This window comes from Desulfotomaculum sp., assembly GCF_982386235.1.
On the sequence record NZ_CEVWQM010000029.1, the window covers coordinates 1 to 50,319 of the forward strand.

Here is a 50,319-nt window from a genome sequence, read left to right on the forward strand (position 1 = left end):
GGCTTGCTGTTTGAACATGTGCGGTGCTGTACACTGCTCTGACATTGCGATCCTGGGTATTCACAGAACCGTACCCAAAATTGACCACGAAAACCTGCACAAACTGTGCGAAATCCCAACCCTGACTGCTAGCTGCCCCACCGCAGCTATCCGTCCCAATCCCAAACTGAAATCAGTTGACATTAAGGCCGAGCGTTGCATGTACTGCGGTAACTGCTACACCATGTGTCCGTCCGTACAAATCATCGACGCTAAGAATGATGCCGTGTCCATCTGGGTTGGTGGTAAGATTTCCAACAGCCGTATTGGTCCCAGATTCTCTCGTCTGGCCATTCCCTTCCTGCCCAACAACCCCCCACGCTGGCCGGAAGTTGTTGACGCAGTTAAGCACCTGGTTGAGATATATGCTGAAAATGCACAACCTGGTGAGCGTATGGCAGAGTGGATCGACCGCATTAGCTGGGAGAAGTTCTTCGAAGTTTCCGGTCTGGAATTTACAGACAAGCACATTGACGACTTTACCCTGGCACAAACTACCTTTCGATCCACCACTCAATTCAAGTGGTAAGAATATAGCTTTTGATACCGACATTTATACCCAACCCAATGGATGCTAGGAAATGGTGGTGTAAATAATGGAAGAAATTAAAGAAAAAATTTTAGCTTACCTCGCAGGAGTTAGCAAAGAAAAACCCCGTGTAGTTGCAGAAAAAATAGGTGTTAAAAAGAAAGAAGTCGATAAGGCTGTGTCCGAATTGGCCAAAGAGGGTAAAATTGAGTACCTTTATATCGGTACCTCTTATATAACCCTAGCCGGTAAAGACCATACACCTGGCGTTGAACACAACTAATTTAACATGCTGTTAAACTCAAAAAGAGCGGACACGTCCGCTCTTTTTAAATTACCTATACAGTATGCCAAATGCATCAAAACCGCCAAGCAATGTCTAGCACAGGATGAATGGCTAATCAACACTTTCAGCGAATGACAATATGGCTTGATTAAACTCCTTTGGCCGTTCCAACATCATCATATGACCAGCCCCGGGGATGATTGTCAACTTAGAGTTAGGTATTTTATCAACTAACCCTTGACTGTATTTTATTGGTGTCATAACATCTTTATCAGCCGCTATGACCAAGGTTGGTACCTGGATCTTCTCCAGCCTGTCTGTGGCATCAAAAAGATTGCAGGCAGTAAAGTCCGCATAAAATACGGAGGGGAGGACACGCTCCAGTTCTTCCTTGGCCTGTTGCAGGGTAGTCGGGTGGGTATCGGTACTATACATAAAATTCTCCAAGCCCGGAAAGTATTCATTGTTTTTATAGGTTTCCAATAACTTTGGCATGACCCGAAGCCGGGAACCAGTTCCCACTAGGATTAAGCCTGCCAATCGTTCAGGATGGTTAAAGGCAAAATCCATAGCGATGGCCCCTCCCATGGAATGTCCCACTAGAAAGAAGGGCGAATCCATAACTATATCAGAAAAATCTTTGATGAATTTACTGTAAGCCTCAATTCGATCCAGTGCATGCCCCTCGGACAGCCCATGCCCCGGTAGATCCACCGCCATGGCCAAACAATCCTTGCCCAGGTGGTCCAGTTGAAAACGCCAGTGCCGGTGGCTTCCCCCGGCCCCGTGTACAAAAAGCACCGCTTGTTGGGGCCGCTCAGTGGCAGTTGCACTCCTTTGATAGTGACATGACAGACCGTTTACAGTGACAAAAGGCATTGTCAAAACCCCCTTCAGGATAAAACTTTCACTTGAATATCTGCAGAAAATTTTTATAATAATATTTACAATATTCTAACACACCTTTGTCCATTACTTGTCAAAATAATCCAAAAAACTAGGTTATTTCCATACTAATTACATGGCTATCAAAAGGATTCCAAATTTCTTAAATAAAATTTTTTAACCTTATAAAATAGTTATAAACGTAAGCAAGATTCATAAATCATAGTATAATAATGTGAAACATCTTAATTCATGACCTATTTTGAATATTGAGTTATAAGCTAGGGGGGTCTTTTTATGGATATCATTACTTTTAATGATACAAATCCAACGAACAATCAGTTAATTGATCAATTGGGACAGAATATTCAACATTGTTACCAATGTGGCAAATGTACCGCCGGTTGCCCAGTGGCCTTTGCCATGGATGTTGCACCGAATCAAATTGTCAGGATGTTACAATTAGGCATGCTCGATGAAGCACTCCGTACGGAGACAATTTGGCTTTGTGCCACTTGCTCGACCTGTTCCACCCGCTGCCCCCGTGGCTTTGATTTAGCCAAACTAATGGATAGCTTAAGGACCATGGCTCTCCAACAAGGTATTCAAACCCACGGCCGTGGCAGAAAAGTGTCTTTGTTTAACCAGCTTTTCCTGGATTCCTTGCGTAAGTACGGCCGCTCCTACGAGATGGGTATGATGTTAAAATACAACCTTAATTTACACGACCCTTTTAATAATGCCAAGCTCGGCTTAGACATGATCTCCCGCGGCAAGCTGAATCTAATGCCCCACAAAATAAAGGGCAGCAATGAAGTCTTAAAAATTATGGAAAACATTAAAAAGTTGGAGATGAAATAACGTGAAAATCGCCTATTATCCCGGGTGCTCCCTGCAATCTATGGCCAAAGAATATGATATGTCTGCCCGCGTGGTCAGTGAATTTCTTGGTGTGGAACTAGTAGAAATACCGGACTGGAACTGCTGTGGTTCCAGTGCCGCCCACGCCTCCAGTGAGTATTTGCCAGTGGCCCTATGTGCCCGCAATTTACACTTAGTCGAAGAAATGGGTTTGGATGTAACCTCACCTTGTGCCGCTTGTTATCAAGCACTGTCCTATGCTAACTGGAAGCTAACCGGGGATGCCGACCTGCTGGACAAAATCAATGAAGCCACTGGCCAACCTTACCAGGGCAACGTACAAATTAAATCCTTCATTCAGGTTTTTTCCAGCCTAAGTGCCGAAAAAATCTCCTCCCAGGTGGTACAGCCTTTGACTGGTTTAAAGGTTGCCGTATATTACGGTTGCTTACTGGTGCGCCCCGCCAATGTGGTGGATATTGATGATCCCGAAGATCCTCAGGTTTTGGATAATTTAATGAAAGCCGTCGGTGCTGATACAGTGGATTGGACCCATAAGGTGGAGTGTTGTGGCGGCTCCCTCTCCGTAACCAATGAGGAAATTTCACTCAAACTGGTTCAGGACATTCTAACCAGTGCTGCGGAGGCCGGGGCCCATTGTATTATTAACGCTTGTCCCCAGTGTCATTTTAACCTTGACGTCAAGCAAGACAAGGTAAATAAGGTTTATAAAAACGACAAAAAAATACCGATCCTTTACTTTACACAATTATTGGGTTTATCCCTGGGGATCGAACCGAAATGCCTGGGAATTGATTTAGATATCGCCCAATCCATCTTAACCAAAATACGCTAGTTTCAGAGAGGGTGAAAAAATGAACCGTATTGGTGTTTTTGTCTGCTGGTGTGGTTCCAACATTAGTAGTGTTGTTAATGTATCCCAGTTGGCGGCGGAGGCTGCCAACTTTCCCGGAGTGGTTTTTAGCACCGATTACAAATATATGTGTTCGGTTCCCGGACAAGATTTAATTGTCCAAAAAATTAAGGAGCATCAGTTGGATAAAGTGGTATTGGCCTCCTGCTCACCCAGGCTGCATGAACCTACTTTTCGGCAAACCCTGGAACGGGCCGGCCTTAATCCATACATGCTGGAAATAGCCAATATTAGAGAACAATGCGCTTGGGTGCACAGCCATGCTAAAGAAAGGGCCACGGAAAAGGCCCTGGCACTGGTACGTCGGGCAGTGGCCAAAGCCACCGATATGGTACCCCTTTATGAAGATCGGATTCCCGTCACCAAGCGGGCACTGGTAATTGGTGGTGGTATCGCCGGGATACAGACCGCTCTGGACATTGCCGATGCCGGACATGAAGTAATTCTGGTGGAGCGTGAACCTTCCATTGGCGGTAAAGCAGCCATGCTGGACAAAACCTTCCCTACCTTGGATTGCAGTGGCTGAATTGTTACCCCCAAGATGGTTGCTGTGGTACAGCACCCTAACATTAAGCTTTACACCCACGCCGAAATCCATGCTGTGGGTGGCTATATTGGTAACTTTAAGGTACGAATTAAACAAAAAGCCAAGTACGTTGACCACGAAAAGTGTACAGGCTGCGGCTCCTGCTGGGAAAAATGCCCTGTCAAAGTTAGTGATAACTATAACTTGAACATGGGCCTACGAAAGGCCATCTACATTAGCAGTCCCCAGGCGGTACCAAACAAACCAGTGATTGATCCTAAGGGCTGTCGTATGCTTTTAAGCGGCAAATGTGGCGTATGCCAGAAGGTATGTCAGGCCGGGGCCATCAATTATCAGGACAGTGATCAGTTTTTTGAGGTAGCAGTGGGGGCCATCGTGATGGCCACAGGCTATGATTTATTTGATTGGAGCCTTTCCTACGGCGAATATGGTCACGGTAAATATCCTGACGTTATCACCAGCTTACAGTTTGAACGGCTGTTGAATTCCTCCGGTCCCACCGGTGGTAAAATACTTCGGCCCTCGGACGGCAAAGAGCCCAAAAGTGTCGTGTTTATCAAGTGTGTTGGTTCGAGGGATGAAACAAAGGGTAAATCCTACTGTTCCCGGGCCTGCTGTATGTATACTGCCAAACATGCCCATCAAGTGCTCGAGAAGATTGAAGGAGCCAGGGCCTATATCTTTTACATGGATGTGCGAACCCCTGGCAAGGGCTACGAGGAATTTTACCAACGCTCGGTGGAGGAGGGTGCTTGTTACCTTCGAGGTAGGGTTTCCAAGATCTATCACAAGGGCAATAAATTAGTGGTCAGGGGTGCCGATACGCTATTGGGACGACCCGTGGAGGTTGAGGCGGATCTGGTCGTATTAGCCACAGCAATGGTACCTAGCCTAGGCTCTGACCAGTTAGCCCAAGTGGTTGGTTTTACCACCGATAAAGACGGTTTTTATCAGGAGGCCCATCCGAAACTTAAGCCGGTTGAAACCAATACCGGGGGTATTTTTTTATCAGGCTGCTGTCAGGGGCCAAAGGACATCCCGGATACCGTTTCTCAGGCCAGTGCAGCAGCAGCCAAAGTGATCATTTTATTATCTAAAAATGAACTGGCCACCAACCCAATGGTAGCCCAGATCGATGAAAGCAAATGCACCGGCTGTTTAGCCTGCCAGGCCGTTTGTCCCTTCAATGCCATTGAGGCTAAAACAATTCTTGATAAAACAGGTGGCAAGGAAAACCATCGAACAGTTGCTGCCATTAACACCGGCCTTTGCCAGGGCTGCGGTGCCTGTTCCTCCACCTGCCGCTGCGGTGCAGCAGACTTAAAAGGCTTTACAAACCAACAGATCATGTCCGAGATCAAAGCTCTAATCCATAACTAAAAAACGGGGTCAGGCTTGCTTATAGCAAATCTGATCCCGTTTTTGCTGCTAGCTTCCGTCATTCGACGGTGCCAGGCACCTACGTTTCCGGCTGACAAAAATCTTTCCTTCTCAGCCTACATACCAAATCCCTTCTCCCGTAGCTTTTCCCAATCAATGACAATAATCGAACCGTCTTTAGCGGTTTTAATAACCTCATCCTTTTTCAACTGAGAAATGGCATTGGTGATAGAGACCCGATGGGCACCGGCAATGGCAGCTAATTCCTGTTGGCTGATCTGAATGGACTCATGTTTTTCTTTGCCCCCTGGGGTCTCCGCTAAGATACAATACAAAATTCGGGAAACCTTTTCTACCGTACTGCGGAAGGCCAAGTCCTCAATTTGGCTGGCTAGGATGCGGGATTTAAAACTCAGGGAATTTAGTAATATATGAGCTAACCCGGGGCTATTCACAATATCCGGTAAAAACTTGCAGTCTATCTCAATAACCTCAACATCTTCAATGGCCAAGGCACTGTATATGGTTGGTTGCCTATGAAAAAAAGCTTCCTCCCCTAAAAAACAGCCGGGGGTAACATAAACAACGGGTTTTTCTACACCATCTGCACTTAATAGGCTGGACCGAATGGTTCCCTTCAACACATAGTACATACGTTCACCACGATTGCCCATGCCGGTGATAATCGCTCCCTTAGGGTAATTTTTCTTTTCACCAACCCTTTGAATAAGGGCCAAGTCCCCTTCACTCATATTTTCGGATTTGAGAAATTGGGATTTTACCCAAGGCGATGTCGTCAGTAATGCTTCATGTTCCCCCATCTCGCTTCCCTCCTCGGCCTAGCCTATTTACTACATTAGTGTAACACAAAGAAATATGGCTGCCAAAATTGAAAAACTGCTGAATGATTGAAGGTGTACCAATTACTAGGACCGTCACTTGAACGTGCTGGCCCTCGTTTTTTTAATCAAGCGGACCTTTATAGCGGGTCTGCTTTTTATTTGATCGGGCGGATGACCCGGTCTTTTTACTAAGCAAGTTTTTCATTTATATCTTCTAATGACTTTTTTGCAGAACGCCAGCCAAAAACCCCCACTACAACTGCTACAATTAAACTAATGGTTGCTACCATTCCGTACACACCCGTTATTCCATATCCGGCATAAAGCAGGGGTATAATAAGTTGAATCGCCATGATCGAAAAACGGGATACGGAATTGATTAAACCCACTACGGTATTTCTTAGTTTGGTTGGGTAGGACTCAGCAATGTAAGGATGAATAATAAAACTTCTGCCAACCAGAAAAGCGTTAATTAAAAGACCGGTAAGGGCCATTAATAGGAAGTTCTTGCCTACAAATAGGAAGCCTATGGTTACAATAGCAGCTACAATGGAAAACCCTACAATGGGTATCTTCCTGCCACCCTTATCCGAGAAATAGGCTGCCCCAAATTGACCTAACGGCATTCCTATGGCAAAAATGGTAGCGAGTGTAAGGGTATCTTCCATGCTAAAGCCATTTAATTTGAGCAATGTAGGCACCCAAACCGCAATTACTTGCGCACAAATAACCGTACCACAGGAAGCAACTAATAAAACCAATGTTCTTCTTATATAGATAGGAGTAAACATCTCTGCGATAACTTTACCCAACTGCATTTTTTCAGCTTTAGTGGGAATTGAATCACTTAAGTCTACCGGAACACCCGAAAGTTTAAAAACAACTTCTTCTGCTTCTGGTATTCTATTTTTACTTACCAACCACCGGGGTGATTCCTTTAAGCACAGAATACCTAAGATCCCTGCAATTATCCCAAGTCCACCTGAATCAAATCTACTTGGTCCTGGTGGGCAAATTTAGAGGGCCTCTCCCCAGAGTGACCCAACACATAGCCCCCGGGCAGCATTTTGTTAGGAAAACCATGTAATCCCTTCCATAGGTTAACCTCTGCACCATTCATATTAATGAGCAAGGCACCCAGTTCTTTGGCTTGGAAAATGGTGTAGCCATTCCAACATTTTTCGGGTTTATACACCGTTACCCCCGTTGGATAAATACTCGGGTAGGTCATATCAAGTTCCTCCTTAGAAATCAAATCACGACTACTGCGCAGCCTGAAGGTCCGTCTTACCCCTCGTAGCTTTTTTCACAATGCTTCTTGTGTCTAATGTAACAAATTTGTCTGTATCAGACGTTAGTCTAGGCTACACAGCAGCTTGCCAAGCAATAAATTTATATAAAAAACCGCCCATGCCAGGGATCAAATTCCCTTTGCATGGGCGGTTAACATGTTAAATACCTAAACCGGATAAGATTTTTATTCCTTCCGCATCCAGTAACCGGATGGTCCCCCGCGATTTACTAATTGCCTGTCGATTCTCTAGATCCTTTATCACTTCGTTAACGGTAATACGGTGTAAACCCGTGATATCTGCAATCTCTTTTTGGGTAATTTTCAGTATATTATTGCTGCTAGTGATGCTTAAAACATATAGGAAACGGCAAATACGTTCATTGGCAGCCAGGCAGTCACCCTCAATCAGGAATGCCTGACTGCGTAATTTAAGTGCCAAGGTAGTATATAAGGTTTCCCAATTACAATTTAAAAATAGTTCTTCTCTTGTAAGCAATTGAACAGTTGATTTTTCACAAGCGACCGTATCCACATAGGGTGGAAAACCTGTCAAAAAAGGCACCTCACCAATTAAACATGGCCCCACCGAATAAAATGAGATTCTTTCTTCGCCATTGATCGTTGTGATAACATGCTTTGCTTTACCCTTTTTTAAAAAATAGGCAGAGTTCAGCCTTTGCCCTCTCTGAATGATGATTTCACCTTTACTGTAGGTTCGCTGAGCTAAGGAATTGGTACACAAATCAAACGGACCAGAAATTATGGGAGAAATAGAACGTAAGGAATCATTCGGGTTTTCAGACATACAGAACCCCCCATTATTTTCCATAGCCAAACCTATGGCAAAATTTCCTTCTACTGGGCCGGGAAACCCTCTTTTGACAATGGTTCCTGCCTCCCCTTTATATGCAACAAGTCAACCCTTAGCACTTCGCCTAGGTTGACCCTTTTGTCCTTACTCAATAATATGTTGCACATCCGCCGCATGGTAGGAACTTCTCACCAGCGGGTCTGAGGCCACATATTTAAAACCCATTTGGTAAGCCGCTTCTTTGTATTTTTTAAACTGATCCGGGTGGATATATTCGATAACCTCATGGTGCTTAGCCGAGGGGGCCAGATACTGGCCGATGGTCAGTAAGTCACAGTCAACGGCCCGCAAGTCATGCAGTACAGCCAGGACCTCCGCTTCCTGCTCACCCAGGCCCACCATGATACCCGATTTCGTGTAGATACTGGCATCCATTTCCTTGGAGTTTTTCAATAGTTCCAGGGAACGGGCATAGCTCGCCTTTGGGCGCACAGTGGGATATAACCGGGGTACGGTTTCAATATTGTGATTAAGAATATGGGGTTTGGTCTGAAGCACGGTGGCCAGTGCCTGAGGATCACCCTGGAAATCGGGGATCAGCACTTCCACAATTACCTCGGTGTCCCTGAGTTTTTCAATAACCTTGGCAAAGTGACCGGCACCGCCGTCCGGTAGGTCATCCCTGGTGACAGAGGTAATGACAGCATGTTTCAGACCCAACTCCTTAACCGCCTCGGCCACATGGGTAGGTTCCTGGGGGTCAACGGCTTGGGTGTGGCCTTTGGTAACGTTACAAAAGGTACAATTGCGGGTACAGACACTGCCTAAAATCATAAAGGTAGCCGTCTTACGGCCAAAACACTCAATCAGATTGGGGCAATTGGCCTCCTGACAGACGGTATGTAGGGATAACCGATCCAGCATCTCCTTGACCCGATGAGATTTTTCCGCCCCCTGTAATTTCACCCTTAGCCACTCTGGTTTTCGCTTATTCATAGGCACACCCTCCTAACATATTCTGTAAGCTTGGCCGGTCAATAAGCTCCGTTTCACAATTAAAAACCCGGCTAAAGTGGGAAATTACCTGTTGGTTCACCCGACCCATGTCCTGGGGCTGCCCCAGTATTTTTTGCAGTGAAGTGACACCCCGATCGGTAATGCCACAGGGATTAATCCATTTGAAATGACTTAAATTGGTATTCACATTAAAGGCAAAGCCATGCATGGTGACCCAACGTTTCACCGCACAGCCTATGGCCGTGATTTTCTCGCCGCCAGTCCAGACGCCGGTATACTGGCTGTCCCGACCGGCTGTAATCCCATATTCCGCTTCCAGCAGCTGAATAAAAAGCTCTTCCAGTTTGTCCACATAAACCCGCACACTTTTACCATACCCAGTTAGATTGAGAATCGGGTAACCGACAATTTGACCGGGGCCGTGGTAGGTAACATCACCGCCCCGGTTAATTTTATAGATTTTAACCCCCTGCCTGGCTAATATCCCTTCGGGGGTAAGGATATTATGGCGATTTTCCCTGGTTCCCAGGGTCAATGTTGGCGGATGCTGCAACAGGAGCAGGATATCCGGTACCCTGTTTTGCTGTCTTAATTGCAAAAGTCTTTCCTGCAGGGTTAAAGCTTCCATATAATCTATTTCGTCCAATGCTGCAACCAATAACCTCAATCCTATCACTCCCCAAACAACCGCCCACAAATCTAGCCGTGAATACTTAAACCATGCACATTCTCCGCAGCTTCCATAATGGCCTCAGCCAGAGTGGGGTGCGCATGGATGGTTGCCGCCAAATCCTTAGCAGTTAGGCCATTCTTCACGGCCAAGGTGGCTTCGGCAATTAAGTCCGAAGCATGGGGGCCAATGATGTGTACACCCAGTATCACATCGGTTTCAGCATTGGTAACAACCTTAACAAACCCTTCCCCTTCACCCATGCTCAGTGCCTTGCCATTGGCCATGAAGTTAAATTTGCCGCTTTTCACCGGGATACCCTTGTTCTTCACCTGCTGCTCCGTCATACCCACCGAAGCCACCTCGGGGCTGGTAAAAATGCAGCTGGGTACGGCACGGTAATCCATTTTTGTCTCTTTACCCATGATATCTTCGGCAACCACAATGCCCTGGGCCGATGCCACATGAGCCAGTTGGTATTTCATAACCACATCCCCAATGGCATAGATACCTTTGACGTTGGTTTGCATTTGGTCATTGACCACGATCTGGCCCCTTTCACCAAGGACAACCCCGGCCTCTGCCAAGCCCAGGTTTTGGGTATTGAGGGTACGACCAATGGAAATCAGGGCCTTCTCGGCGGTGATCACATCGCCGTTTGCCAGTTCGGCTTGAATGCCACCGGCGGTCTCTTCGATTTTATTAATGGTTACATTGGTTTTAATCGTAAACTTTTTCTTCTTGAAAACGGTTTGCATCCGACGGGATATATCCTTGTCCTGTAAAGACAAGATGCTTGATGCTGCCTCCACCATCGTTATTTCCGTTCCCATACTACCATAAATATGGGCAAATTCACAGCCAATAACACCGGCACCGATTACCAGCAGGCTTTTGGGAACTTCCGTCAATTGCAGGGCTTCTTCACTGGTAATGACAGAGGTTCCGTTGTACCCCAGGGATTTAATTAAAGCCGGACTGGAGCCAGTGGCAATGACAATGTTTTCACATTGTAATTCCTGGATGGCACCATTATTTTCAACCTCCACCACACCGGGTGCTTTGATTCTTGCTGTACCGTTAAACAATTCTACCTTGTTCTTATTAAACAGGAAGTTAATACCACCCACCAGCTTCTCCACCACTTCAGCCTTTCTGGCCTGAACCTTGGCAAAGTCAATTACTGGCTTACCCACTTCAATACCAAATTCAGCGGCATCTGCCACTGCCTTTAGTTTATCAACAGCAGCAATCAGGGATTTGGTAGGAATGCAGCCTCTATTTAAACAGGTACCACCTAGTTTATCCTTTTCTACCACGGCAACCTTACCGCCCAGTTGAGCGATACGAATGGCAGCCACATAGCCACCGGGGCCGCCGCCAATAACCACTGCTTTATACATCATGCTCTTGCCCTCCCTATCTTATCCTAATTTATAATGGGGGGGCGACGGCCCCCATTTATGTTCCCTACTCTTCCGCTTCATCACCGGCAGCTACACAGAGTGCTCTGTCGCCCTGGTAGGGTCTGGTTCCTTCAATCGTGGTGGTTTTCTTCGCACCCATTGGTGCTGCGCCGGGCATCCGGAAGGTGGTTACATCCACCGGCTCAATAGCTGTTTCCACCGGACGCTCCAACTGAGGCACCCATTCGTAGGGTAAGCGGTAAGCACGATAGACCATGTTGGTTGGCATTTTTTCACCCTTATAAGGGCTGATGTATTCCCAAACAAGTTCATACTCGGCGGTGACCTCGAAGATACGTCCGTCCGATCCCTCGGTAATTAAGGTGTTCCCGTTAGGCAGACGTTGGGCACTGCTGATATAAGGGCTGTAGAAACGTTCGGCATCCGTGGGCATCAAGAAACCGGCTTCCGCAGGTGTATACTGCCAAACAATCTTCAGGGTGGTGGGGTCAATTTCCAACACCCGGGAGTAATCACGACGGGCGTTCTTTGCGCCGGTGGGAGAAGCGGGGTTCGGCGCACCATAACCGGCCCAGCCGCCATTGTCAAAGATTAGGATGTTGCCTTCCCCGGGCAGGCCCTTGGGAATCATGTGAGCATGGTGCTGGCCAATGATCCAGCCAATTTTCTTAAGTTCTTCGCTGCTGTCATAGTTGGGACCCAGCTGCCAAACAATCTTGCCGGTTTTCTTTTCAATAATGCAGATAATGTTGGTTTCCCGGCCGTCAATAATGATATTCTCGGGATTAAACCTTTCATCCCCGGCATCATAAAATCGGTTGGGACCAAGCACCGACATGGAGTTGATGTGCATCCAGTCACCCATGCCACCGCCGGAGGAACGCATGTTGGGGTCACGGCAAAGGATATTTTTTGCTGCTTCGTCGAAACCGAATTCATCAAAGTGCTCGTTGCAAGCCCACTCCCAAACAATGTTACCTTCCCAGTCCACTTCGATAATAACATCATCCAGCAATAATTTGTCGGAAATCTTGGGATTTCTTACATTTTTATGGCAGAGGATGAGGGTATTGCCCTTGTCTACCAGCGGCTCCATGCCAGGTACATAGTAACCCACGGGGTTGCCCTGACGCTGGTAGTCGTGGTGCTGTCTAGCCATCCACTGGGGCTCTTCACCAGGATCTTCGATGAACTCATACTGGTTAAATTTCCAGACAACATTACCTTCCCAGTCCACCTGTACTAAGTCCGTTTGATCCTGCATACCAAAGTTATTGTTTCTTTCGCCCAGGTGCCCAAATACATAACCACCCGGCAGCATTTTGTTCGGGAAGCCGTGCAGACCCTGCCAGAGGTTTACTTCGGTACCGTTCATATCAATAAGCATAGCACCAACTTCTCTGGCTTGGAAGATGGTAAAGCCATTCCAGGCTTTTTGAGGATTGTATACAGTTACACCAGTTGGATATACGGTTGGATAACTCATGTTATTGCCTCCTAATGTTATATTTTAATAAAAAAGCTGGTTAGGCCTTTTCTATTTCCACAAAAACTTGATGCGCCCTAGCGGCTGTACGGTAAGGTAATAATGCGTCTGCCGCCATAGCCTCTATATCTTTAAAACGCTCATCCCTACACTCTTTGGGTTTAAATAATTTGATTAAATAAGGGTTCTTCATGCTACCAGTGGCTTCGGCAATTAATTTGGCTGCGACCCCAACTTCCTTAGTAGTCAGGTAGCGAATTTCACCGTCCCCACAAACCACCGGGGTAACAGTAGTCTGGAATTTATACTCAGGGAACTTAGAAACCAGGGACAAGGATTTTTCGATTTCTGCAGTGTCAACCTCCTTGCCCAGGATCTGGCTGTACAATTCCTTAGGGCCTAATACATTCATAATTATTACATCAGCTAAACCCTCAGCTAGTATTTGTTCAAGAATAGCACTGTTAAGACCATTGGTATCCAGCTGGAGTTTCATGTTGTTGGTTTTCTTAATGTAACGTAATACTTCCAGGAATCCTTTAGCATCCTCAGAATTCCCGCCAGAAACATGTATTCCATCCACCCATTCTTTGTGCAGAGTTCCTACACTAAAGAAACTATCCAGTTTGCCACCACCATAAAGATAAGCCACACAGGCACCAATCCCCTGATGAATGTTCCCTGCCTCTGTGTCGTGCAGGAGAGGAAATTCTACACCATCGGGACCACGGAAGATCGCCTTCCGATTAGCAGCATAAAACTTTTGAAAGGCTTCTTTCCCTTCGGCTTTCATATCTTGTTCTTCAAAGGCAATGCCCCGTTCATGCATAAGCTGTTTAATGATTTTGCACCGGGTACAACCAGTGGCTGTGTAAATGGTAAAACTCATTAAGACATCTCCCTTCCTTGTGATAAGGATATTTAATGCAAGATATTATTTGATTTGATTCAGGTAGTCTTCTTTGGCAAGCAATTCTTTTAGTTCAACCAGGTTACCGGGCTTAACAACAATCATCCAACCAGTACCATAGGGATCTTCATTGACGTTTTGGGGGGCTTCTTCTAGTTCTTCATTAATCTCAACAATCTCACCGCTTACAGGCATGTAGAGGGCAGAAACAGTTTTAGCTGACTCAGCCTGACCAAATTCGTCGCCTTTACGATAGGTTTCACCAACATTGGGCAGTTCCACAAAGATGATGTTGCTCAATTGATCCTGTGCGAAATCCGTGATACCAACCCTCACCAAGTCACCTTCAACCTTGGCCCAGGTATGCTCGTGGAAGTAGAGGATATCATCAATGAAATTCAACTCTGTAATTGCTTTAGTCATTATCAACATTCCTTTCAATTCTAAGTTATTGAGTCACCACTTTGGGAAAGTTATCACGGTCTTATTGTTTTAAGATTAGCATATCCCGTTCAGCAAATCGGTAGCGCAAACTACTTGGCAACAGAAAGTTACAAAATATTTGTCGTTTGATTGACATGGAGGTCAATTTAGTTTAACTTGTTTAGCTATAAGGGTTGTGTTAATCTAGTTGCAATAATTTCCATAAAAAAGGTGTGGTTGTATGGATATTAATCACCTTCATTATCTGGTTGATGTGGCACAAACAAAATCCATCACATTATCGGCCAAGCGGCTCTTCATTTCCCAACAAGGATTAAGCCAAATTATGGTGCGGCTGGAAAACGATTTAAAAGTGCCCCTTTTAAATCGCCACCGTCAAGGGGTTACCCTAACTGAAGCAGGTGAAGTGGTGGTGGCTAAGGCCCAGGAAATTCTTCAGAAATACGATGAATTACTGACCATTGTGCAATCTTATGCTAAGATAAACGTGCAAAATTTATCAGGAAAGCTTCTCATTAGTGCGGTTCCCTTTATCAGCAGCAATTTGCTGCCAGAGGTACTGGATTTATATAATAAGCAATTTCCTGGAGTGGAGGTTCATGTTCAGGAGAAACAACCTGATAGAATAATTGATGATATCAACAACTGTGAAATCGATATCGGCCTGTTTATTCTGCCAGATTTTGAGTTCAACGAACAAATTCTTTCCTGCAACGGCACCTTCGAAAAAATCCTAGAAAATGAAATGTTCGCAGTGGTAGCGGGCAATTCTCCACTGGCTAAAAAGAAAAGTCTAACTAAAACTGATTTATATCAGCAGCCAATTGCAATCTACAACTTTAAACCTTATCTCAAGATCATCAGTTTCATGTTTCCAGATTTAAACCGACTAAATATTTTAGTTAAAACCAATTCCGTAGACCTATATAAAAATGCTATTCTTAATCGTCAAGCAGTGGGTATAACCTCTTCCACAGACACCCGGCTGCTAAGCGATGATTCCTTGATTACGATACCCCTTAAGGAATCCGTCAAGATGTCCTATGGATGTTTTATACCTTCCTCCTGCTCAATGTCAGATGCTGCTGAAGCGTTCATAGCCATCCTGAAATCCCATGCAACCACACTATTAAACAGCAAAAAATAACAAGAAGGCTGATGGTGATTGCCCTTATCAGCCTTCTTAAATTAAAGAAAACTATGATTATGCTACTTCTTCCAATGACTTACCACCAGTACGGTCACCAAAGACTAATACTGCAAAACTTGCCACTGTCAGGAGCATAGCGATGGTGGTAAATATACCTGCAAAACCAAACTTTGCATAAATAACTGGTACCATCAATTGAGATCCTGCCACAGACAAACGTCCCATGGCATTATGAAAGCCAGTGGCTGTGTTACGCATTTTAGTGGGGTAAGATTCGGCCACATAGGAAAACAAAGTAAAGCTGGCACCTAAGTTAAAGGCATTCATGAGCATCCCCACAGCAATAATTAGCCACAGTGTGTTACCAAGATTAGCATATACCAGAGCTAGTCCAGCCCAGCAAAGTGCCATGACCCCAATGGGAATTTTGCGACCCCCTTTATCGGAGACGAAGGAGGATAGGAAACATCCAATGGGAGCACCCAGAATAATCAGCGAACTGGCAAATAAAGATTGTTCTAAGCTAAAACCCTTTTGTTGTAACAAGGTGGGTGTCCAAGCCATAAAGACAAATCCCGGAACGTTGAGACATATAAAGGATACAAGCAACACTGCCGTTCTTTTGATATATGACCCACTGAACATACCAACCAGGACTTCCTTCATGTTTTCACTGGGTTGTACTTTTTTAGCAGCTTCACTTAAATCCACTTGGCGACCAGATAATTCAAATACAACCTGTTCTGCTTCAGCCACACGTCCCTTGGCCACCAACCAGCGGGGAGATTCTTTCAGATACTTCAAACCAAGGAAGAAGCCAATCAAGCCTAAACCACCCAAATAAAATATCCAGCGCCAGGAATCTTGACTAATAGGAACGATTATCCGAGCGATAACTCCAATTAAGGGCATAGCTAGGAAACCAATACCAGCAGTCATATTTTGCCACTTACCCCTACTTTCCGCAGGTGTCATTTCCGAGATATAGGCAATGGAAACTACCATCATACAGAAGATACCAAAACCAGTTATGGCTCTAGAAATGGCGAAGGTGGTTAAATCGTTGGCCAATCCGTTGACGATAGATGCTACTGAAAATACTACGATACTTGCTAAAAAGGTTTTTCTGCGTCCAATAAAGTCGGAAATAACACCGCCCAACAGTCCACCTAGGGTCATACCCACAAAGTATAAGGAGGTAATATGAGCGATGTCCTCCATGGTGATCCCCCAAGACCTAATCAGTGCTGGAGCCACAAAGGCAAAGTTATTATTATCTAGTTGCTCAAAGAAGTAGGCTAAAATAATTAGTGCAAAAAGACGCATATGATTCCTTGAAACAGGTAGACCATCGAAGTAATTGTTTTTAATTATGACACCTGCATTTACATCCACACTACTGCTACTCAAAAAATTTCCTGCCGACAAACTGGCACTGCTATTTTTCTGCATAAGCGCACCCTCTCCCCTATTGCATTATCATGCTACGATATTGTGATAATTATCTTTAACACAATCTTACACAGGAGTCGCCCCCATGACAAACAAACATTCATTGTTGTGGACACAACAAATTCTTGTGGTTTATCGAAGGTAGTGCAAAAATATAACAGTGCCAATAGTCTGACACTGTTACCTTAGCCCTGATTTTATAAGCTAAAATATAATTTTCCTATCATCCTTTTCAGTTCGCGGCTCTCCTTTGACGTGATTTGCTTATGTCCATAACTGTACTGAACGTAATTATCGGTAATTATTTTAAAGATACCAGTATGCCTGGGAAACTGTTTGCAAAGCCGATTACAGAATTCATATGGCGTCTCCCATTCTGCCTTGGGGTAATTTCTTTGAGATGCCCATTTTAACAAATAATAGTAAGCTTCCCCCACGCCATATTTTACTGGTAAAAAAAGAGAGGCCAATAAATATATTTTTCTTAAAAGGCTTATTAATATTGGTATAATCTTTACCCGGGGTAGGACAAATTTCTGGGGTGTCTGGGTTTGACCGGCTTTTCGCCAGATTCTTCCTAAAAGATAGAGTATGCCCACGATCAAGGCGATAAGCATGCCGGCAATTAATAGATACAGCATGATCTCAACAACAAAACTGGTTTCACCGGATGTTTTATCCATCATAAACTCCGTTTTTAACTCGGTCGTGCTGCTTTCACTTACTACGTCCGTCCTTTGCGGTACCATGTCATTTTTTCCTAGAAGAAATTTCAAAATGATAGCCAAAATATTAACCAAATAAGTAGCAAAAGGTTGGGCCAACCCAAATAAGTTAGTTGAAAACCCATACAGATATGCCTGAAATAAACTAGCAACCATCATAATCGGTAATAGGATGCCGCCAAAATATAACGTGACTGCCCAAGGTTTTATTTTTTCATGCCCCGGTTTTATCATGGATAACATAACAAAACTACCAAAAAGAACCAACAACATGCAGATAACCAAATGAGGAATCATCATTCCAAGCAACTCTGCAATCATAAGAACGATAAACATGATAACAAGGCTTACTTCAAAATGACTAACTGCCTTCGTGTAGTCCCATGTTTTTCTTGCTAATAGGCCTGTTCTTAGCCAAATCCAAAAGTAAAATACCAATAGATTCATCATTTGCAGCCTAAATAAAATACCTTCAGACCACTGTTGATGAAAAGCGTTATTGAATAACAGCCCCCCAATAAAGATATAAAAAAATAAATAACAAGACCAAATAATAAAATATGACCACTTTTTAGAGATTAAAAGATGCTTTAATAAAACGGTTATGATAGAAAATGCTATTACGGTTGCAAAACTGGTAATGGCTGACAAGGGTGTTTTCATGCCTAAGGCAATAAGATAATAAATTGGATATAAATAGGCTATTTCTACCGATATCGCTAACAGCGTAAGCTGTATTCTATTTGTCATACCTAAAGCCTCCACCCTTAATCAAATGATAGGTCATACTGAAACAAATTGGGCAGGTCTTTAAAGTGTCCGCCGATAGAAATATAACTTGTGCCTGGTGGTATCGCCTTACTTTCCAATCGTAAAAAATCATTTATATCACCCAGGGGTGAAAATTCTAACCTTGCTAACCGCTCCAATGCGATTAATAAATGATTCATACCATTGCCAATAGGCAACGATAAAGGTCCCTCCATCCCGGTTTGACGCCCATTGGCCAACACGCCAAAGGGAATATTCCTCTCTTGGGCCCACGTTATCATTGTGGCAGCCACCGAAAGAGCTTTTTCATATTTTTCTTCATCATTATCCTGATAAAAATATTCTACATCCACTAAGATATAGATCTTGTAATCCGCTGAGGGTTCTAATACTTTAGCATATAGTTGATCCTTACCCATACTTGCTTTCCAGTGAATAAGTCTCGCCGGTGTATCATCAGTATATTCCCGTAAACTAACTAATCGAATAGGATCGGGCAAAAAGGGTCTTTGCACATTATTTTCTCCTATTAAATCAGATACCTTGATAGCCAATTTTTCCAAAGGTACTAACCGAGGGTAAACGATCAGCAACTTACGATCTTTTATTATCCTCGCCTGCTCAAAGAGCCCTAAACCATCCCTGGAGAATAGATGCAAATCAGGAATTTGCCAAACCCCTCGCTTAATAACCTGTAAATCATATGTCAGGCAATAGTTTTGCCTGGCCATTAACATAATGGCTTTTTCCTCTATCGTTTCAGTTCCCTTCACAGTTAACCCCGCAGGAAGAATTTGCTGCCAACCAATAATTGAAGGTAATCTCTTATTATTCCTTATCTTAAAGGTTAGTTTGGTCATCTCCCCGGGAAAAAATCGTAAAACGGTGACTTGTCTTTCCACTACTAGATTTCTTAATCCGGCCTTACTCCACCAAGAGGCCCCTTCAAGGGTTACCACTACCAGCAATAGGAATATAGCTGGCAACCAAATCGTATTGTATAACAAAACCAATAAACCGACTATCAGAATGATTCTTACCAGTCCAATAGAAAAATACGAGACAATACCTTGTTGCGTTTCCTGGCTAGTCATGATTATTCATCCTTTTCGACCTCTGGTATTGCTACATAATTAACGATATCTTGTAATACATCGCTTTCAGAAACACCTTTTAGTTTTTCTTCCCGTTTTAATACGAGGCGATGCTTGAGGACTGGCTTGATCAAAAATTTAACATCATCCGGTATAACATAATTTCTATTTCTAACCAGGGCCAATGCTTGAGCTGCTTTAAATAAAGCTAAAGAGGCCCGGGGACTGGCTCCTAATTCAATGGATTGGTGTTTCCGGGTTTCTTCTATTAATAAAACGATATATTCAACAATTGAAGGATGGATCTTAACCTGACTCCGCCGTTCCTGCCAATGCAATATTTCATCTGCCGTTGCCACTGCTTCCAATGAATCGAAAGGATTCCCGCAGCCATGACTTAAGAGGATCTTAATTTCTTCCTTTGCAGTTGGATAACCCATACTAATTTTCATTAAAAAGCGGTCTAATTGTGCTTCCGGTAATAGAAAGGTCCCTTCCATTTCAACAGGATTTTGCGTGGCTAAGACAATAAACGGTTTAGGCAGGCGCATGGTTTGTCCATCTACGGTAAATTGCCTTTCTTCCATTGCCTCTAATAAACTGGATTGTGTTCTCGGGACCGCTCTGTTTATTTCATCCGCCAATAGAATATTGGTCAGCACGGGTCCTTCACGAAAAACTAAATTATCCTTTTGCTTGCTATATACATAAAATCCAGTAACATCCGTGGGCATTAAATCAGGCGTAAATTGGATTCTTGTAAAACGACAATTTAATGAAATGGCAAAGGCTTTGGCCAACATGGTTTTCCCTAGTCCAGGTACATCTTCAATCAGTACATGCCCATCTGCCACCAAAGCAACTAATAACAATTCCGTAATATCCTCTTTGCCAATCAAAACCTTTGCAACATTTGATTTTAGCCTATTAAAAGCTGCCTCCAACATTTGTCTACCCCTCTTTTGTGCAATAAAGTTGTTAGTTACTATTATAGCAGACAAGGTCGAAAAAAGGCGTACGAACTATATCACGGATCGTTTTGCTGCTAGAAGGGAAAAACACTGAATTGTCCAATTATTAAAATAATAGAAGGGGGTATTATTATGTATAAAATAATTGATGGTCATGTGCATTTATTCCCTGAAAGATTAATGAAGGCAATTTTGGTTTGGTTTGAGAATGAAGAAAACTGGGAAATGCCTTTTAAATGGAGTGCTGAAAAACATATTGAATATTTACAGGGTATCGGAACTTCAGAAATGATGGTTCTGTGCTATACAAATAAAGCAGGAACCAGTGAGGGGCTAAATGAATGGCTGGCCGCTCTGGCCAAACAATATCCAGAAATAAGGCCCTATGCCGCAATACACCAGGACGATATTGATAAAGCTAAGATGCTCAAAGTCTTTTTGGACCAGCACCGTTTTTATGGTGTGAAAATTCATTCCTTTGTTCAAAGGGTGTCTGCCCTGGATGAAAGGTTCAAAGAAGTGTTACAATTACTGGCTGAACGAGAAAAAGGGTTAGTCCTTCATGCCAGCTCCATGCCGATCAACTCACCTTACATCCGACCGGATGATGTCGGGTTTTTATTGAGGGAATACCCAGGTTTAAAGATCATGGTCGCTCATTTAGGTTTACCGGAATTTCATAATCCGTATCTGAAGCTATTGGATAAATATGAAAATTTATTTTTGGATACGGCCTATGTTTTTGGCAACCAACGGTCTGATTTAATCTATGCCAAGAATAAGAGTAGGGAATTTTTGCGAGAAGCCCTAGAAAATTATGCCGATAGAATTGTCTATGGCAGTGACTTTCCTGTCATGGATTACCCCCCGGAAAGGGCCATTGAGCACATCCGTTCCCTTGTGCTGGGCGAGGAAAAAGAGGAGAAAATTTTCTGCTCTAATGCAAAGAAATTTATGGGCCTAAGCTAGGCCTTTGTTTACTTGTTTACTGTGCTCTAAAAAGAATTACATCGTCCCCATCTTGAGGAGGAAATAAAGATGAGGACGATATAATTTAAACAACCTTTTACATGTTTACCGAAGTAGTTGGCTTCGGTTTTATTAAAGGTGCACCAAGAGGAATAATATTTCTTTCAAATACCGTGTTAATAATCATACCCCAGGCAGTATATAAGCCGAAGACACCACCAAGACCGATGAAATTTCCGGATACGATATGCCATTCATGGCCAATTACATTGAGATTCAAGAGGGTTACAACAATCACAGCTATATCAAGTGACAAGACCATTAGAATGGTGCTTAGTGGGGTTTTAAAATATGCCGGCGTCCAGGATACCAGTGCAATCATCAGGGCGATCCAGGCCCAACCATCGATTCGAGCATCCAAAACCCAACCACTCTTAGCAGCATAAAATTTGAGCAGTAATTCCAGACCATTTACTAACATAAAAAAGGCTGAAAAGAAGAGAAAAATATTACCACCTAAAATATTGCCATGTTTCAATTCCATGGTAGCAACAAAAATTTGAACGACAAAACCACCTATTAGCCAGATACCAAGTAACGGTGCACAAGAAGAATCAACTTTTCCAGTGTGTATAGCATAAAAGGTAAAGCACGCTATTGCCAGTGCGACCAGGCCAGCCGGTCCTGGATTTGCTGCCTGTCCTTGAGACATTTAATAACCCCCTATTTAATATAAATTTTTCACGCTGGGATAACTCACTGGATTGTTATTGCTCAGCCAATCATACTTCATGGGAAAATTAAACCACATACTTGCCAGCTGCTGAAACAACCGCCGCAATCCCCTGCCGCATAAGAATGGTGCTCTGGGGAGTGTACTGGGCTAGCAACTCCAGATCACTTATACGTTTTGTCAATTCTTCACCTTCGACAACGGTTGCCAAAATATTTTTAGCGGCTTGCTCCATCATACCAATATTCGAATGAATAAAGCATTTAGCCATGCTTAACTTTAGTTTTGCTTTGTCTGCACCATCCCTGGCCAAGGCCTTTTGAGCCCGCAGCAGGGCACTTTCCATGCCAAACACCTGCGTCAACATATCTGCCAGTTTACCGATGACTTCCTGCTGACTAAGCAGTCCGTTACCAAACTTGTTAATTCCGGCCCCCAGAGTATATAGGAAGATGTCCTTCGCTGCCTGTACCAAGTCCTCTTCACTTTGACAGGCCGCCATGCCCGCTGCAATTTTTGACTGAACCTGTTCAATGGCTTCCTTCAAGGGAATGTCCCCTTTGAGCCCACGGCGAACCAAGGTGCTGGTAGTCACAACCCGGTTAATTTCATTGGTTCCTTCAAAAATACGGTAAATTCTGGCGTCCCGGTATAGTCTTTCAATGGGGTACTCGGAAGTGAAGCCATAGCCGCCATGAATTTGCACACCTTCATCAACCGCAAAGGCTTGCACTTCAGTGGCAAATACCTTATTCATGGAGCATTCCATGGCATATTCTTCAATACCCCGGGCAGCCACCTGACCCCCGTCATGGCCTGAAATATCCAGGGAATGCATCATTTCATCCAACAGACCTCCGGTACGATAAACCATACTCTCAGCCACATAGGTTCTAACCGCCGTCTCAGCCAATTTTTCTTTAATCAGGCCAAATTCGGCAATGGGTTTGCCAAATTGGATGCGTTCGTTAGCAAAGGATGCCGCTAGTTCCAAGGCCTGTTTGGCAATACCCGTTGCATTGCCGGCCAGTTTGTAGCGACCCATATTCAAGATATTAAAAGCAATGACATAGCCTTTGCCAATTTCATACAAAATATTTTCCACCGGAACTTTTACATCTTCCAGTATTAAGGTTCTGGTAGAAGATCCCTTGATACCCATTTTGTGCTCTTCCGGACCCGTTGAAAGACCTTCTGAATTGGCATCAACAATAAATCCGGTAAACTTTTCCCGGTCTATCTTCGCAAAAACAATAAATACATCGGCAAATGCGGCATTGGTAATAAATTGTTTGGCACCATTTAGGATATAGTATTTACCATCGGGACTAAGCACAGCGGAGGTACTGATGGCCATAGCATCCGTACCCGCCCCCGGTTCAGTCAAAGCGTAAGCCGTAGCGATTTCGCCCATGACAATGCCCGGTAGATACTTTCGTTTTTGCTCATGGGTGCCGAAATAGACGATCGGCAATTGACCAATTCCGGTCTGGCCCCCGTGGGTCATGGCAAAGCCACCGGCCCAACCCATGCACTCAGCAATAATGCTGGTGCTAATTTTATCCATGGCAAAACCCTCATATTCTTCCGGAACATCGGTTCCCAGTAAACCCAGCTCACCAGCCTCCATTAATAGCTTTTTGTTAAGCCCATCTTTTTTGTATTCTAAGTCATCCATCACTGTCAAAACGTTATCCTTTACAAAACCCATGGCAGTTTTATAAATCATTTTATGTTCTTCTGTAAAATCCTCGGGAGTAAAAATATCCTGTGGATCGGTTTGACCAAAGAGAAAACTACCGCCTTTCGGTAAGTTGCCCATTTATTTCACCTCTCCTTTTAATTGCTCTGGCTGCGTTTGCCAAATAGCCAGCTTACTTGATTTATCCAACCTATTTGCCTGTATAGTTAGGCTTGCGTTTTTCTAAAAATGCTCCTAAACCTTCTTTAGCATCTGCACTGGCAAAGGCAGTAACAAATGCCTGTATTTCAAAGGCCAGACCGGCATGAATATCAACATTGCTGCCTGTATTAATCGCTTCCTTCGCCATCTTGATAGCCACTGTGGGTTTGCCGGCCATCCTCTTGGCTACTGCCTTGGCTTCTTCCAGCAGTGTATCAATTGACACAACTTTATTTACCAGGCCAATTTTTTCAGCCGACGCAGCATCGATGATGTCACCCAGGAAAATTAATTCCTTCGCTTTGGCTGCACCAATCAACCTGGGTAGGCGTTGTGTTGCTCCATTACCTGGGATAATACCCAAGCCGGTCTCGGGTAAACTGAATTTAGCATTGTCGGCAGCCAAGCGGTAATCACACGCCAAGGTTAGCTCACAGCCTCCCCCGAAAGTAAACCCACGAATGGCTGCGATAACCGGTTTGCCTAGATTTTCTATTTTATCTACACAGGTTTTGGAACCCTGGCAAAATTGATACACCTCTACCGGAGTAAGGGTAGCCATTTCTGCTACGTCAGCACCGGCAGCAAAGGCCTTTGATCCGGCACCGGTAATAATAACGGCCTTAACTGAGTCATCAGCCTGCAGCTCGTCGGCGGCTTGGGCTAGTTCACTGTATACTTTACTGTTCAGAGGATTCATGGGCGGACGGTTTAGGGTAACAACAGCCACACCGTCTTCTTTATTTAACAAAATTGTTTCATAGGACATGAAATTTCCCCCTTTGAGGTAGTTTATTTTAATGACCTGTGCCGAAAGAATCCCAGTAGGGAATCGGTTACTCTTACAGATTCCCTACTTTGGCAGCTTAAAAGGATGGTTATAAAAATTCAAAGCACAGATCCTTATTTTTTATCGTAGTCGTACCATCCCGCATTGGTCTTCTTGCCTAAGCGTCCGGCTCTTACGATCGATTTCAAGGTGAAAGGAGGATTCCAGTTCGGATTCTTGGTTTCATTATAGAAATACTCCGCAACAAACATAGAAATATCGATGCCGGTAAAGTCCATTAGTGTGAAAGGGCCCATTGGATAATTTAAGCCGAGGGTGACTGCTGTATCAATATCCTTGGGTGTCGCTACCCCCTCTTCTACCAGGCGCACAGCCTCAAGGAATTGGGGCATCATAACCCGGTTTACGATGAAGCCGGGGGTGTCCTTCTTAACCTCTACCGGTGTCTTGCCAAGGGCCTCGGCAAGCTCAAATGAAGTTATCAACGTTTCGTCACTGGTCTTATGACCCCTGATGATTTCTGCCAATCTCATAACCTGGGGCGGATTGAAGAAATGCACCCCCACGACCTTATCGGGACGGTTGGTAGCGGCAGCAATCACGGTGATGGACATAGAAGAAGTGTTGGTGCCCAAAATTACCTCGGGCTTACAGATTTTATCCAGTTTTTCAAAAACACTCTTCTTTAGATCCAAATCTTCAATAACTGCTTCAATTACATAATCAACGGATGAAAGATCCTCCAAATTGGTGGTGGTAATAATCCTCGTTAGTATTGCAACTTTTTCTTCAAGGGTCATTTTCTGCTTCTCGATGTTCTTGTCCATCAGTTTGCCCATTCTGCCCAGAGCGGCATCTAGAAAACGCTGTTCCACATCGCAAAGTACCACCTCAAAACCCTTCATTGCTGCCAGATGAGCAATGCCGCCGCCCATTGAGCCGGCTCCAACTACCCCAACTTTTTGAATAGCCATTTAACATACCTCCATCAATCGTATTTTTATATATTTAGCAAGGATGCTCCTGATTCTTCAGTAGCAACTTAGTCAATAATGCCTTTCCCCTTCAAGTCAGCAATTTCACTGTGGTTATAACCAAGTAATTTGCTGAGAATGGTCTCCGTATCCTGTCCCAGGGCTGGCGAACCGCGCCACGCAGTACCCGGCGTCTCACTCATTTTAGGAACAAAGCCAAAGGCTTTAACTTCTTTACCAAGGGTCTGGTCTTCATAATTGATGAACATACCCCTCGCCTGCCAGTGCGGATCTTCATAAATTTCTGCGATGGTTTTAGCGATACCAAGGGGAACCCTGAATTTACTTAGATGATCTTGTATTTCCTGTGCTGTGCGCACTTCCATCCAGGCCTGTGTCCTACGCTCAAGTTCTTGGCCAATGGGAGACGCTACTGCTTCCCGTGAGGCAGCCGCTTCCTGAAAGGGGAACTCGGTTGGATCCAACTCCAGTGCCTGTAGGAAACGACCATACACATCCGGACCATAGGCACCGATATACACATACCTGCCATCCGTCCCTTTATACATGTTAGCCGGCTGAAAAATCGGTATCTTGTTGCCAAACCGACCTTTTAATACACCGGCATTCATCCAGCAGGAAAAAGCATCATCCAAAACCCTTGCCATGGCCTCGACTTGGGCCACTTCTACAACTTGCCCTTTGCCTGTCTTCATGGCATGAACGTAAGCTGCCGTAATTCCATTGGCTGCTATCAGGGCAGCGATATAGTCGTTGATAAACGAGGCCGCATACTGCGGGGGTCTAGGCTCCGGAAAACCATTAAGAAACATATAACCACCCTCAGCCTGACCGATAGGATCATAGGATCCCCGATTGCATATTTCGGGATTACCACCAAACTGAGGTCTGCCAAAACCACTGATGTGGGCAATAATTAATCTGGGGTTAACCTCAAATAACATTTCGTCGGTAATGCCTAGCTTTTCGATCCAAACCATATTCTCAACCCAGACATCCGAAATCTTGATCAGAGAAAGAAAGATTTCCTTTGACTCTGGTATCTTCATGTTTGTATTAAGAGTAAAACTCAATCTGTTCCTAGCACCCTGAATCCAAGCGGCACTGATGGTCCTATCGCCGTTTGTTACCTGTGGAGACTGGCCACGATAGGGATCACCTATTTTCGGTCGCTCAATCTGAATTAGCTCTGCACCAAAATCACTAAGCATCGTTGCAGCAAAGGGCGCAGCTACTATCGTTCCGCTAACCAGTACTCTCATGCCTGAAAGAGGTCCGTATACTGGAGCTAATGCGGGTGCCGGAATACGCTCAATTTTTTCCCATTTTTCCATTTGATTTGCTCCTTCACAATTTTTCCTCCCACCAGGTTGAAACATCCCTTTATTAAGGCCTTTCCAGCAGAATAGCCAATCCCATTCCGCCACCAATGCAAGCGGTACAAACACCGTATCGTACCTGACGCTCCATCATTTCGTAGGCCAGTGTCATTGCTATTCTGCTGCCAGTCATTCCTAAGGGGTGACCCATAGCCAGACCGCTTCCATTAACATTCAGTTTAGGATACATAACCTCTGACTCGTTCATATATACATCCATCATTCTTAAACAACCAAGAACCTGTCCGGCAAAGGCTTCATTAATTTCATACAGGTCAATATCTGTCATCTTTAGGCCAACTTTATTGAGCAATTTGGGAATTCCATAGGCCGGGCCTAGGCCCATAACCATGGGATCACAAACACCAATAGCATAATCCACAATATAGGCCATGGGTTCAAGACCTAGGGATTTGGCCTTTTCTTCCGACATTAACACAAGGGCAGCAGCACCATCATTCAAACCCGTAGCATTGCCGGCAGTAACGGTCCCATCCTTTTTAAAAGCTGGTTTTAGCTTAGCCAATGATTCCAAGGTAGTGTCTGGCTTCGCATGTTCGTCCTTGGAAATATAAGTGCTGCCCTTTCTACTTTTAATTTCAACGGGAACAATCTCCCTTTCAAACCTGCCTCTCTCTACCGCTGCTTTATTTTTCATTTGACTTTCATAGGCAAAGAGGTCTTGATCCTCCCGTGAAATTTCATATCGCTCAACGATATTTTCAGCAGTAACACCCATCCATACTTGAGGATACATCTGACTGGGAGCAGCATTCATATGGGACATTTCATTGGCACATTTAAGTTTTTGAGAGTTGTTCTTGAAGCCTTCATAGCGCACATTAAGCGGCAAATAGTAAGGAGCACGGGAAAGGCTTTCAGCACCACCTGCCACCACAATCTCTGAGACACCCGTCAATATTTCATGCCAGCCGGATACAATCGATTGAAAGCCGGAGCCGCAGATTCGATTAACCTGCATGCCATGAGCGTTTTCACAACCAGCCAGCAGGGCTGCATGACGTCCTAGGTTGGTTACATCCATGGAACCTTCTACATGGCCCATGATCACCGACTCAACGGCTTTGGGATCAAGATTCGACCGTCTTACTGCTTCCTTAACGGCTATGGCAGCAAGGTCTTCTACCGGCACGGTTTTAAGTCCGCCCAAGAAGGCCCCAACCGGCGTTCTGGCAGCACTTGTAATCACAACTTTTTTCATCCTTTTCCCTCCATTTGGATCGTTATCTATCAAAAATAGAATTAACCGCTTATTAAATTAGCCGTCATCTTTTTGGCTCTCTTTACTGGTTTTGCCCTGTATCACCACCTTTTAAATTATCTGAGTGCACTCGTTAATAGCTATTAAGAGCAAAACCCATACCAATTTTAAACTCAAATGTAAAAAAATTAAAAATAGTCCAAATTTACTCAATAAACAGTAAATTTGGACTATTAAGCCGCTAATTATTTTTTTAGTCACTACCCAACCCTCAAGGTAGTTGCAAAATGTCTACCACTTTTTGTCTCTATTCGTATACAATTTTCTAAAAATGCAACCTTAGGACTCCATGACTTTGGTTTTTCTATAAAGCATACTTCGGTGAATTCCTAAACGCAGAGCCGCTTCCCCTACTCTACCGTGACATTCAGTAAGTACTTGATTGATGTATTCCTCCTCCACCGCTTTTAAAACACTTTTCAAGGTTCCCTTATAGGGTATCTTTTTTTCTGTATAATCCTCATCCACCGTACTTGATTTTACTTTGCCGCCCAAAATAAAATCATCATCAAAGGCCAAGTCATCATTAATGGATGTGACTACCAGTCTTTCCGTAACATTGCGTAACTCCCGTATATTACCAGGCCAACTATAATGAAGAAAGACCTCTTTGGTCTTGTCGGTAAACTTTTTGCTCAATGCGTATTTTTTATTTAGTTCCTGTAAAAACTTGTTGGCCAAAACACAAATATCCGCTATCCTTTCCCTGAGGGGTGGTAAATATAATGGGATAACATTCAGTCGATAATATAAATCACTGCGAAAGGTATTTTCCTTTATCATGGTTTCTAAGTCTCTATTTGTAGCAGAAATAATTCTCGTATTGATCCTGCGGATGACGGTACTACCTAACCTTTTAACCTCACCCGTTTCCAATACCCTTAGTAGTTTTGATTGCATGGATAATGGTAATTCACCAATTTCATCCAAAAACAAGGTTCCCTTATCAGCAACCTCAAACAGTCCCAGTTTTCCCTTTGGGTTTGCTCCGGTGAAAGCACCCGGCTCATAGCCAAAAAACTCTGATTCTAATAATTCGTTGGGAATTGCCGCACAATTCACCGGAATCATTGGCTCATTGGATCGAAGACTATTTCGATGGATATACCTGGCAATTACCTCTTTGCCGGTACCCGATTCCCCATATAGGATAACGGAGCTGTCTGCCTTAGCGATAACATTACAAGATGCAATAATTTTACGCATTTTTCTGCTTCTTGCCACCGGCAGCCTTAAATCCAAATCTACCTCACCCAGGTATTCCGCAGCGGATTTATACCTTTCTGTTTCTATTCTTTTCTTTTCTAAACTGGCCCGATATTTCGCAAAAATATCATTGTCCCGGGCATTGGTAATTACCATTGCGACATTATTATCTTTATCAATAATGGGTATGCTGGTACACATTAAATTTGTTCCCATGCAGGTCCTTACCATGGCCGTAACCACCGATCGCGTTTCTAAAGCCTCCCAGGCCGGTGATCTGTCATATAAACCTTTACTGACCAAGTTTTTCACATTGCTGCCAATTATTTCATCATGACTAATTCCCATCATTTTTCTTGTTGACGGATTAGCTAGAATAACATAGCCATCTTTGTCTGTAACAAGAATAGGATCATACGAATTAGCAAATACCTGCTCTAAATCGATCAAATCACTTTTCTCAAGCTCTTTTACTGATTTATTTTGGTGATAGAGTTGTTGAGCAGCATTCGATCTATTGAATTTAGAAGCCATCTCATCTCCTCCATTCAAAGAAAAAGCATTACACCCATCCACAAGCTGCAAATATATTAAAATAATTTCTTTAGTATAAGTTGATCTGCCTGGTACAAACAATAATTTTATTACTAAAATCATAGTACAGGTTGCATAAGTTTTCAATAATTTGGAATATTTAATCTACTTTAGTTTTCGACTTGAATTTATTTATTGACCTATAAAACTACAATGCAAGTCTGTTTTACCAAATTTATCTCTATTTGTGGTATGTTTCAATACCTTTCCCGGGGTGAATTTTACCCACATTTTAGCTAATACTTTGTCCTACTTCTTCGGATAAATAAAAAGAGGCTGTTTTTGCCTCTTTTACGTTTTTTACACCTTATCAAATTAGATTTCCGGTCTGGGACCAGCTTTAAATCTGTGGCCCTGGCATTTCTCACGAAGCTTATTTTCTATACTAGGCCAATCTAAACTGAACCCCATGGCCTCCCCGGGGATAGCGCCACTCAATATTATCGTGGGGACAGGCAATGCGGCAGGCACCGCATTCCAGGCAGCCTTCATAGCCCACGGCAATACGGCCATCCCTCCATTCATAGACCCTGGCGGGACAAAACACGGTACAACTTTTTTCCGAACACTTCTCTGCGCAGACGGATTGGTCTTTAATGACCAGATGGGATTGTTGGTCAGGCTTCCAGCGGTTTAGATATAATTTATCATCAATATTAACTTCCTTATCCAGGTACTTTAAACCTTGCCTTGGCTCACTCATTATTTCACCGCCTTCCAAGCTCGATAAATATCTTTAGCCATAGAATACATGGATCTGCCGCCCAAGAATTTCTGGGCAACAAGCTTTTGTTTGTCACTTTTGCTGGTACCATCCACCGTTAGCATTTCACGCAGAGCCATATTTGCTGCTGGTATATACTGGTTGAAATATTGGGGCCTGTTCTCAAACAGTTCCGCGGTATCTTTATATTTTTTCAGGTCTGAGATAACAAAGCTATCCCATAGTTTTTCTTGATAGTGAGACAAGGCCCGTTCATTAAATTCACCAATTTCATAGGCCCTAAGGATTGCCTCTGCTGCCAATTTACCTGAGGTCATGGCTAAATTACTGCCTTCCCGATGGATACTATTGACCAGTTGAGCCGCATCACCCACCACCACAACACCATCCCCCACCATTTTGGGAATGGCGTTATAGCCTCCTTCAGGAATTAAATGGGCATAATACTCCACCGGCTCACTCTTCCGAACCAGTGGGCGGACCATCGGGTGATTTTTTAAATTTTCCAGCAGATCATAGGGACGGATCTGTCTTTCCCGCATCTGGGAAAGCAGTGCCCCTACACCAACGGAGATATGCTCCTTGTTGGTGTAAATAAAGGATGTCCCCACCATGCCCAGGGTACCACTGCCAAAGATTTCGATGGTGGTTCCCATGCCCGATTCTAGGTTGAACCGTTCTTCAATAACCTGGGCAGGAAGTTTCAATACCTCCATCACCGCCAAAGCCACTTGCTGAGGCTGCCATTCCTTATGAAAACCCAGCTCCTTCGCTAAAAGTGAGTTTACTCCGTCGGCCAGCACCACAACATTGGCATAAAGATCCCCGTCCGGTCTAGTGGTTCGAATCCCTACCACCTTTCCATTCTCGACAATGCAGGATTCCACCGTGGTTTCATTAATAATGAGGGCACCTGCTTCGGTGCACTTGCGGGCAAACCATTGGTCAAATTGGCCCCGAAAAACCGTAAAGCAGTTATAGGGTTCTTCCGCCCAGGACTGACCTTTATAGCCAGTGGTCACCACTGAATCTTCGTCCATTAGCCAAAACCTTTGTTCAACCACTGGTCGCTGTAAAGGGGCTTCTTTCCAGAATTCCGGTATTAATTCTTCCAGCATGGCACGGTAAAGAACACCGCCCATCACATTCTTTGCTCCCGGGTAATCACCCCGCTCAATTACCACCACAGATAAACCTGCCTTAGCCAATTTATAGGCTGCGGCAAGGCCCGCAACCCCGGCCCCAACAACAATCGCATCAAACTTTTCAGGCACAGCGAGTCCCCCCTTCACCCTTTGCCGTGTCTCTAGAACCTTTTCCTTTAAATAATTCCCGGAGGGGTTCGATTAATGAAGGTACTATTTTGGTGGCATCCCCAACAATGCCATAGGTACATTCCTTAAATATGAGAGCCTCCGGATCAGAGTTGACGGCAATAATGACATCTGAGCCGCGAATGCCAACCAGATGTTGAATGGCCCCTGAAATACCTAAGGCAAAATAAATTTTGGGTGCCACCGTTATTCCGGTTTGCCCTATCTGATATTTATGGTCCAGCCAGCCTGCCTCCACAGCAGCCCTGGATCCCCCCACTTTGCCGCCAATGGCTTCGGCCAGGCCATAGCAGGTTTTCTGGAAATTTTCCTTATCCCCCAGTCCACGGCCACCAGCCACAATTATTTCAGCGTCTTGGAGATTAATTTTATCCCCTTGATCTTGGACAATCCTTAACACTTGGGTGAGCATATCTGCCTCATTTAAGTCCACTTCCGATTTGATCAGAATACCCTGCCGCCCAGGCACTGGTTTGGCCATCTTCATAACCTTAGGACGAACCGTTGACATTTGGGGACGGTGATTTTTGGAAATAATGGTAGCCATGATATTTCCGCCAAAGGCGGGTCGTGTGGCTAACAGTAAGCGCTGTTGCAAATCAATATCCAGCACGGTGCAATCGGCGGTTAATCCGGTTTCTAGTTCGGTGGCCACTGCTCCGGCTAAATCACGTCCTGTTGTAGTTGCACCCATTAATATGATCTCCGGTAAGTATTGCTGAACCAGTTTAACAAAAACCTGCATGTAGGTTTCCGCCCGATAGTAACGAAGTATCGGGTCATCTACAAGGTACACCTTATCCGCCCCATACTCATAAAGCTTAGTTTCCGAACCGCAAATTTGGTAACCAAGGATAACCCCGGCAAGTTCGACACCTAATTTATCGGCCAATTGCCGTCCCGCCCCTAATAATTCCAAGGAAACCGGCGCAATCTCACCTTCCCTTTGCTCAATAAACACCCAAACTCCTTTATATTTACCTAAATCCCCACTAAGCTGGGCTGCCGCTTCGGTGGTCGGAGTTGTTTCCGATTCTTGTTTTTCAGGCAGCTTCTGGCTGGCAACGTATTCGGTGGTATCAAGCTGCTTGGCCAGTTCTAAGGCAGTGACTGGACAGACTCCGACACATTCACTACATTCAATACACTTATCCTCAATTACCTGGCATAGGCCGTCTTCATTTATAAAAAGTGCCTCATGGGGGCAAGCTGTGATGCATGCCTGACAGCCCATGCAGGCAGGTGTTACTTTGACTGCCATGTTAATCACCCCTTAGTATTTCTTAAACTACTTTTTGAGATAATTTTTGCACCAAAAGGTCAACAATATCCTTTTCCGAACCCTTTAATATTTCCCCTTGACCCCTTTGGGCAGGGGCAAAAATTTTATTAACCGAAGTTGGGGAACCCTTCAAACCCATTTGGCTAAGATCTGCCTTTAGGTCTGCTGCTCCTAAGATAATGGGTTGGTAGCGGGCTGCCTGTATGAGATTGGGCAGGCTTTCATATCTTAATTCATTAATTTCCTTTTCCACGGTAATCAGGCAGGGTAGTTTTGCCTTAACCACTTCATAACCATCATCTAGTTTGCGATGAACAGTTACTTCCCTTTTGTCATTGTCCACATCTTCAATCTCCTGTACATAGGTGAGTTGCGGCAGGCCTAATCGCCTGGCAATACCTGGGCCCACCTGGGCGGTATCCCCATCAATGGCCTGCTTGCCGCAAAATATCAAATCAATGGGCTCCTTGCCGCTAATCACGTCAATACCCTTGGCCAGAATATAACTGGTGGCCAGGGTATCCGAACCGGCAAAGGCCCTATCACTTAAAAGATAACCCTCATCGGCGCCTAACATAATGCATCTTTTTATCACCTCTACGGCAGCAAGTGGACCCATGGAAATAACGGTTACCTTTCCGCCAAAACGTTCTTTTATCCGAACTGCCTCTTCCACCGCATGACTATCATAGGGGTTTATAATGGCAGGTGCACTGGATCGATCTAAATTGTTTGTCTCTGGATCAATACGAACCTCTGTGGTATCGGGAACTTGTTTTACACACACTAGAATATGCATAGCATCACCCCTTATAAATTAAACAAGCATCATTATTTTAAAAATTAGCAATTCAATACTTAGTATTCATATTTTTATTAATTTTATCAAAAACAGAGTCATATAACTGTTAATTTTATCACACTTTTGGAAAATTTTATCCTCCTTACAGTTTCGCTCGTATATAATATACTTTGTGTTAGATTTGGAGATATTGACAGCAAAGATAATCATCAAACTGGAGGAAGATATGGGTCTATACCAATTTCAAGTCTTTAAGACCGTAGCCGATAAGAATAGTTTTTCTGGGGCGGCACAGGCTTTATTCATTTCCCAACCGGCCGTCAGTATGCATATCCGATCCTTAGAAGACCATTTCAAAACAAAGCTTTTTGAACGCACCAGCCAACAAATCACGATTACAGAATCAGGACGTATCCTCTACGGGTACGTGGATAAAATCCTAACCCTCATTGATCAGGCGGAAAAAGATATTTCTAACTTTACCGGTCATATCCAAGGTCCTTTGTCCGTGGGAGCAAGCTTTACGGTGGGTGAATATGTCATCCCCAGGGTGCTGGGTATCTTTAATAAGGACCACCCACAGGTAAAGGCAAAGCTTTTGGTCACCAATACAGAACACATTGTAAATATGGTTTTAAAACATGAATTGGACCTAGGTTTGGTGGAGCACGGCGTAGATGCCCCAGAATTGATCGTCACTCCCTTTATGCAGGATGAACTGGTGATTGTGTTTTCACCAGACCACCCGTTGGCCAATCGAAAGTATATCTCCATCGAAGAACTGGTGAAGTTGCCGCTGGTTTTGAGAGAGATGGGCTCGGGAACTAGAAAAATTGCCGAGGAGCGTTTAGAGGAGGTGGGGGTTAATCTGGCTAAGCTAAATATGGTCATGGAACTTGGCAGCACCGAAGCTGTCAAAGAGGCGGTGGAAGCTGGTTTTGGTACTACGATTCTTTCCAAGTGGGCCGTACAAAAGGAACTAAAATTAGGCACGCTGGTGCCCGTTCAGATCAAGGAAATGCCCCTACGGAGGGAATTTTATCTGATTCATCACCAAAATAAATTTAAACCCCCAGTGGTGGAGGAATTTATCAATTTTCTTTTTGACTATCGGCAAAAAATTCAAATTGCTTGATTCCCTCGTAACGGGCCATGAGCCCTGCGCTAAGGACCTTTAAGCACAATATGCACAAAAAGGCCCATGGCTGACGGCTAAAAGGGAGTGCCACAAACTACTTGCTCGTAGCTGGCTGCTCCCTTTTTATTGCTTATTTTATATACCCAGTGCAAAAATTAAGGTGATACTAAACACTGCCATGATTAGTGATGCCACTAAACCAACTATGAAGGGCCTGATTCCTACGGTTCTCATATCATTAAAGCTAGTCAACAAGCCAACACCTGCCATGGCGGTAACAATTAGAAACTTCGAAAGTATCTGGGAATTACTTAAAAAGCTTGTCCACACTGCGCTATTCAACCAAATGGTATCACCAAAGGTACGCAGGCCAGCCATGGCCAGGAAACCTACCACAAACCAGGGGAAGATTCTAAAATAGTTCACCCTTTGACCTTGGCCGCCGGCAACATCCTTTTGTCTCCTGGTATAGATCACACCCAGGATCAACACAATGGGAGCCAGCAACACGGTACGGGTCAATTTAACCACCGTGGCAATTTGCCCGGCTGGATCACTATAGGCAAAGCCCGCAGCCACCACCTGTGCTGTTTCGTGGACAGCAACCCCAGCCCAAGTACCAAACTGCATGTCTGTTAGCAACAGTACTTTACCGATTAAGGGATACAGGAAGATCGCCAAAACCCCGAAAATAGTAATGGTTGCAACGGAGAAGGTTACTTCCTCGTCCTTGGCATCAATGGCCGGAGATGCTGCCACAATTGCTGTGCTGCCGCAAATGGCTGTTCCAATACCGATCAGTGTAGCCAGTTTATCCGGTAAGCCCATTTTTCTACCAAAGAAATAGGTTGCTGTAATGGCAAAGGTAACACAGACTACAATAATCATTAAGGCCTTTGATCCCGTGGTAACCACCGTGATAAAGCTTAGGCCAAGCCCCAGTAAGAAGATGGCGGCTTTAAGGACCTTTTTCATAGCGAAATTTATACCCGGCTCAAAAAGCTTATTAACACCTACCGTATTTTTTACCAACATGCCTAGGAGAATGGCAATGATTACGCCACTGATCGGCTTTTGACCACCAATGACAATACTCTTGTGAATAAACTCTGATACGTAAGCAATAACAAATGCTAAGATCATGCCTGGAACGATACTGTTTCTGATGCTGTTGTCCAATTTCATCGATGCCAACCCCTCATGTCAATTTCTTTTGTCATGTTAAATTCTACGAGGTTGTCACACTAAAGTAAAATACTTATAAATTATCAACCCCATAATGTTTAACTTATGACAGAAAATTAATTAAATTCGCAACCCATCCACAAAGAAAAAAGGAGTGCCGCAAAACTACTTGTTTAGTAGCATGCGACACTCCTTTTCATTTCATTAATTGGCTATGTACTGATTAATTCAGCACCCCAGATTGATGCCATTAAAGTCTTCGCTGTCTCATTATCCGGTTCAGCCTTGAGGATAAGATCTAAAAACTCTAAAGCCTGCTTTGTCTGGTTGCTCCGAATGGCGTTATTTATGACTTCGCTTAGATATAGCTGTTGTTTATAATAGGATAATTCCTGATAGTTTTTCAGCCAGGCGGCTATCTGTACACTTGCATTTTCGGCCAATTCTAATCTACTACCGGACTGACAGCCAAAGAAAACACTTAGGGCAGCGATGATAAACCAAAAATAACCCAAGGACTGGTTATTAAAAAGAAGCTTGGCGATAACCACTAGTCCCAGAAACCAGCAGAAGGTATCTATCATTCGCTTCATAATACCGCCCCCTTGTGAAAAACCTTTCTTTCATTATAAATAATAATAGGACTTTCTACAATAACCATTTCCCTCCAATTATATTGTACAGCGTAGATTAAAAAGAAAGGTTCCGCCTCCCCCTGTCACTATCGTAACATTGTCCTCGGAGGGGGATTCTTAAAAACCTCCCTCTCCGAGGGGGTGTGACGGGGGAGTCTTCCACATATGTCCAAATTTATCTGAAAAGTGACCCAACTCACAGCAACCTCCAATTTTTCGTGTTATCATATAATCAACTATTTATTGAAGGTAGGGATGCTAGGTGGGTTATCGGTTTTCAAGTACAAAGTTTAACAACCTTCTTGCCCAACTACAGAAGAACTACATCGTATATGCCCCGGTGCTCTTGAAGGGTAAGGGCCGCTTCTCGGATACGGATCTGGTGGGCTATGGTGAGATCAAGCAAATTGAAGATGTGGTCTTTGATCGCAAATCCTATTTTTCCCCCAAAGAAATTTATTACCCAATTAATCAAACCCTTTTTTATTTTACCGAAGAGGAATATCGTGAACCACAAATTGACCAAAGGGGTATTATTATTTTCCTGCGTTCCTGTGATATTCACGCTGTCTCTCGCCTGGACAAAATCATGCTGCACAATGGACCCCAGGCCGATTACTATTATGAAGGACTCAGGAATAAACTAAAGTTTGTTTTAATGGATTGCCCCACAAGCTTTGCCAGTTGTTTTTGTGTTTCCATGGGCACCAATGTTACAGAAGACTACAGTTTTTCCATTCGCCCAGAAAATGGCCACTATCTATGCCAGGTAAAAGAGGATATTGACGGGCTTTTTAACTCCCTTGGTACCCCCTGCGAAGTCACACCACAGTTTGTCAGGGAAAACCAGTTGGTTGTCACCATCCCGGCTAACCTGGATGAATCCGTGGCCAAATCTTCTATTTGGGATGAATATAATTCCCGCTGCATCGCCTGCGGCAGATGCAACACCTCCTGTCCCACCTGCAGTTGCTTTACCATGCAGGATCTATTCTATCAGGACAACCCCAAGTGCGGCGAAAGACGGCGGGTTTGGGCCAGTTGCCAAATCGATGGTTTTACCGATATGGCTGGTGGACACAGCTTCCGTCAAGAAAAGGGCCAACGCATGCGTTTCAAGGTTTTGCACAAGGTCTATGATTTCAAGAAAAGATTTGGCATCCACATGTGTGTGGGGTGCGGCCGTTGTGATGATGTGTGCCCTGAATACATTTCTTATGCCAATTGTGTAAATAAATTGGCAGCTGCCATGCAGGAGGTGAAAAACCGTGACCAATAACCCCTATTTACCCTTTAAAGCAGAGATTATCCGTGTTACCAAAGAAACAGACATTGACTGGACCTATCGTTTGGCCTGTGCTATAAAACCCCAGTGGGGTCAGTTTGTGGAAGTATCCCTCCCCGGCGTTGGCGAATGCCCGATCTCCATCAGCGATTTTGGTGAAGGATACATTGATATGACCATCCGAAGGGTGGGCAAAGTCACCAATGTTATTCACCTCCTGGACGAAGCGGATCATCTCTTTATCCGTGGCCCCTATGGCCATGGCTTCCCGGTGCCCCAGTTCACCGGCAAACACTTGATTATTGCTGCCGGCGGCACTGGTCTGGCACCGGTTAAAAGCATGATTAATTATTTTTACCACAACCCGGGGCTACTGGCTGAAATGAATCTTTTGGCTGGCTTTAAAAGCCCCTCCGACGTTCTTTTCCAACAGGAACTGGCCCACTGGTCCAAGGCTTTCCCCGTATTCCTCTCGGTTGATAAAATTTCCGGGCAGGAAAATCCTTTGAACTGCCATGAATGCCTCATTACCAAATTGGTGCCAGAAATACCCATCCCAAACCTGGACAATGTGCGAGGGATTATCGTAGGGCCACCGATCATGATGAAATTTACGGCCCAGGAATTTTTAAAACGAGGCATTGCTGAGGAAAACATCTGGGTTTCCTTTGAGCGAAAAATGTGCTGTGGCATCGGCAAGTGCGGCCACTGCAAGATAGATGATACCTATATATGCTTGGAAGGCCCGGTCTTTAACTATACCAAAGCCAAGGGTCTATTGGACTAAGGGGGTAAGAAGCAATGGATATAAACACCAAGAAGGTTATGAAAAATGCCTGGCGTATTACCAAAACCCGTGATCGAACCTGTCTGCGCATCCGAGTGCCCGGTGGTCACCTGCCGGTTAAATTCTTACCTCTTATTCAGGACATAGCCGAAAGGTTTGGTAACGGCACCGTCCATATTACCACCCGGCAGGGCTTTGAAGTACCGGGTATCCCCTTCACCAAAATGGCAGAAGTAAATGCCCTGTTAGCACCGATTATTCAAGAACTGGAGATTGACCGGGGCGTATCCCTGGACCATCCTACCCTGGGATATCCTGCCGCTGGCACCCGCAATGTCTCTTCCTGCATTGGCAATCGGGTTTGTCCCAATGCCACCTTTGATACCACTTCCCTAGCCTGGGAGGTGGAGAAAACCATCTACCCCAATGATCCACATGTCAAGATTGCCATCACAGGTTGCCCCAATGACTGTATTAAGGCCCATATGCAGGATATTGGTATCATTGGTCAAGTGGAGCCAATTTATGATGCCTCCCGCTGTATCGGCTGCCAAGCCTGTGTCAAAAACTGCAAAAAAGTTTCCACCGGGGCTCTGACCTTTGAGAATTACAAAGTAAAGCGAGACCCCCTGCGCTGCATTGGCTGCGGCGAATGTGTTTTAAAATGCCCCACTGCCGCTTGGACCAGAGGCGAGCAATGCTTCCGAGTAATTATCATGGGCCGTACAGGCAAGAAAAACCCCCGCATTGCCCGTAGTTTTCTGGAGTGGGTAGATCGCGACACCGTTTTAAAGGTCTGTGCCAACCTGTATACCTATATTGATCAATATATTGATCGTTCCCTGGCAAAAGAGCATGTGGGTTATATTGTAGATCGTACAGGCTTTACTACCTTTAAAGAAATGGTCCTGCAAGGAGTTACCCTGCCTCCCGGAGCCAGGGTTGCCAGCTTTATCGACTTTGGCGGCTATATGTACGATCGTAGTACCCACCTAGAATAATATTTATTTCTGTGCCGATCTCCCGTTGAGGTCGGCCTTTTATCCTTGTCACAAAGTCTCATTGACTTAAACACAAAACCTGCATAAAATAGAAGAATAAAATGAATGTTTATTCATTTTATTCTTCGTGAGGTGATTTTGACATGGTGTATCGGCAAACTAATAAAGTAACAGAAAAACTGCAAACGAAAAAAAAGGAAATACTGAGGGCTGCCCGGGAAGTCTTTGCGGAAAACAGTTACCAGGGGACCTCCATTAAAGCCATCGCTAAAAAGGCAAAAATAGCCACTGGCACCTTTTATCTATATTTTACCAACAAAGATGCCCTCATTAATATGATTGTTGAAGAAATGTTTCATGAGCTTCTGGATTATATCAAAAGGGAGAGAGCAAATTACACAGACAGTTTCGATAAGCTGCAAGCTTCTATGGAAGCCTGTATTAAACTATTCATTCAGGAAAAAAACATGGCTAAAATCCTTCTGGTGCAGGTCCCAGGCGTCAACAATGCCTTTAATGTTAAGTTAATTGAAATTGAAAATGAACTCATCAAACTAACCAAGGAAGACCTGGACGAGCTAAAAAGTCAGGGCAGAATACCGGATGAGGATACCTTTATCACTGCCTTAGCCTTTGTGGGGAGTTTCCGTCAGGTAATTATCAATTGGCTGCGGCAAGGTAAACCAGAAAATCTGGAAGAGGTCTGTACGACTTTAATGAAATATAACTTGAGGGGAATGGGGAAATCCGATGTCAGCTGCTGATTATCTTTCTGTGAAATCTTTAAGTGTCAGTTATATACAGAGGGGAAAGACTGTCACTGCGCTGAACTCAGTTGATCTTTCACTTCCCCAGGGTAAAACAGGGGTCATCATCGGCCCCTCTGGCTGCGGTAAAAGTACGCTATTTAATGTGCTGGCAGGTTTAAATACCCAATATACCGGCCAGGTCCTGATCGATCAGCAAACACCCCGGGGCGGTGGGGAAACAGCCCTTATTTTACAGGACTACGGCTTGCTGCCTTGGAAAACAGTTTGGGAAAATGTCGTTTTAGGGTTGCAACTGAGAAAAAAAACACCTCAGGAAATCCAAACCCAAGCCGAAACGATGCTCAGTAAACTTGGGCTCTTATCAATGGCTAAAAGATACCCAGCCCAACTGAGCGGCGGCCAAAGACAGCGGGTGGCCATTGCCCGGGCTCTCGTGCTGGAACCCAAACTGCTTCTGATGGACGAGCCCTTTTCCTCTCTGGATGCCCTGACCCGAGAAGAAATTCAAGATTTCCTCTTGGAAATTTGGCAGGAAACGAAGTTGACCATTTTATTAATCACGCACAACATTGAGGAAGCAGTCTTTTTGGGGCAAAAAATCTTTGTCATGTCAGCCGGTCCGGGTCAGATCGTTCAAGTGGTGGCGAATGAACTGGCCGGAGACTCCGACCTGCGGGGAAAGGTTCCCTTTTTGGAAATGTCTAATTTCCTGCGTTCATTTTTGCACAGGAGGGACAAGTATGCGGCGGGTATTTAAAGGTACCGAAAAGACATTTTCTTTTCTCTGGTCGGTGGCGATACTCCTACTGATGTGGTGGCTGCTTGCTATCCTATTAAAAAGCCCAGCCGTTCCACTGCCATTGGATGCTTTTCAAAGCTTTCTCCAAAACATCCAGGGAAATCTCCTCGTCCATCTGGGAGTGAGCCTCTACCGGGTACTTATTAGTCTGGTCCTGGCCACCATCCTGGCTGTACCACTGGGCCTTCTGCTGGGCAAAAACCCGGAAATGGATGCCAAAATAGCACCCCTGCTTTATATAACCTACCCCATTCCCAAAGTGGTCTTTATGCCTGTCTTTTTAATAATATTAGGAATCGGGGATAGTTCAAAAATACTTTTGATTACTTTAATCACCTTTTATCAAATCTTAGTGACTACAAGGGATGCAGCCAAAAACATGGCGAAGGAATATGTTTTTTCCCTAAAGTCCCTCGGTGCCACCTCCTGGGACCTCTACCGCCACGTTTATCTGCCTGGTTGCCTGCCGGCCATCCTCACCTCCCTCAGGCTGGGCTTAGGTACAGCCATGGCGGTGCTCTTTTTGGCCGAAACCTACGCCACCCAAACTGGCATCGGCTTTTTTATCATGGACTCCCTCAGCCGAATGAATTATGAGGAGATGTTTGCAGGCATTATCGCCATGGGCCTCATGGGTTTCTTCCTTTATGTCCTATTGGACCAGGCAGAAAAAATCCTGTGCTCCTGGGTTAATTTATAAACTTACAAAAGTTCACCTAAAAGATAACCCACTGAGAACAAAATACTAAAAATCAACGACAAGCGGGCGGTTCCGGCCAATGTAGCATTGAGGGGACGCCCCTTTTTGGTCTTCATATCCTGAATCAGCGGCAGGGCAAAGGGCATCGCCAGCCAAGCGCAAAGCACCCAAGCCGAAGCAAGGTGCTGCAGCCACATAAGAAGTGGCACAGCAAAGGAAGCTGCCAACAGGAGAAAGTATTCCCACTGGGTAGCCACTGGTCCTAGACGAACCGCCATGGTTCTTTTGCCTGTTTTTTTATCCGTAGGCAGATCCCGGAAATTATTAACCACTAAAATAGCTGTTATTAAAAACCCCACGGGTAACGAGGCCCACCAAGCAGCGGTACTGACATGACCAGCCTGTACATAGTAAGTACCGCAGACAGCCACCGGCCCAAAGAAAATAAAGACAAAGATTTCACCTAAACCATGGTAGCCCAAGGGAAAGGGTCCGCCGGTATAGGCAATGGCCGAGATGATGGCGGCAATTCCCAGGGCAAGGATCAGCCAGCCGCCCACCCAGGTAAGATAAAGTCCCAGAGCAAAGGCAAGGGCAAAGACCAACCACATGCCCACCATAACCTGACCAGGCGTTAAGAGTCCTGCCTGGGTAACCCTTAGGGGCCCGGTTCTTTCTTTGGTATCAACGCCTTTCTTAAAATCAAATACATCGTTGGCCAAATTTGAACCAATCTGCAGCAGCAGTGCCACCAGGAGAGCTGCTAGGGCTGGAAAAAAAGCAAAAACCTGTTCACCAATGGCCAGGGATGCACCCACAACAACAGGTCCCATGGCCGCTGGCAAAGTTTTGGGCCGGATGGCCAGCATCCAGATTTTAAAGGCACTTAGGTTTTCGTTAGATTGTGACATAGCAAATAATCCCCTTAAGAGTTGTATAGTATATGGTTTAATGGAATTCGTTTTTTTATGACAATTTCCTTCTCTAAAGAAAAAATCAGCTGTCAACCGTCGGCCATCAGCCTTCAGCATTCGAAATCTTGGGTGGAGGCCCTGGGCTTTTGTGCCTGTTTTGTTTAAGGGTCTTATGCGGCACAATTTGTTACAACCTAGAACACCCAAACTAGCATAAAGCTATTGACTTTCGGTTTAGGAATAATTAAGATAAAAATAATAAAATGAATGTTGGTTCATTCTTTGTATTGGTTATAGGAAGGTGGTTAATGAAGGTGAAATTTGGCAAAAAATTATTAATGGCCCTGGTCTTGCTATTGGCCATGTCCTTATTGGCTGGATGCACCCAGGAAAAGAAAACGCCCCAAAGAGAAGCACAGGAGCAATTAAAGATCGGCGTTTTACCCATTGAGGATATTATGCCGATGGTGGTGGCAGAGAAGAACGGCTACTTTGCCGAAGAAAATCTTCAGGTAGAATTAGTCCGCTTTCAAAGTGCTGTGGAACAGGGTAACGCCATGCAATCGGGCAGCCTGAATGGGATGGTTACAGACATGATTGTGGCAACCCTGATGAAAGATGCCGGCTTGGATTTAAAGATGACCTCCATCACCCTAGGGGCCACTCCCCAAGAAGGTCGATTTGCCATTGTGGCCGCCCCCGGGTCTGATATTAAAACACTGCAGGATTTAAAGGGAAAAGGCCTCGGGATTTCCAACAACTCTATTATAGAGTATGTTTCCGATGGCCTGTTAAAGGATGTCGGAATCGATCCGTCCGAAGTTAAGAAGATTTCTGTGCCTAAAATCCCCATCCGTATGGAAATGCTGTTCAGCAAGCAAATTGATGCCATTACCGTACCGGACCCGATGGTGACCTTTGCCGAGTTCAAGGGTGCCAAGGTGATCGCCCAGGACACCACCCGAAATCTTTCCCAAGCAGTGATACTCTTTGACCAAAAAACACTCTCTGAAAAGAACAGTGCTGTGGAAAGCTTTTACCGGGCCTATGCCAAGGCAGTGGAGGATCTAAACAACAACCCAGAACAATACAAGCAGCTAATGGTGGAAAATGTAAACATTCCCGAACCAATAGCCAAGGATTACAGCCTGCAGCATTATCCCCAACCCCAGGTACCCACCGAACAAGATGTTAACAACATTCTCCAATGGATGAAGGAGAAAAACCTATTGAAACACGACTTGAAATATACTGATTTAGTGCAAAAGATTTAGGGCCGTGGGCTTTAAGCCGTTAACCTGTTAGCCTTAGTGATAGCGAAGGATCTTTTCTTTCATTTGGAAGGCTAGTCTTAAGATCCCTCGCTGTTGCTTAGGGGACATTAAATTTTCATTCTTTGATGGTGCTGAATATTATGATGGATTTGAGCCATCCTTTGGGTTCAATCCTCTGAACATTATATGGATTATGGGAAGCTGTAAATGATATATACTTGCCAAGTGGCATATATTCCTCCATAAATATTGATATAAAAATAAACTAACCCCCCAGGATTTGTTATCATATAGTTTACAAACAGTATTCTTTCAAAGCCTCTAGTCTAATTGTTCTAGCACCCTTCGATTTGGTATTTGAATCCATGCTTTTCCTGTATTTTTTAATGTTTTCGTCCTGATATTTTCTTTCTCTAAGTGAAGTAAACATCTGAACTAGCCTAGATGTAACCCTCTTTTTAGGTATACTATACTTTACACAATATTCCGCAAAACACCAAAGCCCATATAAATGACTAACTCCTGATATTCTAAAATGTTTATAATCAAGATTTAAACTCTTTAAGTAGTGAGTTATTTTTTTAAAATCTTCAACATAGCTTTTATTTTCATCTAGAGAGAAATCAGTCCCTGACCATTTTTCATAAAGCCCATCTATTATTTTCTGTGTTGATTCAAAAATCTGCCCCTCTACTATGGTAAAGAATAATTCAGAAACAAAATCCAAGTCTTCCATTCTATGAGTTTCTAGATCCTTTAACATCTCATGCCAGAAGGGAATCATTGACAGTTCTTTAATAGTGCTTAGTAGTGAGGTTCTGTGATATCTAGCATTTCTTAGTTCTTGAGGAGTAAGTGGTTCACCATTTCTATTTAATCTATCAAATATATAATCAATCGTACTCTCTAAATTTGTAGAAATATATTCTACTGGTATGGGATAGTTCCAAAAATGCCTCTTTATATCATATTGATCAAGGGCATCAAAATACTGACCGTTCAATTCTTCCATTCCGTACTCGTCGCTTCCAAAGTCATCCGGTAATGGAATCTTATTTTCAATAAAATGTACTATAGATTCTAATCTTTGTCGCCCATCAATTACATCATATGTTGTCCTTCCCTTTGAATTAACATTTCTTCGCAGGAAAATAGGTGGTATTGGAAAGTTTTTAAGTATTGAATCAATAAGAAAAGATTTCTTTCTATCATTCCAAACACTTTTCCTTTGACCAGGTGGTTCATAATTGTATTTATTTAGTAGATGGTTTTCATAGAACTCAGACAGTGATATAGTATTAGTTTGCCTTTCTAAGAAATAATCCATAAAGCTCACTCTCCTAACAAATCTGACTTAACATGTAGGGTATAATTTTCAAAAATGCTAGATATAACAGCATTTAGTGCTCTATGTGGATTTGGGTTGACTAACTTTAGATTGACATCACTCGGTATGGAAGTTAAGAAATCATCTATTTCCTTTCTGTCAACGTACGAATATGAAAGACCACATATAATTACTTCATCTTTATTTGATAATTTTTGAGCTTCTGTGTTTGCTAAATTTCTGAGTTTATTAGCCCAGCCAAACCTCAACCTTTCCGAGTCACCAGCTGGTGGAATAATAGGATTGATTAAATAATTGTGGTCCAGGTTATTATGACTTATTCTAAAATCAATGGGCTCACCTTCCAAAAGGTCTCTTAAGGATTTTTTGTAACTAATCTTAAAAGATGATTTATCTAAACTGATCTTATGAGTAAAACTAATTGAGCCATGTGGCTTAAAGATAATAAATTTAGCTAATGAGTCTGGACTTTGTATGCCCCCTATCCAATACCTAATACCTGCTAAATTCAATATTCTCTCTAACCAAATATCATAGTTATATGTTACTATAACTACCCTTTCTACAGTATTGTCTAGGTTTAATTGATCGAGATATCTGGACCAACCCCACTTTGGTATAATATCAAAAAGAATTTTATTGGTTACTTTGTTATTGTAATATATGAATAAATGCTTTAAGTAAATCGCTAACTCTTTATATGCTTTTATATATATGTTATCGCTGTTATTGTCAGTACTTGCAGACACGTTTGCACATGTAATAATATCTTCTATAAGTGATATTGAATCTTCGTCTGACATGAAAGGTCTTGCACCTAAATTCCAAAGGTTTTGGCACCTTTTGAACGATAAAAAGCCCGCTTCATCGTTTGCTGGCCATGGAACTTCATGACCAAATCTAAATAAATTCTTAACATCTATATAATCATCTAATTTGAGAGTCTTGATTAAATCTATAGTAAAACCGTTACCTAAAACTATAAATACAGTAGCTATTGGTATCACCTTCCGTAAATAATATTAAAGGTACTTCAGTTAAACAGACAGTGTTAAATTTGCTCTGTAATATTTTTGAAAAGTTTAGTTTAGAAAAGATATATTTAAAAAGGCAGTGGGGATTTCTTGCTTCAATAGTTTTCTTTTTTAAAATATTAATTAAATCAGTTAAAGAATCACTTTCACTATCCCTGGTCAAGTGAACTAAAAATTTAGATAAGTCATCCCTTCGATTTGGATTAACATTTAGAAACATAAAATCCCCCCAAAAAGCAAGCTCCAATTAACTTCCAGTTATAGGCATATTCGCCATTACTAAAAAAGAAATAACATATGAATTTAATAATAGAATTTTATCATCCCAGGTATGAAAATGTTTAAGAAATATGTCGAATAATATTAATGCAAATCTGTATAGTACTTATCCTAATAATAACGTAAGCGTCCAATAACATCCTGACTTTAGGAGTTTCTTGATAAAAATAGTGACATTAACACCTCGTAAACCGTTTAGTACTGCGGATTTCGGGGTGTTTTTATGCGGTAAAAATAACAAATATATTGTCCTGTTATATCCTGTTATTTTGTTTCTTTTTGTCTAACTAAATGTTATAATGGAATTGTGGTAATATCTTTACTCGGAGGATCCGTATGTACGTTGCTATTACTGGCTCGGGCAAGGCCAGAGTAATTCAGTTCAGGGAAGATACACGCATCCCGGGAACAACCAAAAAGAAAACCAATGTGGTGAAAACTTTGGGTAACTATGAGCGAATGCTCGCCGAGGATCCTGATATCATTGCCAAGCTCAAGGCAGAGGCGGCTGAGCTTACCAAGGCGAAAAAGGAGTCTCTGGCACCCATAACCCTCAACTTGACCGTCACAGACATAACATCACCGCAAGATGTTGTACCGTCTTTCAGATTTGGCCATGCGCTTATTAAGCAACTTTGGAACAATATGGGGCTTGACGAATTCTTCATTGAGAACTGTGGAAAACGCAATGCCGCCGCTGTTGCACTGGCTCTGTTCTATCTTGTCGCACATCGCTGTACAGATCCTTCCAGTATCCATGCCAGCGCTTCTGACCAGAAATCCCACGCTGGAATTGACCCGTTGGGTATAGACGTACTCTACGATGTGCTGGATGTCCTCTCAAATAAAAAGGATGCGGTAATACGGCACTTAGCAGATTTTTTTGCTAGGAAGACCAACCGCAAAGGACCAGAAGCCTACTACGACGTCACTACATACGCCTTTGAGAGCACTCGTTGGGGTGAGCTGAGAATGTTTGGTTTCTCGAAGGATCATAAGAACAACGAGGTTCAGGTAATTATGGGCTTGCTTCTGGACAACAACGGCATACCTATAACTTATGAATTGTTTCCTGGTAACACAATGGATCAGAGCACGCTAACACAGTCAGTTGAGAACCTGAAGAGTCTGTACGGATTGGATAAAATTACGGTAGTTGCCGACAGAGGCCTCAACAGTGGGAGTAACCTTGAATACCTCTGCAAGGGGGGACATGACTTCGTGATCAGCTATACACTGAAGCGATCCCCTGATGCTTTCAAGGAGTTGGTGTGGCAAGGGGATGGTTGGCAGAATACAGTCGACCCTGACATTGGCGAGATAGCTTTTCGCTCAAAAGTCGTAGAACAAGCACTGGAGGTCAAGGTACCAATCAGCCAAGATGAGATCATCGTTGAAAAGAAAAGAGGCAGGCCAAAGAAGTATACTAAAGAGAATATTCCTGTCAAGATACACCTGACATGGTCAGCCAAACGTGCTGAAAAAGACCGTTCCGACAGAGAACGTATGCTTGATAGGCTTAGGAAACGTCTTGACAAGCCATATCAACTCAAGGCTGCGGTAAAGAGAGGCTGCAATCAGTTTCTGCAGATGGAGATCGATACTGAAGGCTGGAAATTGGATGAGGCGAAGATCGAGAATGCTGCACGCTATGACGGCTATTATGCGGTCATCACTAACAATCTGGACTTGAGCACTGATCAGGTTTCCAGGATATATAGTGGGCTATGGAAGATTGAGGAGAGTTTCCGGATACTGAAGACAGATATTAGGGCGCGCCCTGTCTTCGTATGGAACGACGAACACATCAAGGGGCATTTTGCTATGTGCTTCATTTCACTGTGTATCCTACGTTATGCGCAATACCTGATTGAAGAGAGTGAAGGGAAAAGTATCTCCGCCTTGCAAATTATGCAGTCCATTCACGACCCACTAGCCCTAGTTCAGGGGGAATATCCCAACAATGTAGTCACACCGACACAGGTATCCCAGATATACCTTGATTTAGCAAAAATACTCAAGCTTCCTAAACTGAAGACAAATATGACACTGACTAAGTTTCGTTCATGTACCAAATTGGACTTGACAGTAAACCTGAAATAATAGGACATTTTAAAATCGCCGAAACGCTTGTATTTCCAGGCGTTTCGGCGGTTTTTTACCTTCTATCTCCTAAAGTCAGGTATAGTACTTATCCTAATAATAACGTAAGCGTCCAATAACATGGTGGATAGAAAAAGAGCAAAAACTCGTGTAAAATGAGTTTTGCTCTATCGGCAAGTTTTTTGAACTTCTGGATTCCACGGAAGGTAATCTTCAAGGAATTCTGGATGCTGGCCGAACTGTACCCCTGGCAACTCTTTGAAGATAAAATTTAGATATTTATATGGATTGAGATCATTTGCCTTAGCACTTTCAATGATACTGTAAACGGTGGCACTGGCTGAAGCTCCTTTTGGGCTTCCGCTGAACAGCCAGTTTTTACGTTTATGTGTTCAAGAACATAAACGTAATTATGTGCTGAGTATATTTATGTGCTCAGCATTTTGTAAAAAGGCTACAAATAACAGGCATGGTAGAATAGCAATGCAACAAAACAAAACGAAAGGAGCATTGCTATCATGCCAACATTCAAAATCAGCGAAGACACAC

The 50,319-nt window shown here is 43.7% G+C and carries 48 protein-coding genes and 2 pseudogenes; 17 read left to right on the forward strand and 33 right to left on the reverse strand.

Annotated features, from left to right (window positions below; translation table 11 throughout):
• Together AC1U9Z_RS15000 and AC1U9Z_RS15005 are read left to right on the forward strand one after the other, a co-directional pair.
• The coding region (locus AC1U9Z_RS15000; RefSeq protein ID WP_479958174.1) for a 4Fe-4S binding protein at positions 1-568 on the forward strand (568 nt) is incomplete at its 5' end.
• Between the two features lie 67 nt (positions 569-635).
• Positions 636-851 carry a hypothetical protein gene (locus AC1U9Z_RS15005; protein WP_333532440.1) on the forward strand — a complete coding sequence of 72 codons (216 nt, stop codon included), beginning with the start codon at positions 636-638 and terminating at the stop codon, positions 849-851.
• 114 nt (positions 852-965) lie between these two features.
• On the opposite strand, the gene AC1U9Z_RS15010 is transcribed toward AC1U9Z_RS15005, so the two are convergent.
• The gene (locus AC1U9Z_RS15010; protein ID WP_479958175.1) at positions 966-1,733 is read right to left on the reverse strand and encodes an alpha/beta fold hydrolase; all 768 of its coding nucleotides are present in this window, start codon (positions 1,731-1,733) and stop codon (positions 966-968) included.
• 303 nt (positions 1,734-2,036) lie between these two features.
• Between AC1U9Z_RS15010 and AC1U9Z_RS15015 the strand changes: the two genes are divergently transcribed.
• The 3 genes from AC1U9Z_RS15015 to AC1U9Z_RS15025 are packed head-to-tail and all read left to right on the forward strand — an operon-like array spanning position 2,037 to position 5,461.
• Positions 2,037-2,600: a 4Fe-4S dicluster domain-containing protein gene (locus AC1U9Z_RS15015; protein ID WP_479958176.1), complete on the forward strand. Its 564-nt coding sequence runs from the start codon at positions 2,037-2,039 to the stop codon at positions 2,598-2,600.
• 1 nt (position 2,601) lies between these two features.
• Positions 2,602-3,456, forward strand: a complete 855-nt coding sequence (locus tag AC1U9Z_RS15020) for a CoB--CoM heterodisulfide reductase iron-sulfur subunit B family protein (RefSeq protein ID WP_333532443.1) — start codon at positions 2,602-2,604, stop codon at positions 3,454-3,456.
• 19 nt (positions 3,457-3,475) lie between these two features.
• On the forward strand, positions 3,476-5,461 hold the full coding sequence (locus AC1U9Z_RS15025; protein ID WP_333532444.1) for a CoB--CoM heterodisulfide reductase iron-sulfur subunit A family protein: 1,986 nt from the start codon (positions 3,476-3,478) through the stop codon (positions 5,459-5,461).
• Positions 5,462-5,577: 116 nt separating this feature from the next.
• Here the strand turns inward: AC1U9Z_RS15025 and AC1U9Z_RS15030 are convergent, their stop codons facing one another.
• The 10 genes and pseudogenes from AC1U9Z_RS15030 to gcvH all read right to left on the reverse strand — a co-directional run bounded on the left by AC1U9Z_RS15030 (position 5,578) and on the right by gcvH (position 14,341).
• Positions 5,578-6,282: a Crp/Fnr family transcriptional regulator gene (locus AC1U9Z_RS15030; RefSeq protein ID WP_333532445.1), complete on the reverse strand. Its 705-nt coding sequence runs from the start codon at positions 6,280-6,282 to the stop codon at positions 5,578-5,580.
• 209 nt (positions 6,283-6,491) lie between these two features.
• The gene (locus AC1U9Z_RS15035) at positions 6,492-7,319 is read right to left on the reverse strand and encodes an MFS transporter (RefSeq protein WP_479958205.1); all 828 of its coding nucleotides are present in this window, start codon (positions 7,317-7,319) and stop codon (positions 6,492-6,494) included.
• A pseudogene (locus AC1U9Z_RS15040) lies at positions 7,280-7,534 on the reverse strand (thioredoxin); the annotation flags it as partial. The pseudogene AC1U9Z_RS15040 and the gene AC1U9Z_RS15035, both read right to left, overlap by 40 nt.
• Before the next feature lie 220 nt (positions 7,535-7,754).
• A complete protein-coding gene (locus AC1U9Z_RS15045) occupies positions 7,755-8,402 on the reverse strand; it encodes a Crp/Fnr family transcriptional regulator (RefSeq protein WP_479958177.1) in 648 nt (215 codons plus the stop codon).
• A 150-nt stretch (positions 8,403-8,552) separates the two neighbouring features.
• Positions 8,553-9,404: a lipoyl synthase gene (gene lipA / locus AC1U9Z_RS15050; RefSeq protein WP_479958178.1), complete on the reverse strand. Its 852-nt coding sequence runs from the start codon at positions 9,402-9,404 to the stop codon at positions 8,553-8,555.
• On the reverse strand, positions 9,397-10,092 hold the full coding sequence (gene lipB, locus AC1U9Z_RS15055) for a lipoyl(octanoyl) transferase LipB (RefSeq protein ID WP_479958179.1): 696 nt from the start codon (positions 10,090-10,092) through the stop codon (positions 9,397-9,399). Before lipB ends, lipA begins: the two co-directional genes overlap by 8 nt.
• A gap of 32 nt (positions 10,093-10,124) precedes the next feature.
• On the reverse strand, positions 10,125-11,501 hold the full coding sequence (lpdA, locus tag AC1U9Z_RS15060) for a dihydrolipoyl dehydrogenase (RefSeq protein WP_479958180.1): 1,377 nt from the start codon (positions 11,499-11,501) through the stop codon (positions 10,125-10,127).
• A gap of 64 nt (positions 11,502-11,565) precedes the next feature.
• Positions 11,566-13,008, reverse strand: a complete 1,443-nt coding sequence (locus tag AC1U9Z_RS15065; protein WP_333532452.1) for an aryl-sulfate sulfotransferase — start codon at positions 13,006-13,008, stop codon at positions 11,566-11,568.
• Positions 13,009-13,048: 40 nt separating this feature from the next.
• Positions 13,049-13,897, reverse strand: coding sequence for a hypothetical protein (locus AC1U9Z_RS15070; protein ID WP_479958181.1), 849 nt, complete (start codon positions 13,895-13,897; stop codon positions 13,049-13,051).
• A gap of 45 nt (positions 13,898-13,942) precedes the next feature.
• A complete protein-coding gene (gene gcvH / locus AC1U9Z_RS15075) occupies positions 13,943-14,341 on the reverse strand; it encodes a glycine cleavage system protein GcvH (protein WP_333532454.1) in 399 nt (132 codons plus the stop codon).
• A gap of 241 nt (positions 14,342-14,582) precedes the next feature.
• Between gcvH and AC1U9Z_RS15080 the strand changes: the two genes are divergently transcribed.
• The gene (locus AC1U9Z_RS15080; protein ID WP_479958182.1) at positions 14,583-15,509 is read left to right on the forward strand and encodes a LysR family transcriptional regulator; all 927 of its coding nucleotides are present in this window, start codon (positions 14,583-14,585) and stop codon (positions 15,507-15,509) included.
• Between the two features lie 57 nt (positions 15,510-15,566).
• Here the strand turns inward: AC1U9Z_RS15080 and AC1U9Z_RS15085 are convergent, their stop codons facing one another.
• The 4 genes from AC1U9Z_RS15085 to AC1U9Z_RS15100 form a co-directional block, all read right to left on the reverse strand.
• On the reverse strand, positions 15,567-16,964 hold the full coding sequence (locus AC1U9Z_RS15085) for an MFS transporter (protein ID WP_333532456.1): 1,398 nt from the start codon (positions 16,962-16,964) through the stop codon (positions 15,567-15,569).
• 197 nt (positions 16,965-17,161) lie between these two features.
• Positions 17,162-18,439, reverse strand: a complete 1,278-nt coding sequence (locus AC1U9Z_RS15090) for a DUF4129 domain-containing protein (protein ID WP_479958183.1) — start codon at positions 18,437-18,439, stop codon at positions 17,162-17,164.
• Positions 18,440-18,456: 17 nt separating this feature from the next.
• Positions 18,457-19,554, reverse strand: a complete 1,098-nt coding sequence (locus AC1U9Z_RS15095; RefSeq protein ID WP_479958184.1) for a DUF58 domain-containing protein — start codon at positions 19,552-19,554, stop codon at positions 18,457-18,459.
• 2 nt (positions 19,555-19,556) lie between these two features.
• A complete protein-coding gene (locus AC1U9Z_RS15100) occupies positions 19,557-20,501 on the reverse strand; it encodes an AAA family ATPase (protein WP_333532459.1) in 945 nt (314 codons plus the stop codon).
• A 156-nt stretch (positions 20,502-20,657) separates the two neighbouring features.
• Between AC1U9Z_RS15100 and AC1U9Z_RS15105 the strand changes: the two genes are divergently transcribed.
• Positions 20,658-21,494, forward strand: a complete 837-nt coding sequence (locus AC1U9Z_RS15105) for an amidohydrolase family protein (RefSeq protein ID WP_479958185.1) — start codon at positions 20,658-20,660, stop codon at positions 21,492-21,494.
• A gap of 97 nt (positions 21,495-21,591) precedes the next feature.
• Here AC1U9Z_RS15105 and AC1U9Z_RS15110 read toward each other — a convergent pair whose 3' ends face one another.
• From AC1U9Z_RS15110 to AC1U9Z_RS15160, 11 genes are all read right to left on the reverse strand, one after another.
• A complete protein-coding gene (locus tag AC1U9Z_RS15110) occupies positions 21,592-22,206 on the reverse strand; it encodes an acetate uptake transporter family protein (RefSeq protein WP_333532461.1) in 615 nt (204 codons plus the stop codon).
• Between the two features lie 88 nt (positions 22,207-22,294).
• Entirely contained in the window at positions 22,295-24,049 is a 1,755-nt protein-coding gene (locus tag AC1U9Z_RS15115; protein WP_479958186.1) for an acyl-CoA dehydrogenase family protein, read from the reverse strand.
• Between the two features lie 70 nt (positions 24,050-24,119).
• Entirely contained in the window at positions 24,120-24,899 is a 780-nt protein-coding gene (locus AC1U9Z_RS15120) for an enoyl-CoA hydratase/isomerase family protein (RefSeq protein WP_479958187.1), read from the reverse strand.
• 134 nt (positions 24,900-25,033) lie between these two features.
• Entirely contained in the window at positions 25,034-25,894 is an 861-nt protein-coding gene (locus AC1U9Z_RS15125) for a 3-hydroxyacyl-CoA dehydrogenase family protein (RefSeq protein WP_333532464.1), read from the reverse strand.
• 68 nt (positions 25,895-25,962) lie between these two features.
• The gene (locus tag AC1U9Z_RS15130; protein ID WP_479958188.1) at positions 25,963-27,249 is read right to left on the reverse strand and encodes a CaiB/BaiF CoA transferase family protein; all 1,287 of its coding nucleotides are present in this window, start codon (positions 27,247-27,249) and stop codon (positions 25,963-25,965) included.
• Between the two features lie 52 nt (positions 27,250-27,301).
• On the reverse strand, positions 27,302-28,516 hold the full coding sequence (locus AC1U9Z_RS15135; RefSeq protein WP_333532466.1) for a thiolase family protein: 1,215 nt from the start codon (positions 28,514-28,516) through the stop codon (positions 27,302-27,304).
• Between the two features lie 339 nt (positions 28,517-28,855).
• Positions 28,856-30,316 carry a sigma-54 interaction domain-containing protein gene (locus AC1U9Z_RS15140; RefSeq protein WP_333532467.1) on the reverse strand — a complete coding sequence of 487 codons (1,461 nt, stop codon included), beginning with the start codon at positions 30,314-30,316 and terminating at the stop codon, positions 28,856-28,858.
• A gap of 445 nt (positions 30,317-30,761) precedes the next feature.
• Positions 30,762-31,079: a ferredoxin family protein gene (locus AC1U9Z_RS15145; RefSeq protein WP_479958189.1), complete on the reverse strand. Its 318-nt coding sequence runs from the start codon at positions 31,077-31,079 to the stop codon at positions 30,762-30,764.
• The gene (locus AC1U9Z_RS15150) at positions 31,079-32,374 is read right to left on the reverse strand and encodes an FAD-dependent oxidoreductase (RefSeq protein ID WP_333532470.1); all 1,296 of its coding nucleotides are present in this window, start codon (positions 32,372-32,374) and stop codon (positions 31,079-31,081) included. Before AC1U9Z_RS15150 ends, AC1U9Z_RS15145 begins: the two co-directional genes overlap by 1 nt.
• Positions 32,367-33,695, reverse strand: a complete 1,329-nt coding sequence (locus AC1U9Z_RS15155; RefSeq protein ID WP_333532471.1) for an FAD-binding protein — start codon at positions 33,693-33,695, stop codon at positions 32,367-32,369. Before AC1U9Z_RS15155 ends, AC1U9Z_RS15150 begins: the two co-directional genes overlap by 8 nt.
• Before the next feature lie 22 nt (positions 33,696-33,717).
• On the reverse strand, positions 33,718-34,515 hold the full coding sequence (locus tag AC1U9Z_RS15160; protein WP_479958190.1) for an electron transfer flavoprotein subunit beta/FixA family protein: 798 nt from the start codon (positions 34,513-34,515) through the stop codon (positions 33,718-33,720).
• Positions 34,516-34,708: 193 nt separating this feature from the next.
• Here AC1U9Z_RS15160 and AC1U9Z_RS15165 point away from each other — a divergent pair, with 193 nt between their 5' ends.
• Positions 34,709-35,653 carry a selenium metabolism-associated LysR family transcriptional regulator gene (locus tag AC1U9Z_RS15165; protein WP_333532473.1) on the forward strand — a complete coding sequence of 315 codons (945 nt, stop codon included), beginning with the start codon at positions 34,709-34,711 and terminating at the stop codon, positions 35,651-35,653.
• Positions 35,654-35,791: 138 nt separating this feature from the next.
• On the opposite strand, the gene AC1U9Z_RS15170 is transcribed toward AC1U9Z_RS15165, so the two are convergent.
• The gene (locus AC1U9Z_RS15170) at positions 35,792-36,841 is read right to left on the reverse strand and encodes a YeiH family protein (RefSeq protein WP_333532474.1); all 1,050 of its coding nucleotides are present in this window, start codon (positions 36,839-36,841) and stop codon (positions 35,792-35,794) included.
• A gap of 212 nt (positions 36,842-37,053) precedes the next feature.
• Entirely contained in the window at positions 37,054-37,434 is a 381-nt protein-coding gene (locus tag AC1U9Z_RS15175; RefSeq protein ID WP_479958191.1) for a hypothetical protein, read from the reverse strand.
• Between the two features lie 304 nt (positions 37,435-37,738).
• Here AC1U9Z_RS15175 and asrA point away from each other — a divergent pair, with 304 nt between their 5' ends.
• From asrA to AC1U9Z_RS15205, 6 genes are all read left to right on the forward strand, one after another.
• Positions 37,739-38,755: an anaerobic sulfite reductase subunit AsrA gene (gene asrA, locus AC1U9Z_RS15180; RefSeq protein WP_479958192.1), complete on the forward strand. Its 1,017-nt coding sequence runs from the start codon at positions 37,739-37,741 to the stop codon at positions 38,753-38,755.
• Positions 38,745-39,548 carry an anaerobic sulfite reductase subunit AsrB gene (gene asrB, locus AC1U9Z_RS15185; RefSeq protein WP_479958193.1) on the forward strand — a complete coding sequence of 268 codons (804 nt, stop codon included), beginning with the start codon at positions 38,745-38,747 and terminating at the stop codon, positions 39,546-39,548. Before asrA ends, asrB begins: the two co-directional genes overlap by 11 nt.
• A gap of 14 nt (positions 39,549-39,562) precedes the next feature.
• Positions 39,563-40,549 (forward strand): sulfite reductase subunit C, encoded by a 987-nt coding sequence (gene asrC / locus AC1U9Z_RS15190; protein WP_479958194.1) that lies wholly within the window; start codon positions 39,563-39,565, stop codon positions 40,547-40,549.
• Between the two features lie 143 nt (positions 40,550-40,692).
• Positions 40,693-41,313, forward strand: coding sequence for a TetR/AcrR family transcriptional regulator (locus AC1U9Z_RS15195; RefSeq protein ID WP_479958195.1), 621 nt, complete (start codon positions 40,693-40,695; stop codon positions 41,311-41,313).
• The gene (locus AC1U9Z_RS15200) at positions 41,300-42,076 is read left to right on the forward strand and encodes an ABC transporter ATP-binding protein (protein WP_479958196.1); all 777 of its coding nucleotides are present in this window, start codon (positions 41,300-41,302) and stop codon (positions 42,074-42,076) included. The genes AC1U9Z_RS15195 and AC1U9Z_RS15200 overlap by 14 nt, the downstream gene beginning before the upstream one ends.
• On the forward strand, positions 42,060-42,818 hold the full coding sequence (locus AC1U9Z_RS15205; protein ID WP_479958197.1) for an ABC transporter permease: 759 nt from the start codon (positions 42,060-42,062) through the stop codon (positions 42,816-42,818). Before AC1U9Z_RS15200 ends, AC1U9Z_RS15205 begins: the two co-directional genes overlap by 17 nt.
• A 2-nt stretch (positions 42,819-42,820) precedes the next feature.
• On the opposite strand, the gene AC1U9Z_RS15210 is transcribed toward AC1U9Z_RS15205, so the two are convergent.
• Entirely contained in the window at positions 42,821-43,729 is a 909-nt protein-coding gene (locus tag AC1U9Z_RS15210; protein ID WP_479958198.1) for a 1,4-dihydroxy-2-naphthoate polyprenyltransferase, read from the reverse strand.
• 311 nt (positions 43,730-44,040) lie between these two features.
• On the opposite strand from AC1U9Z_RS15210, the gene AC1U9Z_RS15215 reads away from it, so the two are divergent.
• Positions 44,041-45,006, forward strand: coding sequence for an ABC transporter substrate-binding protein (locus AC1U9Z_RS15215; protein ID WP_479958199.1), 966 nt, complete (start codon positions 44,041-44,043; stop codon positions 45,004-45,006).
• Between the two features lie 295 nt (positions 45,007-45,301).
• Here AC1U9Z_RS15215 and AC1U9Z_RS15220 read toward each other — a convergent pair whose 3' ends face one another.
• The 3 genes from AC1U9Z_RS15220 to AC1U9Z_RS15230 are packed head-to-tail and all read right to left on the reverse strand — an operon-like array spanning position 45,302 to position 47,608.
• Positions 45,302-46,333 (reverse strand): GmrSD restriction endonuclease domain-containing protein, encoded by a 1,032-nt coding sequence (locus AC1U9Z_RS15220; RefSeq protein WP_479958200.1) that lies wholly within the window; start codon positions 46,331-46,333, stop codon positions 45,302-45,304.
• Positions 46,334-46,338: 5 nt separating this feature from the next.
• Entirely contained in the window at positions 46,339-47,361 is a 1,023-nt protein-coding gene (locus AC1U9Z_RS15225; RefSeq protein ID WP_479958201.1) for an SIR2 family protein, read from the reverse strand.
• The gene (locus tag AC1U9Z_RS15230; RefSeq protein ID WP_479958202.1) at positions 47,324-47,608 is read right to left on the reverse strand and encodes a hypothetical protein; all 285 of its coding nucleotides are present in this window, start codon (positions 47,606-47,608) and stop codon (positions 47,324-47,326) included. Before AC1U9Z_RS15230 ends, AC1U9Z_RS15225 begins: the two co-directional genes overlap by 38 nt.
• Positions 47,609-48,003: 395 nt before the next feature.
• Between AC1U9Z_RS15230 and AC1U9Z_RS15235 the strand changes: the two genes are divergently transcribed.
• On the forward strand, positions 48,004-49,770 hold the full coding sequence (locus AC1U9Z_RS15235; protein WP_479958203.1) for an IS1634 family transposase: 1,767 nt from the start codon (positions 48,004-48,006) through the stop codon (positions 49,768-49,770).
• Between the two features lie 167 nt (positions 49,771-49,937).
• Here the strand turns inward: AC1U9Z_RS15235 and AC1U9Z_RS15240 are convergent.
• Positions 49,938-50,153, reverse strand: a pseudogene (locus AC1U9Z_RS15240) (transposase domain-containing protein); the annotation flags it as partial.
• Between AC1U9Z_RS15240 and AC1U9Z_RS15245 the strand changes: the two are divergent.
• A partial coding sequence (locus tag AC1U9Z_RS15245) for a hypothetical protein (protein WP_479958204.1) occupies positions 50,101-50,319 on the forward strand: 219 nt, incomplete at its 3' end. The pseudogene AC1U9Z_RS15240 and the gene AC1U9Z_RS15245 sit on opposite strands and share 53 nt — an antisense overlap.

Coding starts and splice junctions, on each gene's coding strand:
- AC1U9Z_RS15015 (WP_479958176.1), top strand. CDS start 2,037: ATGGATATCATTACTTTTAATGATACAAATCCAACGAACAATCAGTTA.
- AC1U9Z_RS15010 (WP_479958175.1), bottom strand. CDS start 1,733: ATGCCTTTTGTCACTGTAAACGGTCTGTCATGTCACTATCAAAGGAGT.
- AC1U9Z_RS15195 (WP_479958195.1), top strand. CDS start 40,693: ATGGTGTATCGGCAAACTAATAAAGTAACAGAAAAACTGCAAACGAAA.
- AC1U9Z_RS15210 (WP_479958198.1), bottom strand. CDS start 43,729: ATGTCACAATCTAACGAAAACCTAAGTGCCTTTAAAATCTGGATGCTG.
- asrC (WP_479958194.1), top strand. CDS start 39,563: ATGGATATAAACACCAAGAAGGTTATGAAAAATGCCTGGCGTATTACC.
- AC1U9Z_RS15200 (WP_479958196.1), top strand. CDS start 41,300: ATGTCAGCTGCTGATTATCTTTCTGTGAAATCTTTAAGTGTCAGTTAT.
- AC1U9Z_RS15115 (WP_479958186.1), bottom strand. CDS start 24,049: ATGGGCAACTTACCGAAAGGCGGTAGTTTTCTCTTTGGTCAAACCGAT.
- lipA (WP_479958178.1), bottom strand. CDS start 9,404: ATGAATAAGCGAAAACCAGAGTGGCTAAGGGTGAAATTACAGGGGGCG.
- AC1U9Z_RS15065 (WP_333532452.1), bottom strand. CDS start 13,008: ATGAGTTATCCAACCGTATATCCAACTGGTGTAACTGTATACAATCCT.
- AC1U9Z_RS15070 (WP_479958181.1), bottom strand. CDS start 13,897: ATGAGTTTTACCATTTACACAGCCACTGGTTGTACCCGGTGCAAAATC.
- AC1U9Z_RS15105 (WP_479958185.1), top strand. CDS start 20,658: ATGTATAAAATAATTGATGGTCATGTGCATTTATTCCCTGAAAGATTA.
- AC1U9Z_RS15100 (WP_333532459.1), bottom strand. CDS start 20,501: ATGTTGGAGGCAGCTTTTAATAGGCTAAAATCAAATGTTGCAAAGGTT.
- AC1U9Z_RS15175 (WP_479958191.1), bottom strand. CDS start 37,434: ATGAAGCGAATGATAGATACCTTCTGCTGGTTTCTGGGACTAGTGGTT.
- AC1U9Z_RS15095 (WP_479958184.1), bottom strand. CDS start 19,554: ATGACTAGCCAGGAAACGCAACAAGGTATTGTCTCGTATTTTTCTATT.
- AC1U9Z_RS15220 (WP_479958200.1), bottom strand. CDS start 46,333: ATGGATTATTTCTTAGAAAGGCAAACTAATACTATATCACTGTCTGAG.
- AC1U9Z_RS15090 (WP_479958183.1), bottom strand. CDS start 18,439: ATGACAAATAGAATACAGCTTACGCTGTTAGCGATATCGGTAGAAATA.
- AC1U9Z_RS15080 (WP_479958182.1), top strand. CDS start 14,583: ATGGATATTAATCACCTTCATTATCTGGTTGATGTGGCACAAACAAAA.
- AC1U9Z_RS15130 (WP_479958188.1), bottom strand. CDS start 27,249: ATGGAAAAATGGGAAAAAATTGAGCGTATTCCGGCACCCGCATTAGCT.
- AC1U9Z_RS15140 (WP_333532467.1), bottom strand. CDS start 30,316: ATGGCTTCTAAATTCAATAGATCGAATGCTGCTCAACAACTCTATCAC.
- AC1U9Z_RS15120 (WP_479958187.1), bottom strand. CDS start 24,899: ATGTCCTATGAAACAATTTTGTTAAATAAAGAAGACGGTGTGGCTGTT.
- AC1U9Z_RS15170 (WP_333532474.1), bottom strand. CDS start 36,841: ATGAAATTGGACAACAGCATCAGAAACAGTATCGTTCCAGGCATGATC.
- AC1U9Z_RS15085 (WP_333532456.1), bottom strand. CDS start 16,964: ATGCAGAAAAATAGCAGTGCCAGTTTGTCGGCAGGAAATTTTTTGAGT.
- AC1U9Z_RS15235 (WP_479958203.1), top strand. CDS start 48,004: ATGTACGTTGCTATTACTGGCTCGGGCAAGGCCAGAGTAATTCAGTTC.
- AC1U9Z_RS15160 (WP_479958190.1), bottom strand. CDS start 34,515: ATGCATATTCTAGTGTGTGTAAAACAAGTTCCCGATACCACAGAGGTT.
- gcvH (WP_333532454.1), bottom strand. CDS start 14,341: ATGACTAAAGCAATTACAGAGTTGAATTTCATTGATGATATCCTCTAC.
- AC1U9Z_RS15135 (WP_333532466.1), bottom strand. CDS start 28,516: ATGAAAAAAGTTGTGATTACAAGTGCTGCCAGAACGCCGGTTGGGGCC.
- AC1U9Z_RS15145 (WP_479958189.1), bottom strand. CDS start 31,079: ATGAGTGAGCCAAGGCAAGGTTTAAAGTACCTGGATAAGGAAGTTAAT.
- AC1U9Z_RS15155 (WP_333532471.1), bottom strand. CDS start 33,695: ATGGCAGTCAAAGTAACACCTGCCTGCATGGGCTGTCAGGCATGCATC.
- AC1U9Z_RS15215 (WP_479958199.1), top strand. CDS start 44,041: ATGAAGGTGAAATTTGGCAAAAAATTATTAATGGCCCTGGTCTTGCTA.
- lpdA (WP_479958180.1), bottom strand. CDS start 11,501: ATGATGTATAAAGCAGTGGTTATTGGCGGCGGCCCCGGTGGCTATGTG.
- AC1U9Z_RS15230 (WP_479958202.1), bottom strand. CDS start 47,608: ATGTTTCTAAATGTTAATCCAAATCGAAGGGATGACTTATCTAAATTT.
- AC1U9Z_RS15125 (WP_333532464.1), bottom strand. CDS start 25,894: ATGGCTATTCAAAAAGTTGGGGTAGTTGGAGCCGGCTCAATGGGCGGC.
- AC1U9Z_RS15005 (WP_333532440.1), top strand. CDS start 636: ATGGAAGAAATTAAAGAAAAAATTTTAGCTTACCTCGCAGGAGTTAGC.
- AC1U9Z_RS15110 (WP_333532461.1), bottom strand. CDS start 22,206: ATGTCTCAAGGACAGGCAGCAAATCCAGGACCGGCTGGCCTGGTCGCA.
- AC1U9Z_RS15045 (WP_479958177.1), bottom strand. CDS start 8,402: ATGTCTGAAAACCCGAATGATTCCTTACGTTCTATTTCTCCCATAATT.
- AC1U9Z_RS15205 (WP_479958197.1), top strand. CDS start 42,060: ATGCGGCGGGTATTTAAAGGTACCGAAAAGACATTTTCTTTTCTCTGG.
- AC1U9Z_RS15030 (WP_333532445.1), bottom strand. CDS start 6,282: ATGGGGGAACATGAAGCATTACTGACGACATCGCCTTGGGTAAAATCC.